Annotated in this window: 60 protein-coding genes (2 of these 60 only partly in view); 18 read left to right on the plus strand and 42 right to left on the minus strand. The window is 61.5% G+C overall.

Going from position 1 to position 54,803, the window contains the following annotated elements; genetic code table 11:
• The 12 genes from secY to NOX35_RS24795 form a co-directional block, all read right to left on the minus strand.
• Positions 1–1,130: the 5' portion of a preprotein translocase subunit SecY gene (gene secY, locus NOX35_RS24740; protein WP_003050520.1), read on the minus strand. 184 nt of this gene lie to the left of the window's left edge; the window shows 1,130 of its 1,314 coding nt (coding positions 1–1,130); it begins with the start codon at positions 1,128–1,130; its stop codon lies off the left edge, out of view.
• Between the two features lie 24 nt (positions 1,131–1,154).
• A complete protein-coding gene (gene rplO / locus NOX35_RS24745; protein ID WP_003050519.1) occupies positions 1,155–1,586 on the minus strand; it encodes a 50S ribosomal protein L15 in 432 nt (143 codons plus the stop codon).
• Positions 1,587–1,597: 11 nt separating this feature from the next.
• Positions 1,598–1,780 carry a 50S ribosomal protein L30 gene (gene rpmD, locus NOX35_RS24750; RefSeq protein ID WP_003050517.1) on the minus strand — a complete coding sequence of 61 codons (183 nt, stop codon included), beginning with the start codon at positions 1,778–1,780 and terminating at the stop codon, positions 1,598–1,600.
• A gap of 14 nt (positions 1,781–1,794) precedes the next feature.
• Positions 1,795–2,316, minus strand: a complete 522-nt coding sequence (rpsE, locus tag NOX35_RS24755) for a 30S ribosomal protein S5 (protein WP_003050515.1) — start codon at positions 2,314–2,316, stop codon at positions 1,795–1,797.
• Between the two features lie 15 nt (positions 2,317–2,331).
• On the minus strand, positions 2,332–2,697 hold the full coding sequence (gene rplR / locus NOX35_RS24760; protein WP_003050513.1) for a 50S ribosomal protein L18: 366 nt from the start codon (positions 2,695–2,697) through the stop codon (positions 2,332–2,334).
• Positions 2,698–2,708: 11 nt separating this feature from the next.
• On the minus strand, positions 2,709–3,242 hold the full coding sequence (gene rplF / locus NOX35_RS24765; RefSeq protein ID WP_003068417.1) for a 50S ribosomal protein L6: 534 nt from the start codon (positions 3,240–3,242) through the stop codon (positions 2,709–2,711).
• Between the two features lie 24 nt (positions 3,243–3,266).
• Positions 3,267–3,662 (minus strand): 30S ribosomal protein S8, encoded by a 396-nt coding sequence (rpsH, locus tag NOX35_RS24770; protein ID WP_003050510.1) that lies wholly within the window; start codon positions 3,660–3,662, stop codon positions 3,267–3,269.
• 20 nt (positions 3,663–3,682) lie between these two features.
• A complete protein-coding gene (rpsN, locus tag NOX35_RS24775) occupies positions 3,683–3,988 on the minus strand; it encodes a 30S ribosomal protein S14 (protein ID WP_003050509.1) in 306 nt (101 codons plus the stop codon).
• 8 nt (positions 3,989–3,996) lie between these two features.
• Entirely contained in the window at positions 3,997–4,536 is a 540-nt protein-coding gene (rplE, locus tag NOX35_RS24780) for a 50S ribosomal protein L5 (protein WP_003050507.1), read from the minus strand.
• 10 nt (positions 4,537–4,546) lie between these two features.
• Entirely contained in the window at positions 4,547–4,864 is a 318-nt protein-coding gene (gene rplX / locus NOX35_RS24785; protein ID WP_003068411.1) for a 50S ribosomal protein L24, read from the minus strand.
• 12 nt (positions 4,865–4,876) lie between these two features.
• Positions 4,877–5,245 carry a 50S ribosomal protein L14 gene (gene rplN, locus NOX35_RS24790; RefSeq protein WP_003050500.1) on the minus strand — a complete coding sequence of 123 codons (369 nt, stop codon included), beginning with the start codon at positions 5,243–5,245 and terminating at the stop codon, positions 4,877–4,879.
• 421 nt (positions 5,246–5,666) lie between these two features.
• Positions 5,667–7,262 (minus strand): glycerol-3-phosphate dehydrogenase/oxidase, encoded by a 1,596-nt coding sequence (locus NOX35_RS24795; RefSeq protein WP_256495072.1) that lies wholly within the window; start codon positions 7,260–7,262, stop codon positions 5,667–5,669.
• A 499-nt stretch (positions 7,263–7,761) separates the two neighbouring features.
• Here NOX35_RS24795 and NOX35_RS24800 point away from each other — a divergent pair, with 499 nt between their 5' ends.
• The 3 genes from NOX35_RS24800 to glpK are packed head-to-tail and all read left to right on the plus strand — an operon-like array spanning position 7,762 to position 10,513.
• The gene (locus NOX35_RS24800; RefSeq protein WP_034373828.1) at positions 7,762–8,526 is read left to right on the plus strand and encodes a DeoR/GlpR family DNA-binding transcription regulator; all 765 of its coding nucleotides are present in this window, start codon (positions 7,762–7,764) and stop codon (positions 8,524–8,526) included.
• The gene (locus tag NOX35_RS24805; RefSeq protein ID WP_182284845.1) at positions 8,523–9,002 is read left to right on the plus strand and encodes a GNAT family N-acetyltransferase; all 480 of its coding nucleotides are present in this window, start codon (positions 8,523–8,525) and stop codon (positions 9,000–9,002) included. Before NOX35_RS24800 ends, NOX35_RS24805 begins: the two co-directional genes overlap by 4 nt.
• Positions 9,003–9,016: 14 nt before the next feature.
• Positions 9,017–10,513, plus strand: a complete 1,497-nt coding sequence (glpK, locus tag NOX35_RS24810) for a glycerol kinase GlpK (protein ID WP_182284846.1) — start codon at positions 9,017–9,019, stop codon at positions 10,511–10,513.
• A 98-nt stretch (positions 10,514–10,611) separates the two neighbouring features.
• Here glpK and aqpZ read toward each other — a convergent pair whose 3' ends face one another.
• Positions 10,612–11,310, minus strand: coding sequence for an aquaporin Z (aqpZ, locus tag NOX35_RS24815; RefSeq protein ID WP_256495073.1), 699 nt, complete (start codon positions 11,308–11,310; stop codon positions 10,612–10,614).
• Between the two features lie 101 nt (positions 11,311–11,411).
• Here aqpZ and NOX35_RS24820 point away from each other — a divergent pair, with 101 nt between their 5' ends.
• Together NOX35_RS24820 and proC are read left to right on the plus strand one after the other, a co-directional pair.
• Positions 11,412–12,590 carry an esterase-like activity of phytase family protein gene (locus tag NOX35_RS24820; protein WP_256495075.1) on the plus strand — a complete coding sequence of 393 codons (1,179 nt, stop codon included), beginning with the start codon at positions 11,412–11,414 and terminating at the stop codon, positions 12,588–12,590.
• 70 nt (positions 12,591–12,660) lie between these two features.
• Positions 12,661–13,500: a pyrroline-5-carboxylate reductase gene (proC, locus tag NOX35_RS24825; protein WP_256495076.1), complete on the plus strand. Its 840-nt coding sequence runs from the start codon at positions 12,661–12,663 to the stop codon at positions 13,498–13,500.
• Between the two features lie 81 nt (positions 13,501–13,581).
• On the opposite strand, the gene ubiA is transcribed toward proC, so the two are convergent.
• From ubiA to recG, 5 genes are all read right to left on the minus strand, one after another.
• On the minus strand, positions 13,582–14,463 hold the full coding sequence (ubiA, locus tag NOX35_RS24830; protein WP_182284850.1) for a 4-hydroxybenzoate octaprenyltransferase: 882 nt from the start codon (positions 14,461–14,463) through the stop codon (positions 13,582–13,584).
• 49 nt (positions 14,464–14,512) lie between these two features.
• Positions 14,513–15,361, minus strand: a complete 849-nt coding sequence (locus NOX35_RS24835; RefSeq protein ID WP_256495077.1) for a phosphatase PAP2 family protein — start codon at positions 15,359–15,361, stop codon at positions 14,513–14,515.
• A 97-nt stretch (positions 15,362–15,458) separates the two neighbouring features.
• Positions 15,459–15,995: a Dps family protein gene (locus NOX35_RS24840; protein WP_232538058.1), complete on the minus strand. Its 537-nt coding sequence runs from the start codon at positions 15,993–15,995 to the stop codon at positions 15,459–15,461.
• A 63-nt stretch (positions 15,996–16,058) separates the two neighbouring features.
• Positions 16,059–17,027 (minus strand): LysR substrate-binding domain-containing protein, encoded by a 969-nt coding sequence (locus tag NOX35_RS24845; RefSeq protein ID WP_003050465.1) that lies wholly within the window; start codon positions 17,025–17,027, stop codon positions 16,059–16,061.
• Between the two features lie 142 nt (positions 17,028–17,169).
• Complete coding sequence (gene recG / locus NOX35_RS24850; RefSeq protein WP_182284852.1) at positions 17,170–19,353, minus strand: ATP-dependent DNA helicase RecG; 2,184 nt, start codon at positions 19,351–19,353, stop codon at positions 17,170–17,172.
• Positions 19,354–19,501: 148 nt separating this feature from the next.
• On the opposite strand from recG, the gene NOX35_RS24855 reads away from it, so the two are divergent.
• From NOX35_RS24855 to NOX35_RS24870, 4 genes are all read left to right on the plus strand, one after another.
• Positions 19,502–20,713, plus strand: a complete 1,212-nt coding sequence (locus tag NOX35_RS24855) for an HD-GYP domain-containing protein (protein WP_182284853.1) — start codon at positions 19,502–19,504, stop codon at positions 20,711–20,713.
• 87 nt (positions 20,714–20,800) lie between these two features.
• Positions 20,801–21,889: a tRNA preQ1(34) S-adenosylmethionine ribosyltransferase-isomerase QueA gene (gene queA / locus NOX35_RS24860; RefSeq protein WP_034377352.1), complete on the plus strand. Its 1,089-nt coding sequence runs from the start codon at positions 20,801–20,803 to the stop codon at positions 21,887–21,889.
• Between the two features lie 127 nt (positions 21,890–22,016).
• Positions 22,017–22,871, plus strand: a complete 855-nt coding sequence (locus NOX35_RS24865; RefSeq protein ID WP_182284854.1) for a Wzz/FepE/Etk N-terminal domain-containing protein — start codon at positions 22,017–22,019, stop codon at positions 22,869–22,871.
• Between the two features lie 104 nt (positions 22,872–22,975).
• Positions 22,976–23,902, plus strand: a complete 927-nt coding sequence (locus NOX35_RS24870; protein WP_256495082.1) for a DMT family transporter — start codon at positions 22,976–22,978, stop codon at positions 23,900–23,902.
• 20 nt (positions 23,903–23,922) lie between these two features.
• On the opposite strand, the gene NOX35_RS24875 is transcribed toward NOX35_RS24870, so the two are convergent.
• Positions 23,923–24,660 carry a uracil-DNA glycosylase gene (locus tag NOX35_RS24875; RefSeq protein ID WP_256495083.1) on the minus strand — a complete coding sequence of 246 codons (738 nt, stop codon included), beginning with the start codon at positions 24,658–24,660 and terminating at the stop codon, positions 23,923–23,925.
• 172 nt (positions 24,661–24,832) lie between these two features.
• On the opposite strand from NOX35_RS24875, the gene NOX35_RS24880 reads away from it, so the two are divergent.
• Positions 24,833–25,237 (plus strand): winged helix-turn-helix domain-containing protein, encoded by a 405-nt coding sequence (locus tag NOX35_RS24880; protein WP_182284856.1) that lies wholly within the window; start codon positions 24,833–24,835, stop codon positions 25,235–25,237.
• A gap of 21 nt (positions 25,238–25,258) precedes the next feature.
• Here NOX35_RS24880 and trpC read toward each other — a convergent pair whose 3' ends face one another.
• The 6 genes from trpC to trpE all read right to left on the minus strand — a co-directional run bounded on the left by trpC (position 25,259) and on the right by trpE (position 29,767).
• Positions 25,259–26,059, minus strand: coding sequence for an indole-3-glycerol phosphate synthase TrpC (trpC, locus tag NOX35_RS24885; protein WP_256495084.1), 801 nt, complete (start codon positions 26,057–26,059; stop codon positions 25,259–25,261).
• The gene (locus tag NOX35_RS24890) at positions 26,052–26,204 is read right to left on the minus strand and encodes a hypothetical protein (RefSeq protein WP_176391566.1); all 153 of its coding nucleotides are present in this window, start codon (positions 26,202–26,204) and stop codon (positions 26,052–26,054) included. The genes trpC and NOX35_RS24890 overlap by 8 nt, the downstream gene beginning before the upstream one ends.
• The gene (trpD, locus tag NOX35_RS24895; protein ID WP_256496961.1) at positions 26,201–27,244 is read right to left on the minus strand and encodes an anthranilate phosphoribosyltransferase; all 1,044 of its coding nucleotides are present in this window, start codon (positions 27,242–27,244) and stop codon (positions 26,201–26,203) included. Before trpD ends, NOX35_RS24890 begins: the two co-directional genes overlap by 4 nt.
• A gap of 111 nt (positions 27,245–27,355) precedes the next feature.
• Entirely contained in the window at positions 27,356–27,937 is a 582-nt protein-coding gene (locus NOX35_RS24900) for an aminodeoxychorismate/anthranilate synthase component II (RefSeq protein ID WP_034355070.1), read from the minus strand.
• A gap of 4 nt (positions 27,938–27,941) precedes the next feature.
• A complete protein-coding gene (locus tag NOX35_RS24905) occupies positions 27,942–28,271 on the minus strand; it encodes a chorismate mutase (protein ID WP_182284858.1) in 330 nt (109 codons plus the stop codon).
• Positions 28,268–29,767, minus strand: a complete 1,500-nt coding sequence (gene trpE / locus NOX35_RS24910; RefSeq protein WP_182284859.1) for an anthranilate synthase component I — start codon at positions 29,765–29,767, stop codon at positions 28,268–28,270. The genes NOX35_RS24905 and trpE overlap by 4 nt, the downstream gene beginning before the upstream one ends.
• A 443-nt stretch (positions 29,768–30,210) precedes the next feature.
• On the opposite strand from trpE, the gene NOX35_RS24915 reads away from it, so the two are divergent.
• A complete protein-coding gene (locus NOX35_RS24915) occupies positions 30,211–30,816 on the plus strand; it encodes a chalcone isomerase family protein (protein WP_182284860.1) in 606 nt (201 codons plus the stop codon).
• A 1-nt stretch (position 30,817) separates the two neighbouring features.
• Here NOX35_RS24915 and speE read toward each other — a convergent pair whose 3' ends face one another.
• The 3 genes from speE to rpe all read right to left on the minus strand — a co-directional run bounded on the left by speE (position 30,818) and on the right by rpe (position 33,792).
• Positions 30,818–32,083, minus strand: a complete 1,266-nt coding sequence (gene speE / locus NOX35_RS24920) for a polyamine aminopropyltransferase (RefSeq protein WP_256495089.1) — start codon at positions 32,081–32,083, stop codon at positions 30,818–30,820.
• A gap of 138 nt (positions 32,084–32,221) precedes the next feature.
• Positions 32,222–32,905 carry a phosphoglycolate phosphatase gene (locus tag NOX35_RS24925; protein ID WP_256495091.1) on the minus strand — a complete coding sequence of 228 codons (684 nt, stop codon included), beginning with the start codon at positions 32,903–32,905 and terminating at the stop codon, positions 32,222–32,224.
• A gap of 206 nt (positions 32,906–33,111) precedes the next feature.
• Positions 33,112–33,792 (minus strand): ribulose-phosphate 3-epimerase, encoded by a 681-nt coding sequence (rpe, locus tag NOX35_RS24930; protein ID WP_182284874.1) that lies wholly within the window; start codon positions 33,790–33,792, stop codon positions 33,112–33,114.
• Between the two features lie 31 nt (positions 33,793–33,823).
• On the opposite strand from rpe, the gene apaG reads away from it, so the two are divergent.
• The 6 genes from apaG to NOX35_RS24960 all read left to right on the plus strand — a co-directional run bounded on the left by apaG (position 33,824) and on the right by NOX35_RS24960 (position 40,133).
• Entirely contained in the window at positions 33,824–34,231 is a 408-nt protein-coding gene (gene apaG / locus NOX35_RS24935) for a Co2+/Mg2+ efflux protein ApaG (RefSeq protein WP_256495092.1), read from the plus strand.
• Between the two features lie 19 nt (positions 34,232–34,250).
• Positions 34,251–36,218 carry a site-specific recombinase gene (locus tag NOX35_RS24940; RefSeq protein WP_256495093.1) on the plus strand — a complete coding sequence of 656 codons (1,968 nt, stop codon included), beginning with the start codon at positions 34,251–34,253 and terminating at the stop codon, positions 36,216–36,218.
• A gap of 62 nt (positions 36,219–36,280) precedes the next feature.
• A complete protein-coding gene (gene thiL / locus NOX35_RS24945; protein ID WP_256495094.1) occupies positions 36,281–37,258 on the plus strand; it encodes a thiamine-phosphate kinase in 978 nt (325 codons plus the stop codon).
• Positions 37,259–37,356: 98 nt separating this feature from the next.
• Positions 37,357–38,973, plus strand: coding sequence for a DUF4139 domain-containing protein (locus NOX35_RS24950; RefSeq protein ID WP_256495095.1), 1,617 nt, complete (start codon positions 37,357–37,359; stop codon positions 38,971–38,973).
• A 21-nt stretch (positions 38,974–38,994) separates the two neighbouring features.
• Complete coding sequence (locus tag NOX35_RS24955) at positions 38,995–39,588, plus strand: phosphatidylglycerophosphatase A (protein ID WP_256495097.1); 594 nt, start codon at positions 38,995–38,997, stop codon at positions 39,586–39,588.
• A gap of 23 nt (positions 39,589–39,611) precedes the next feature.
• Positions 39,612–40,133, plus strand: coding sequence for a CinA family protein (locus NOX35_RS24960; RefSeq protein WP_182284880.1), 522 nt, complete (start codon positions 39,612–39,614; stop codon positions 40,131–40,133).
• Here NOX35_RS24960 and NOX35_RS24965 read toward each other — a convergent pair.
• The 14 genes from NOX35_RS24965 to NOX35_RS25030 all read right to left on the minus strand — a co-directional run bounded on the left by NOX35_RS24965 (position 40,096) and on the right by NOX35_RS25030 (position 53,742).
• Positions 40,096–41,622, minus strand: a complete 1,527-nt coding sequence (locus tag NOX35_RS24965) for a pilus assembly protein TadG-related protein (RefSeq protein WP_256495099.1) — start codon at positions 41,620–41,622, stop codon at positions 40,096–40,098. The two genes, NOX35_RS24960 and NOX35_RS24965, sit on opposite strands and share 38 nt — an antisense overlap.
• 55 nt (positions 41,623–41,677) lie before the next feature.
• Positions 41,678–42,103 carry a DUF3613 domain-containing protein gene (locus NOX35_RS24970; RefSeq protein ID WP_256495100.1) on the minus strand — a complete coding sequence of 142 codons (426 nt, stop codon included), beginning with the start codon at positions 42,101–42,103 and terminating at the stop codon, positions 41,678–41,680.
• 17 nt (positions 42,104–42,120) lie between these two features.
• A complete protein-coding gene (locus tag NOX35_RS24975; protein ID WP_256495102.1) occupies positions 42,121–43,785 on the minus strand; it encodes a tetratricopeptide repeat protein in 1,665 nt (554 codons plus the stop codon).
• Positions 43,782–44,735, minus strand: coding sequence for a type II secretion system F family protein (locus tag NOX35_RS24980; RefSeq protein WP_256495103.1), 954 nt, complete (start codon positions 44,733–44,735; stop codon positions 43,782–43,784). Before NOX35_RS24980 ends, NOX35_RS24975 begins: the two co-directional genes overlap by 4 nt.
• Positions 44,735–45,703: a type II secretion system F family protein gene (locus tag NOX35_RS24985; protein WP_256495104.1), complete on the minus strand. Its 969-nt coding sequence runs from the start codon at positions 45,701–45,703 to the stop codon at positions 44,735–44,737. Before NOX35_RS24985 ends, NOX35_RS24980 begins: the two co-directional genes overlap by 1 nt.
• Positions 45,696–47,030 carry a CpaF family protein gene (locus tag NOX35_RS24990; RefSeq protein ID WP_256495105.1) on the minus strand — a complete coding sequence of 445 codons (1,335 nt, stop codon included), beginning with the start codon at positions 47,028–47,030 and terminating at the stop codon, positions 45,696–45,698. The genes NOX35_RS24985 and NOX35_RS24990 overlap by 8 nt, the downstream gene beginning before the upstream one ends.
• Positions 47,027–48,364 carry a histidine kinase gene (locus NOX35_RS24995; RefSeq protein ID WP_232538064.1) on the minus strand — a complete coding sequence of 446 codons (1,338 nt, stop codon included), beginning with the start codon at positions 48,362–48,364 and terminating at the stop codon, positions 47,027–47,029. Before NOX35_RS24995 ends, NOX35_RS24990 begins: the two co-directional genes overlap by 4 nt.
• Before the next feature lie 28 nt (positions 48,365–48,392).
• Complete coding sequence (locus tag NOX35_RS25000; RefSeq protein WP_182284887.1) at positions 48,393–49,757, minus strand: type II and III secretion system protein family protein; 1,365 nt, start codon at positions 49,755–49,757, stop codon at positions 48,393–48,395.
• Between the two features lie 3 nt (positions 49,758–49,760).
• Positions 49,761–50,750, minus strand: coding sequence for a Flp pilus assembly protein CpaB (gene cpaB / locus NOX35_RS25005; protein WP_256495106.1), 990 nt, complete (start codon positions 50,748–50,750; stop codon positions 49,761–49,763).
• A gap of 48 nt (positions 50,751–50,798) precedes the next feature.
• On the minus strand, positions 50,799–51,335 hold the full coding sequence (locus tag NOX35_RS25010) for a TadE/TadG family type IV pilus assembly protein (RefSeq protein WP_182284889.1): 537 nt from the start codon (positions 51,333–51,335) through the stop codon (positions 50,799–50,801).
• Between the two features lie 20 nt (positions 51,336–51,355).
• Entirely contained in the window at positions 51,356–51,826 is a 471-nt protein-coding gene (locus tag NOX35_RS25015; RefSeq protein ID WP_371878508.1) for a prepilin peptidase, read from the minus strand.
• Between the two features lie 8 nt (positions 51,827–51,834).
• Positions 51,835–52,002: a Flp family type IVb pilin gene (locus tag NOX35_RS25020; RefSeq protein ID WP_043003899.1), complete on the minus strand. Its 168-nt coding sequence runs from the start codon at positions 52,000–52,002 to the stop codon at positions 51,835–51,837.
• A 418-nt stretch (positions 52,003–52,420) separates the two neighbouring features.
• The gene (locus NOX35_RS25025) at positions 52,421–52,735 is read right to left on the minus strand and encodes a helix-turn-helix domain-containing protein (protein WP_034348855.1); all 315 of its coding nucleotides are present in this window, start codon (positions 52,733–52,735) and stop codon (positions 52,421–52,423) included.
• Positions 52,736–52,944: 209 nt separating this feature from the next.
• Positions 52,945–53,742 (minus strand): YecA family protein, encoded by a 798-nt coding sequence (locus NOX35_RS25030; RefSeq protein WP_003076152.1) that lies wholly within the window; start codon positions 53,740–53,742, stop codon positions 52,945–52,947.
• A gap of 180 nt (positions 53,743–53,922) precedes the next feature.
• On the opposite strand from NOX35_RS25030, the gene NOX35_RS25035 reads away from it, so the two are divergent.
• Positions 53,923–54,803, plus strand: partial view of an FMN-binding glutamate synthase family protein gene (locus tag NOX35_RS25035; protein WP_182284891.1) — the 5' portion only. It continues 868 nt past the right edge of the window; the window shows 881 of its 1,749 coding nt (coding positions 1–881); it begins with the start codon at positions 53,923–53,925; its stop codon lies off the right edge, out of view.

Consider the following 54,803-nt stretch of genomic DNA (forward strand, 5'->3'; position numbering starts at 1 on the left):
GTAATGTAGATCGCGCCAGCCAGGGTCAGGCGAACCAGAATCTTGTCAATGTAGCGGGCTGTCTGTTCGCCAGGACGAATCCCGGGGATGAAAGCGCCACTCTTCTTCAGGTTGTCGGCAGTTTCCCGGCTGTTGAAAACCAGGGCCGTATAGAAGAAGCAGAAGAAAATGATCGCGGCAGCATAAAGGATGACATAGATTGGCTGACCAGGGGTCAACGTGCTCGCAATATCCTTCAGCCAGCGCATGGATTCTCCTGCACTGAACCAATTCACCACCGTAGCGGGCAGCAAGATGATCGACGAAGCGAAGATGGGAGGAATCACACCTGCCATGTTCAGCTTCAGTGGCAAGTGCGAAGACTGACCACCGTACACCTTGTTGCCGACTTGTCGGCGTGCGTAATTCACCAAGATCTTGCGTTGACCTCGTTCGACATACACGACGAAATACGTCACGGCTGCCACAACGAGAACAATGAAGATTGCCGCCAGAATGCTCATGGCACCGGTGCGCACCAGCTCCAGCAGACCGCCGATGGAACTCGGCAGGCCTGCGGCGATACCGCCAAAGATCAGTATCGAGATACCGTTGCCCAGACCACGTTCAGTGATCTGTTCACCGAGCCACATCAGGAACAGGGTACCGGCCGTGAGACTGACCACCGCAGTCATGCGGAAGCCAAAACCAGGGTTCAGAACCAAGCCTGCGGAGCTTTCCAGGGCAACAGCAATTCCCAAGGACTGAAACAGCGCCAGGCCCAGAGTGCCGTAGCGGGTGTACTGGGTAATCTTGCGACGACCCGCTTCACCTTCCTTTTTCATCTGCTCGAATGTCGGGACCACGTAGGTCATGAGCTGCATGATGATCGATGCCGAGATGTACGGCATGATCCCCAGTGCGAACACTGTGAAGCGCGAGAGCGCTCCACCCGAGAACATGTTGAACAGATTGAGAATGCCGCCCTGCTGGCCAGAGAACAGCTGCTGCAGCTGCGCTGGGTCGATGCCCGGAACGGGGATATGCGCCCCGATGCGGTATACGACCAGCGCAAGCAACAGAAAAACCAGACGACGACGCAGGTCGCCGAATTTTCCAGTCTTTGCAATTTGAGCTGCGCTAGTAGCCACGGATGTCTTCTTTCAGAACTTTAATCAGGCGATGCTGCCACCGGCAGCTTCGATGGCAGCCTTGGCACCGGCGGTAGCGCCGATACCGTTGAGCTTGACAGCCTTAGTCAGTTCACCGCTCTTGATGATCTTCACCACCTTAGCGATAGAGCCAACCAGACCGGCTTGCTTCAGAGCAGCCAGATCGACTTCGGCCAGGCCGAGCTTATCCAGCTCGGACAGGGTCACTTCTGCATTGAACTTCAGCAGATGCGACTTGAAGCCACGCTTGGGCAGGCGACGCTGCAAAGGCATTTGACCGCCTTCGAAGCCCACCTTGTGGTAGCCACCCGAACGCGACTTCTGACCCTTGTGACCGCGACCGGCAGTCTTACCCAGACCAGAACCGATACCGCGACCCACGCGACGCTTGGCGTGCTTGGCGCCGTCTGCAGGCTTGATGCTATTGAGTTCCATCATCAATCCTTTCAGAGAACCTTCACCAAGTAGGCGATCTTGTTAATCATGCCGCGCACTTCAGGAGTGTCCTGCAGTTCGCTGACGCTGTTCAGCTTGCGCAGACCCAGGCCACGCACAGTCGCACGGTGCGACTCTTTGGTGCCGATGGGGCTACGAACCAGCTGAATCTTGACAGTTTGTTGTGTTGTCATGTGCTGGACTCCGATCAGGCGGTGAAGATGTCTTCGACCGACTTGCCGCGCTTTGCTGCCACGTTCGCAGGGGTCGTGGAGTTCTTCAAAGCGTCGAAAGTTGCGCGAACCATGTTGTAGGGGTTCGACGAACCGTGGCTCTTGGCCACGATGTCGGTGATACCCACCACTTCAAAAACAGCGCGCATAGGGCCGCCAGCAATGATGCCGGTACCCTTGGGAGCTGGGTGCAGCTCGACCTTGGCAGCGCCGTGATGGCCCTTCACCGAGTGGTGAATGGTGCCGCTCTTGAGTGCAACCTTCATCAGGTTGCGACGGCATTCTTCCATCGCTTTTTGCACGGCAGCAGGCACTTCCTTGGACTTGCCCTTACCCATGCCAACGCGACCGTCACCGTCGCCAACCACGGTCAGTGCAGCGAAGCCGAGAATACGACCGCCCTTCACAACCTTGGTGACGCGGTTGACCGCGATCATTTTTTCGCGCAGACCGTCGTCACGACCTTCGTCTTGCACTTTGGGGGAAAATTTAGCCATTTGTATCCGCTCCGCTTAGAACTGCAGGCCCGCTTCGCGAGCGGCTTCTGCCAAAGCCTTCACGCGGCCGTGGTATGCAAAACCGGCGCGGTCGAAAGCCACTTTCTCAACGCCAGCAGCCTTAGCCTTCTCAGCAATGCGCTTGCCGATCAGCGTGGCGGCGGCCACGTTGCCACCCTTGCCAGCGGCGCCGAGTTGCGAACGCACTTCGACTTCTGCAGTGGAGGCCGAAGCCAGCACGGTAGTGCCGTCTTCCGAAACCACGGAGGCGTAGATATGGAGATTGGTGCGGTTCACGCTCAGACGTGCAACGCCTTGCTGGGCAATGCGGATGCGAGTCTGACGGGCACGGCGCAGACGCTGCTCTTTCTTGTTCAACATCATGCAGCTCCTTACTTCTTCTTGGTCTCTTTGATCACGACCTTCTCATTCGCATAGCGAATGCCCTTGCCCTTGTAAGGCTCGGGAGGACGAACGGCACGGATCTCAGCAGCCAATTGACCGACCACTTGACGGTCAGCACCCTTGATCACGATCTCAGTCGGAGTGGGGGTAGCGACAGTGATGCCGGCGGGCATCTCGAAGTTGACGGGGTGCGAGAAGCCCACAGCCAGGTTCAGCTTGGAACCTTGTGCAGCGGCCTTGTAGCCCACGCCAATCAGCGTCAGCTTCTTCTCGAAGCCTTCAGTCACGCCCTTGACCATGTTGTTGACCAGCTGGCGGATGGTACCGGCCAGGGCGTCAGCTTCACGGGAATCGTTGGCGGGAGCAAAGGACAGCTTGCCGTCGTTGTTGCCGATGGTCACCAGGCCGTTCAGAGCCAGCGACAGATCGCCGCCCTTGCCCTTGACCTTGATGGTTTCAGCGTTGATGGACACATCCACACCTGCGGGGATGGTCACAATAGCTTTTGCTACGCGAGACATTTCAGTATTTCTCCTTAATGTCCGTTAGGCCACATAGCACAGCACTTCACCGCCGATACCGGCAGCACGTGCTTTGCGATCAGTCATCACGCCCTTGGGAGTAGTGACGATGGCCACACCCAGGCCGTTCTGGACCTGAGGAATTGCGTGACGACCCTTGTACACGCGCAGGCCGGGACGGCTCACACGTTCGATACGCTCGATCACAGGGCGACCGGCGTAGTACTTCAGGGTAATTTCGAGTTCGGACTTGCCACCTTCGGACTTCACTTCGAAGCCGTCGATATAGCCTTCTTCCTTCAGCACTTGTGCGATGGCAACCTTCACCTTGGAGGAAGGAGCCGACACAGTGGCCTTGGAGACCAGTTGTGCATTGCGGATGCGGGTCAGCAAGTCAGCGATGGGATCACTCATGCTCATGTTTAATCTCTCCTGCTTGCTTACCAGCTGGCCTTGGTGACACCGGGGATGTCGCCAGCAAAGGCCAATTCACGCACCTTGGCACGACCCAGACCGAATTGGCGGAAGGTACCGCGAGGACGGCCAGTGATCTCGCAACGGTTACGCTGGCGAGTGGGGTTCGAGTTACGGGGCAGCTTCTGCAGACCCAGGCGAGCGGCGTCGCGCTCTTCGTCGGAACGCTTCACGTCGCCGGCGATTGCCTTCAGTTCTGCATACTTGGCAGCATACTTGGCTGCCAGCTTTTCGCGCTTCAGTTCGCGCTGAATCATTGCTACTTTAGCCATGCGCCACCTCAGTTCTTGAAGGGGAATTTGAAAGCGGCGAGCAGTGCCTTGCACTCTTCGTCGTTCTTCGCTGTTGTCGTGATGCTGATGTTCAGACCACGCAGAGCGTCCACCTTGTCGTACTCGATTTCGGGGAAGATGATTTGTTCTTTGACGCCAACGTTGTAGTTGCCGCGACCGTCGAACGAACGACCCGAGATACCACGGAAGTCACGCACGCGGGGCAGAGCCACGGTCACGAAACGGTCCAGGAATTCGTACATCTGAACGCCACGCAGGGTCACCATGCAGCCGATAGCTTGGCCTTCGCGGATCTTGAAACCAGCGATAGCCTTCTTGGCCTTGGTCACCACAGGCTTCTGACCAGCAATCTTGGTCAGGTCAGCCACGGCGTTGTCCATCACCTTCTTGTCGGCCACGGCTTCGCTCACACCCATGTTCAGAGTGATCTTGGTCAGACGGGGCACTTCCATAGCGGAGGTGTAGCCGAACTTTTCCTTCAGTTCAGCCGCGATCTTTTCGCGATAGAGTTTTTGCAGTCGTGCCATGTGTTACTCCTTAGGCGGCGATTTCAGCGCCATTGGACTTGAACACGCGAACACGTGTGCCGTCGGCGTTCACCTTGATGCCCACGCGATCGGCCTTGCCGGTCGCTGCATTGAAGATAGCCACGTTGGATTGGTGGATAGGCATGGCCTTTTCCACGATACCGCCGGTGGTGCCCTTCATGGGGTTAGGCTTGGTGTGCTTCTTGACCAGGTTGACACCGTCCACGATCACGTGGGAGTCATCCTTGCGCAGAGAAACCACGCCACGCTTGCCCTTGTCACGGCCGGTCAGCACGATAACTTCGTCGCCCTTGCGAATCTTGTTCATGGTGCTATTCCTTTAGAGAACTTCAGGGGCCAGCGACACGATCTTCATGAACTTTTCGGTACGCAGTTCACGAGTCACGGGGCCAAAGATGCGGGTGCCGATAGGCTCCAGCTTGGCGTTCAGCAGCACGGCGGCATTGCCGTCGAACTTCACGAGCGAGCCGTCTGCACGACGGATGCCCTTGGCGGTGCGCACCACCACAGCACTGTAGATCTCGCCTTTTTTGACGCGACCACGAGGAGCTGCTTCCTTGACGCTCACCTTGATGATGTCGCCAACACTTGCGTAGCGACGATGAGAACCGCCCAGCACCTTAATGCACTGAACAGACTTCGCGCCGGTGTTGTCGGCAACCTCTAACCGAGATTCTGTTTGGATCATTTCAATATTCCCAACTTGCTCCAGCAACGCTCGACAGCCCCAGAGTCTTCTCAAGGGCTGATCAAGCAGCCGGTCAGTCTTGGGCCCGTCGTCCACCTTCCGGACCATTCCGGAGGGCTTCCCGCTGGGCAGAAAGTTCCACGCTTTTAAACGTGAAGCAGGAGATTGTCGCAGGAAATCCTTTGTGCGTCAAGCGTTTAGCCTGCAATACCCGCACTGATTTCACTGGCGCAAAGCCTGGCAGACAGGCCCTCGCACTTGCAACCAAAACAATAGCATGCTGCGCAATTAGCACATTGATTTCAAACAATAAATTACCTGAAATCAACAGCCATCAAGCACTGCCAGCTCACATTTCCAAGAGAGCTGCGAACCGCAGCCTGTTGCCCATACGCCACGCCCCGCAGGGCGGCCGCGCAGATCAGCCCTGGACGGGCAGATATTGGCGGGTCAGGGCCAGGAAGTCGTTGAGTTGCACGTCCTGGGCCAGCTCCTCGGTCAGGATGGCCGCCACGCGGGGCGCGATCTCGGCCGCCTTGCGGGCATCGAGGAAAAGCAGGCGACTGCGGCGCGCCAGCATGTCCTCGACGGTGCGCGCGTATTCAAAGCGGGCGGCAAAGCGCACCATGGCCTCCGAGAGACCATCCATCAGCCAGTTCTGCGCACCAGGCAGCGCAGCCACGGCAGCGGCATCCGTGCCGTAGGAGTGCAGGCCCTGACTCTGGTTCATGCTGTGCGTGACGGCCGCCTCGGCCGGCGCCCCCACCAGCGGCAGGTTCACGGTAACCCCGGCAGGACGACCGGGCAGGCGGCCGATCTGGAAGCATTCGGCCAGCACATCCTCGGACATGGCCCGGTAAGTCGTCCATTTGCCGCCGGTGACGGTCACCAGGCCGGTCTTGCTGGACATCACCGTGTGCTCGCGGCTGATCTTCTTGGTGTTCTCGCCGTCATCGTCCTGCGGCTTGACCAGCGGGCGCAGGCCCACCCACATGCTGCGCACATCGGCCAGCGTGGGCTGTCGATTCAGATACTTGCCGGCCTCGCCGAGAATGAAATCCAGCTCCTCGGGGAAAGGCAGGGGTTCGCGCGCCAGGTCGTTACGCGGCGTGTCGGTGGTTCCCAGAATCACCTTGCCCAGCCACGGCACGGCAAACAGCACGCGGCCATCGGCCGTCTTCGGGATCAGCAGCGCATGATCCGTGGGCAGGAACTCGCGGTCCACCACCACGTGCACCCCCTGGCTGGGCGCAACCATGGGCTTGACGGGCTTGCCCTGGGCCTCGGCATCCTGCTGGCGAAACAGATCCACCCAGGGCCCCGTGGCATTGACCACGCACTTGGCGCGCACGGTGAAGTTGCGACCCGATTCCGCATCGCGGCAGATCAGCCCGGCAATCTGCTGCCCCTCGTAGATCAGCTTTTCCGCCGGGCAGTAATTGATCAGCAAGGCGCCCTTGGCCGCTGCGGTACGCGCCAGCGCCAGCGCCAGACGCGCATCGTCAAACTGGCCATCCCAGTACTTGACCCCGCCCTTGAGACCTTTTTGCTGTACGGTCGGCAGGTATTTCACGGTCTTGGTGCTGGAGAGGAATTCGGTAGCCCCCAGGCCGGCCTTGCCGGCCAGCGCGTCATACATCTTGAGGCCGATGCCGTAGAACGGCGTATCCAGCAGCTTGTACGAGGGCATCACAAAGGCCAGAGGCTGGGCCAGATGCGGTGCGTTGTGCAGCAGCGTGGTGCGCTCGTGCAGCGCCTCGCGCACCAGGGAGATGTTGCCCTGCGCCAGATAGCGCACGCCGCCATGCACCAGCTTGGTGGCGCGCGAGGAAGTGCCCTTGGCGAAGTCCAGCGACTCCAGCAGCACGACCTTGAAGCCGCGCGCCGCCGCATCCACCGCCACGCCCAGCCCCGTGGCACCGCCGCCCACGATGGCCAGATCGAAGCTTTCGGTCTGCGCCAGGCGCTCCAGCAGTTGTGCACGCGTTGTAGCCAAGGGTTGAGTGGACTGGTTCATGGAACGACTTCTGCGGTGATCGCCGTGCCGCCACCATCACGGATGGGACGCACACAACGAAGAATAAATTTCAGATCGAATATTTTCGCTCTTTTTCGCTTTTTGTGGGCGCCAACCCCTGAATATCGATTCGTTTTCGCGCGATTCAAGCCAAAACCGCTGCTCCAGCGCCACTCCGGCCAGGCCGCAACATCGGCAATCGGCGCGCTTGCACACACTCAATGCATGAACTGCATTCTTCTTGTCGTGCCAATTGTTACTGCTGCAACAACTCACCACGATGACATATAACCGCAGCTTGCTGTCAGACTTCAGACTCGACGCGGATTCATTTTTGTTTTTTACCGGGCAATTCCATAGAAAATCACCCTATTAGAGGTTCGTTTGGATTCGCTCACAATCCCTGCACTGCCCGCTGCGGCTGGCGCTCTCCCCTATAGAGCTCTTCATCTGCAGCCCGTCCATGCGCCAATAGCACCTATATAACCAGTCATCAGTCATGAACAGCAATCCCCGCCAGTTGCAGCTTGTCGAAGAAGTCCGCGCCCGCCAATCCACCTCGGTAGAGCAACTGGCCGAAATCCTCGGTGTCACGCTGCAAACCGTGCGCCGCGACATACAGAAGCTGGCCGATGCCGGACTGCTGGTGCGCTTTCATGGCGGCGTGCGCGTGCCCAGTGCCACCGTGGAGAACCTGGCACATACCCAGCGCCAGGTATTGCATGCCGAAGGCAAGATGCGCATTGCACGCGCCATTGCAGAGGCCATTCCCAACGGCTGCTCGCTGATTCTCAACATCGGCACTACCACCGAAGCGGTGGCCCAGGCCCTGCTGCAGCACAAAGGTCTGCGTGTCATCACCAACAATCTCAATGTCGCCGCCATCCTCAGCAGCAATGCCGATTGCGAAGTCATCGTCGCCGGCGGCGTGGTGCGCACACGCGACCGCGGCATCGTGGGCGAGGCGGCCGTGGACTTCATGCGCCAGTTCAAGGTGGACATTGCCGTGATCGGCATCTCGGCCATCGAATCGGACGGCAGCCTGCGCGACTTCGACCTGCGCGAGGTCAAGGTGGCCCAGACCATCATCGGCCAGTCGCGCGAAGTCTGGCTGGCCGCCGACCACAGCAAGTTCAGCCGCCAGGCCATGGTGGAGCTGGCCCGCCTGAACCAGATCGACCGCCTGTTCACCGACGTGCCACCCTCCGCGCCCTTCGATGCCCTGTTGCGGGATGCCGAGGTGCAATGCACCATCGCCCAATGAACGCGGCCCCCTATCTGATCCGTCCTGCGCTGCCCGAAGATGCCGCGGGCATTGCCGGGCTGCTGCATGACATAGGCTGGTTCAAGGCCTACGAAAGTCATTCCGCGTCCCAGAACACCGAGGCCGTGAAGGCACTGCTGGACGAGCTGCAGACCGGGCCGGAGCGCTCTCTGATGCTGGTGGCGCAAGACAGCCAGCAGCACATTCACGGCTACTGCGCCGTGCACTGGCTGCCGGTCGCCGTGCTGCAAGGCTGGGAAGCCTATGTGAGCGAGCTGTTTGTCGCCGAGGCAGCGCGCGGTGCAGGCCTGGGCCAGCAACTGCTGGACGCGGCCACACAGGCAGCGCGCGAGCGCCATTGCATACGCATCTGGCTGGTCAACAACCGCGAGCGCCCTTCCTATGTGCGCGGCTTTTATTCCCGGCAGGGCTGGAGCGAGCAGGCCGAAATGGCGCGCTTTGTGCTCCCCCTCTGAACCTCGGACAACTCATGACAACCTATCTGCTCGCCCTGGACCAGGGCACCTCCAGTTCCCGCTCCATCGTCTTCGACACGCAAGGCCGCATCGTTGCCTCGGCCCAGCTGGAGCTGCCGCAGATCTATCCACAGCCGGGCTGGGTGGAGCATGACCCGCGCGAGATCTGGCGCACCCAGCTGAGCACCGCCAAGGAGGCGCTGGCCAAGGCGGGCCTCAAGGCTGGCGATATTCGCTCGGTAGGCATTACCAACCAGCGCGAGACCACCATCGTCTGGAACCGCAAGACCGGCGCCCCCATTCACCATGGCATCGTCTGGCAGGACCGCCGCGCCGAACCCACCTGCGTGCAGCTGCGCGAAGCCGGTCACAGCGACGCCATTTTGCAGAAAACCGGTCTGCGCATCGATGCCTATTTTTCAGGCACCAAGCTCAAATGGCTGCTGGACAACGTGCCCGGCGCACGCGCCGCAGCACAGGCCGGCGAGCTGGCCTTCGGCACGGTGGATTGCTGGCTGATCTGGCAGCTGACGGGCGGCAAGCGCCATGTCACCGATGTGAGCAATGCCAGCCGCACCATGCTGTTCAATGTGCACAGCAACCAATGGGATGCCGATCTGCTGGCCCTGCTCGACATCCCTGCGTGCCTGATGCCCGAGGTCCTTCCCTCGGCCGCCGACTTCGGCCAGACGGCCGACGAAGTGCTGGGCGGCTCCATCAATATCGGCGGCGTGGCCGGCGATCAGCAAAGCGCGCTGTTCGGCCAGGCCTGCTTCGACGCGGGCATGGCCAAGAACACCTACGGCACGGGCTGCTTCATGCTCATGCATACGGGCAGCAGCTTCCAGACTTCGAGCAACGGCCTGCTGACCACCTCGGCCGCCCAGGCAAGCAGCCAGCCCCAGTTTGCGCTGGAAGGCAGCGTCTTCGTCGGCGGTGCCGTGGTGCAGTGGCTGCGCGACGGCCTGCAGGCCATCGAACACAGCGGCCAGGTCCAGCAACTGGCCGAAAGCGTGCCCGACAGCGGCGGCGTGATGCTGGTGCCGGCCTTTACCGGCCTGGGCGCCCCCTACTGGAAGCCCGATGCGCGCGGCACCATCACTGGCCTGACGCGCGGCACGACGATGGCCCATATCGCCCGTGCGGCCCTGGAATCCATTGCCTACCAGAGTGCAGCCCTGCTCGGCGCCATGAGCCGCGACGCCGTGGCCACGGGCGGCACGCCGGTCAGCGAGCTGCGCGTGGACGGCGGTGCCTGCGTCAACAATCTGCTGATGCAGTTCCAGGCCGATCTGCTGGGCATTCCCGTGGTGCGCCCGGCCTGCGTGGAAACCACGGCTCTGGGTGCAGCCTATCTGGCCGGCCTGTCCAGCGGCGTCTATCAGAGCACCGAGGAGCTGTCGGCCTTGTGGAAGGCCGAGCGCCGCTTCCTGCCCACGCTGGGCAAGGACCGCGCCGACGAGCTGATGCAGCGCTGGGAACAGGCCGTGCGCCAGACCACGGCACAGTAAAGCCGCTGCACTGGGCGCTGGCCAGGCAAGCGCCCAAGCCATCAAAAAAGGGATGACAAGGCATCCCTTTCTGCTTGGGCAGCAGCCGCGTTGCACGCTCAGTCTTCGTCACCCAGCAGCGCCTTGTGGATCACGGCGCCGATGATGGCACCCACGATGGGGGCCAGCCAGAACAGCCACAGCTGCTCCAGCGCGATGGCCGGCCCAAACAGCGCCGGGCCGGTGCTGCGGGCGGGGTTGACCGAGGTATTGGTCACGGGGATGGAGATCAGATGGATCAGCGTCAGGCACAGACCGATGCTCATGCCCGCAAAGCCCACGGCGGCTTTCTTGGTGGTGGAGCCCAGGATCACCAGCAGAAACACGGCGGTCAGCACCACCTCGGTCACCAGCGCCGCCGCCATGTTGAACTTGCCCGGCGAGTGCTCGCCATAGCCATTGGTGGCCAGATCGGCCACCTGGGCACCGGCCTTGCCGCTGGCAATGAAGTACAGCACGGCTGCCGCCGCGATGGCCCCGAGAACCTGGGCAATGATGTAGCCGGGCAGCTCGGCAAAGCGAAAGCGCCCCGCCACCGCCAGTCCGACGGACACCGCAGGATTGAAGTGGCCGCCGGAGACCGGGCCGAAGGCATAGGCGCCCGTCAGCACCGTCAGGCCGAAGGCAAAGGACACGCCCAGCAGGCCGATGCCCACTTCGGGAAAGGCCGCTGCCAGCACCGCGCTGCCGCAGCCGCCAAAGGTCAACCAGAAAGTACCCAGAAACTCTGCCGACCATTTTTTGACATTGGATGCCATGATTGCTCCCTATTTCGGATGGGCGTCGTCCGAGCCGCCCCACGCGGCACGGAACCGCTGGCATCTTAGAAAGCGATCGGCGAAAAGTACAAGGCACAAATGTGAACAATCCACGACAGCTCCGGCTTTGGGGCCTCGCGCTGATCTGCGCCAGCCTCGCTGCCTGCACGACGGCGCCGTTCGCACCCAGCCGCATCTGCAGCACGCCCCAGGCCCGCCCCTGGTCGCTGCTGGGGGAGATCCGCTGGCCACATGACCAGCTGTTTGCCGGCACTACCGTGGGCGGGCTGTCCTCGATCGACTACGACGCGGGCAGCAATCTGTACTACCTGGTCAGCGACGACCGCTCCACCCACGGGCCGGCGCGCTTTTACACGGCGCGCATCGAGTACGACGCCGGCGGCCTGTATCGGGTCACCATGCAGAGTGCCCAGCCGCTGCTCAGCCCCACAGGACGCCCTTACCCCAGCGGCCGCCAGCCTGGGCCCGGCATCGCGACCCCCGACGCAGAGGCACTGCGGCTTCTGCCTGGAGGGCAGTCTCTGCTGTGGAGCAGCGAGGGCGACTTTGCGCGCGGCTTCGGCCCGCAACTGCTGCAATCAGGCACGGACGGGCGCTGGCAACGCGAATGGCCGCTGCCACCCGGGCTGCGCCTGCCGGCCAGCAAGTCCGAGGGGCCGCGCAGCAACTTCACGCTCGAAGGTCTGGCGCTGAGCCAGGATGGCCGCACCCTCTGGCTGGCCATGGAGGCGGCGCTCAGGCAAGACGGGCCCCTGCCCGCAGCAGGGCAAGCGGGCGGCCCGGTGCGAATCACCGCCTATGACATGGACACGCAGCAGCCCGTGCGCCAGATGGCCTATCTGCCCGACGCCCTGCCCACCGGCCTGTGGCTGCAGCACCGTGCCATCAACGGCATCAGCGATGTACTGGCCGACGGCCCCGAGCACCTGCTGGTGCTGGAGCGCTCCTTTGCGCCACCGCTGCGCTTTGGTGCACGCATCTACCGCATCAGCACCCATGCCGATGCAAGCAGCGATACGCTGGGCCAGACTCGACTCGTGCCGGGCAGCTACCGCCCCGCAGACAAGGAATTGCTGCTGGACCTGGCCGACGCCGGCCTGCGATCCGTGGACAACCTGGAGGGAATGAGCTGGGGGCCGCGGCTGCCCGATGGCCGACGCGTGCTGCTGCTGGTCAGCGACAACAACTTCAACCCCGCCGAAGTCACCCAGTTCGTCGCATTGAGCGAGGAGCGCGACCGCTGCGGCGCAGGTTTATAGTGCCGTTCTGCGCCTGGAATCCGAACACAGGCTTGCCAACTTGCTGCATCGCAGAGCGAATCGAACCATCATGAGCCAGACTGACCACTCGACCACCGTTTTCCCTCCCATTGCCTTCATCGGCGGCGGCAATATGGCCAGTGCCATCATCGGCGGCCTGATCCGTCAGGGTGCTCCAGCCAGCGGCATCACCGTGGTCGAGCCTTTTGAGGCCACACGCGCTACGCTGAAGAGCAGCTTCGGTATCGACGCCCTGCCCGCCGCCACCGAGGCCCTGCAAAACGCCCAGCTGGTGGTCTGGGCCGTCAAGCCCCAGAGCTTCAAGGAGGCGGCGGCTCCCGTCGCCAGCCATGCCCGCAACGCCCTGCATCTGAGCGTTGCAGCCGGCATCACCACCAACAGCATTGCTGCCTGGACCGGCACCAGCCGCATCGTGCGCGCCATGCCCAATACCCCGGCCCTGGTGGGCAAGGGCATGACGGGCCTGTTCGCCCGCCCCGAGGTCGATGCCCAGGGCAAGGCCCTGATCGAGACTGTGATCGGCAGCACCGGCGAGTTCATCTGGGTGGACAAGGAAGAGCATCTGGATGCCGTGACGGCCATCTCCGGCTCCGGCCCGGCCTATGTATTCCTGTTCCTCGAAGCCATGACCCAGGCGGGCGTCGACATGGGCCTCAGCGCCGAACAAAGCTACAAGCTGGCCGTGGCCACGTTTGCGGGCGGCTCGGAACTGGCGGCACGCTCCAGCGAAAGCGCCGAAGTGCTGCGCCAGCGCGTTACCAGCAAGGGCGGCACCACCTACGCGGCCATCACCCATATGCAGGAGCAGAAGCTGCCCGAGCACTTCATCGAGGCCATGCGCAAGGCCCAGATCCGCGCACAGGAGCTGGCCGCCGAGTTCGGCAAATAAAAAACCGGCCTCGGCCGGTTTTTTGAATCTTTCTGACCTCAATCGTTTGTCAGTCAATCGATTCAAGCTATCAGAACAGGACTATCTCAAAGCAAACCCAAGCGCCACGCCTGCAAAGATCGCGGCGCCAATCCAGTGGCTCTTGCTGAAGGCGACAAAGCAGCCTTCACGCGTGCGATCCTTGATCAGACTGAAATGCCAGACGATCTGTGCCGCCGCCACGCCCATGCCCAGCCAGAAGGGCCAGCCCAGCCGATAAGGAGCCAGCACCCAGGCGATCAGACCCCAGCACAGGACAAAGAACAGCATGATGGCCGCGACATCGAAACGGCCCAGGGTGATGGCCGAGGTCTTCATGCCGATCTTGAGATCGTCATCGCGGTCCACCATGGCGTATTCGGTGTCATAGGCCAGCACCAGAAACATATTCGCCAGCCACAGCGTCCAGGCCGTGGTGCCGACCTCACCGGTCACCGCCGCAAACGCAATCACGATGCCGAAATTGAAGGCAATGCCCAGAAAGGCCTGAGGCATGGCAAAAAAGCGCTTGGTGAACGGGTAGAGAATCGTGAACAGCACGGCAGGCACCGACCAGGCCACCGCCTCCCAGCGGGTGGACAGCACCAGACCGAAGGCCACCAGCGCGAGCACCAGGCCGACCATGGCGGCTTCCCTGACCGAGATCTGGCCGCTGGTGATGGGGCGCTGAGTGGTGCGTTTCACATGCCTGTCGAAGTCGCGGTCGGCAATATCGTTGATGGTGCAGCCCGCGCTGCGCATCAGCACCGTGCCCAGCACAAAGACCACCAGCAGATGCCAGCCCGGAAAGCCCTGGCCGGCCACCCACAGAGCCACCAGCGTAGGCCAGACCAGCACCAGCCAGCCCGCGGGACGGTTGAAGCGGATCAGATCCAGATACAGCGACAGCTTGGAGCGCGGCGAAGCAGGGATGGAGGCGGACATGAGACGGGTTCCGAAAGGCAGGGGATCACGACCGGGCCCCAGGCCGCGGTCAGCGCAGCGGCAATTGTGCCTCGGCCTGCAACGCCCGGAGGGCGCCGCCCCCATGCTCGACACGGTCTGTCAACCAGAGCACCAGAGCCGTCCAGCCCAGACCCAGGCACAGACCCGCCAGCACATCGCTGGCATGGTGCACGGACAGCAGCACGCGGCTCAAGCCTGTGCTCAGGGCCAGCAGAGCCGCCACCGCAAAGACCCAGGGCCGCCAGTGCGGCGGCAGTCGGCGAGCGACCAGCCAGGCCAGCATGCCGAAAATCGCAGCCGTGCCCGCGCTATGGCCGCTGGGAAAGCTGAAGCCGGCCTCATAAACCAGACCGTCCAGCGGACGCGCACGCTGCAAGGTCCCCTTGATGAAACGCACCCACAGTCCCGTACCGGCCACGGCCACCACCCAGCTCAGCAGTTGCAGACCCTGGCGCCGCCACAGCAACCACAGGCCCACGACCAGGCTCAGCAGCCCCATGACGCGCAAATCTCCTAGCATGGTCCAGCCCTGCACCAGGGGCTGCAGACTGGGCGGCAGGCCTGCGCTCACCGCGCGCTGCAGCTTCAGATCCAGGGCCATCAGCCCCTGCGGCGACTGAAGGGACTGGGACTGCTGCACGCCAACGACCAGCAGGGCCAGAACAGCGCCAGCCAACCCAGCCACCACCAGCAGCCAGTTGCCGCCAGGCCTGAGATCCGCGCTGCGGTCCTGCCACAGCCACGCGGCCCGGCCCTGCGCACGCCAGCGCAGCATGCCGGCCGCGAGCAGCAGCAACAGCAGCAGCACCCAGATGGCATGGCTGTCCACCCACTGCGCCAGCAGGACCACGGGAGTCGCCGCAGAAAACACAGGCATTCCTTTCAGGAGCAAAAGCGAAAAAGCCCTGACGGGCCTCTGGAGGCGGGCCCGTCAGGGCTTGGAGAGTCCGCGCGAACCACGGCCCGGGTGCGGCTCACTCCTCGAGCAGGGAGCGCAGCATCCAGGCGGTCTGCTCATGCACAGCCAGGCGCTGGGTCAGCAGGTCTGCAGTAGGCTCGTCGCCGGCCTTGTCCGCACGGGGAAACAGCTGACGGGCCGTGCGCGCCACGGCCTCGTGGCCCTGCACCAGAATGCGCACCATCTCCAGGGCCTTGGGCGGCTGCGCCGGTGCGTCGGGCAGGCTGGTGAGCTTGCCGAACTGTGCATAGGAGCCAGGCGCATGGTGGCCCAGTGCACGGATGCGCTCTGCCACGGGATCGACGGCATTCCACAGCTCGGTGTACTGCGCCATGAACATGGTGTGCAGCGTGTTGAACATGGGCCCCGTGACGTTCCAATGGAAGTTGTGCGTGGTCAGATACAGCGTATAGGTGTCGGCCAGCAGCGCCGACAGCCCCTTGGCAATGGCGGCGCGATCCTCGTCGCTGATGCCTATGTGGATGCCTGCGGGCACCTGCGACGCGGCGTCCGACTTTTGTTTCTGCGATTTGTCCTTGCCTTGCTTGGTCATGCAATCACCTTTCAGGTTTAACGAATCCAGACTCCCGCCTTCTTCGAGCCGCTAAAGCCACGCTTACTGCGACAGGCGCTGCACTCCCGGCAGCGGGCAGGCGTATACGGCATTGCGCAGCGCGGCAATCGCCTCATAGCGCGTGAAGCTGCGCCGCCAGGCCAGCACCACACGGCGGGTGGGCGGCGCAATGCCGTCTTCCTCATGAATCGGAAGATAGCGAATATGAGGCTCATCGGCGCGGCGACGGCGCTCAATGGGAGCCAGTGCATCCTCGGGCACGGACAGTCGCGGCACCAGGGTCACGCCCATGCCGGCTGCCACCATGTATTTGATGGTTTCCAGCGAAGAGCCTTCGAAGGTGCGGCGAATGCCTTCGGAGTTGCTGGCATAGCGCGCGAATTCGGGGCAGACCTCGAGCACATGGTCGCGGAAGCAGTGACCCGCACCCAGCAGCAGCATGGTCTCGTTCTTGAGATCCGTGGTAGACAGACTCTTCTTCTGCGCCAGCGGGTGGGTGCTGGGCACGGCGGCCATGAAGGGCTCGTCGTACAGCGGCGCCAGTGCCAGGCCGGTATCCGGGAAGGGCTCGGCCATGATGGCGCAGTCGATCTCGCCCGTGCGCAGCATCTCCAGCAGCTTGACGGTGAAGTTCTCCTGCAGCATCAGCGGCATCTGCGGCGTCATATTGATGGAGTTGCGCACCAGATCGGGCAGCAGATAGGGGCCGATGGTGTAGATCACGCCCAGGGTCAGAACGCCTGAAAGCGGGTCCTTGCCGCGCTTGGCGATTTCCTTGATCTCGTTGGCCTGCTCCAGCACGCTTTGCGCCTGGCGCACGATCTCCTCGCCCAGCGAGGTCACCGAGACTTCGCCGGCACTGCGCTCGAAAATCTTGACATCCAGCTCTTCTTCCAGCTTCTTGATCGCCACGGACAGCGTAGGCTGGGACACATAGCATGCTTCGGCGGCGCGGCCAAAGTGCTTTTCCCGCGCAACGGCCACGATGTACTTCAATTCGGTAAGAGTCATAGAGAGGGGGTCTTTGGGATTCTCAATAACAGCATTGATTCATCCTGTTTTTGCATTCAATCACAAATTGCCAAGGCAAAAGATTACATATATTCCTGCAAAAACGTAACTCTTTACGTCTTCAAACGCAGGTTTGGGTATTTCAGGCCTTCAAATATTCGGCCTTTCCACCCAGCCAGCGGCTGACATGGCGTGCAGCCAGCGCAGGAAACTGCTCAAGCATAAGCGGTGCCAGCTCGCGCGCCCAGTCCAGCAGCATCACGTCCTGCTCGAGATCGGCAAAGCGCAGCATGGGGGCGCCCGACTGCCGGGCGCCGAGAAACTCCCCCGGGCCGCGAATCTCCAGATCCCGCCTCGCGATCTCGAAACCGTCATTGGTCTCGGCCATGGCACGCAGGCGCTCCTTGCCGGTATCGGACAGTCGCCCGTTGTCATTCACCGAATACAGCAGCACACAGGCCGAGGCTGCAGCGCCGCGCCCCACACGGCCGCGCAACTGGTGCAGCTGCGAGAGGCCGAAGCGCTCCGAGTGCTCAATGACCATCAGCGAGGCATTGGGCACGTCCACGCCCACCTCGATCACCGTGGTGGATACCAGCACCCCCATGACGCCGGCAGAAAACAGCTCCATCACGGCCTTTTTCTCGGCCGTGGGCATGCGCGAGTGCAGCAGACCCACCATGACACCGGGCAGCATTTCGCTCAAATATTCATGGGTGGCCGTGGCATTCGACAGATCCAGCGCTTCGCTCTCCTCGATCAGCGGGCAGACCCAATAGACCTGACGCCCGCTGGCGACCTGGGCACCGATGCGCTCGATCACCTCGTCCTTGCGGCTGTCCGAGATCAGCTTGGTGACGATGGGCGTGCGCCCTGGCGGCAGCTCGTCTATGGTTGAGACATCGAGGTCGGCGTAGTAGCTCATGGCAAGCGTGCGCGGAATCGGTGTGGCGCTCATCATCAGCAAATGCGGCTCCATTCCCGTGGCCGCGAGCTTTTGCCGCAACGCCAGGCGCTGGGCAACGCCAAAGCGGTGCTGCTCGTCGATCACGGCCAGGGCCAGATTCTTGAACTGCACCTGCTCCTGAATCACGGCATGGGTGCCCACGACCAGCGCCGCCTCGCCGCTTTCCACCAGCGCCAGCATCGCGGCGCGCTCCTTCTTCTTCTGGGCACCCGCCAGCCAGGCGACCTTTTTGCCCAGCGGAGCCAGAATCGGCTCCAGCCAGCCGACCAGCTTGCCGAAATGCTGCTCGGCCAGGATTTCGGTCGGAGCCATCAAGGCGCATTGCCAGCCGGCCTCGATACAGGCCACGGCAGACAGTGCTGCCACCACCGTCTTGCCCGAGCCCACATCGCCCTGCAGCAAACGATGCATGGGAATACGGCGCTCCATATCGGCCCGAATCTCTCCCACCACTCGCTGCTGCGCCCCCGTCAGGCCAAACGGCAGCTGCGCCAGAAACTGCTGCGTCAAATCCGCCATGCCGGCCTGCGGCCTGAGCACGGGCGCGCGCAAGCGGGCACGCTCGCGCTTGGCCTCGTACTGGGACAGCTGCTGGGCCAGCAGCTCTTCCGCCTTGAGTCTCTGCCAGGCCGGGTGGGAATGGTCCTCCAGAGTGACCAAGGCCACATCGGGCGTTGGATGGTGAAGAAAAATGAGCGCATTGCGCAAGTCATATGCCGGCTGCAGTCCATTTTGACCATAGAACTGCGCGATGGGAGGCGACTGCCCCGGTGGCAAGGTCTCGGACAGATCGGCACGCAACAGCGCCGAGGCAATGGCCCGGCGCAGATACGCCTGGGGCAGACTGGCAGTGGCGGGATAGACCGGTGTCAGCGCCGTGGGCAGCTCGCCACCCGCCACCCGAAATGCAGGGTGCATCATCTGCCGCCCCCAGAAACCGCCCTTGACCTCGCCGCGGATGCGCAGACGCGCGCCGGGCGCCATGGTCTTTTGCTGTGACGGGTAGAAGCTGAAGAAGGTCAGCAGACAAGTGCTGCTGCCATCATCCACGGTGACCTTGAGCATACGCCGCGGGCGCAGCTGCACCTCGCTGTGCGTGACCGTGGCTTCGATCTGCACCGTCTCGCCATCACGCGCGTTCTTCAGCAGCACGATGCGGGTTTCGTCCTCATAGCGCAGCGGCAGATGCAAAGCCAGATCGATATCGCGCGTCAATCCCATCTTCTGCAAGGCCTGCTGCGCCGGGCTGACGGTCTTTTTGGGAGCGGCATCCTGGTCCATGCCCGCCTTTTTCTCACGAGCGGCAGCGCGCTTGACAGCAGACTTCGGCTCGGCAACAGGCTTTTTTGACACAGACAACTGAGACTCCTTGACTACACTCCCCGCGACAGGGAAAGCAATGTATGTATATACAGCATATTCAGGTATGCAAACAACTGCCTCCAGCGCAACAACGTCAAAATCGCTACCATTCTCAAATTGTTACTGCGTGTTTCCGTAGAAATTCATGTTGAAGCGAGTTGATGTCGAGCACCTGCGCCCGGGAATGTTTGTGCACGAGTTCTGCGGCTCGTGGATGGAGCACCCCTTTTTGCGTGCCCGCCTCCTGCTCGATCAGCCCAGGGACCTGGAACGCCTGCTTGCCACCACCATCCGCCAGGTGTGGATAGACACCGGCAAGGGGGCCGACATCGCCCCCGACATCACGCCCGCAGAAGTCTCTGAGTCGCCAGGCGACGAAGCTGTGCCAAGCTCGCCGGTACGGCCCACCAGAACCAGCGTGGAGTTGCAGCAGGCCCGTCAGATCATTGGGCAGGCACGTGATGTGCTCAAGACCATGTTCAAGGACGTTCGCCTGGGCCGCCCGCTGGACCTGCCTGCCTCAGGCCTGCTGGTCGACGAGATGGCCGAGTCGATCAAGCGCAACCCCCATGCCCTGATCAGCCTGGCGCGACTGAAGACTGCGGACAACTACTCCTATATGCACAGCATTGCGGTGTGCGCGCTGATGATTGGTCTGGCACGCCGCATGGGTCTGGACGAGCACCAGGTGCATCAGGCCGGTATCGCAGGCCTGCTGCACGACATCGGTAAAAGCAGAGTACCGCCAGATGTTCTCAACAAGCCTGGGCCGCTGGATGCCGAGGAATGGGTCATCATGAAGTCCCACCCTCGCTGGGGCTACGAAATCCTGCTGCCTCAGGGGCTGGACGACGCCGTTACCGACGCCTGCCTGCATCACCACGAAAAAGTCGACGGCACGGGCTATCCCGACGGACTGAAGCAGGACGAGATCAGTCTGATGGCGCGCATGACGGCAGTCTGCGATGTCTATGACGCAATCACCTCGGATCGCCCCTACAAGCAGGGCTGGCACCCGGCCATCGCGCTGCAGCGCATGGCGCAATGGGCGCCCCATCATTTCGACAAGGCCATCTTCGAGCAGTTTGTCCAGACGGTGGGCATCTACCCGCTGGGCTCGCTGGTGCGACTGCAGTCGCAGCATCTTGCCGTGGTGCTGGATGTCTCGCCGAGCTGTTTGCTGACCCCGAAAGTGCGGCGCTTTTACTGCCTGCGCCAGCAACGCCGCATCACGCCCGAGATTCTCGACCTGGCGTGCCCCCAAGCGAACGACAGCATCGTCGGGCGCGAAGACCCTGCCGACTGGCCCTTCAGGAATCTCAACGAGCTCTGGAACCCAGCCGCTGCTCAGCCCTGAAGCCGGCAGCCCTAATGGCGATTTGCGACAATCGCCCACTTGTTTGATTGAACTTGGAACGGGCCTCGTACGGCCCTCAAGCACCGCATGTCTTCCTGCACCCGTGAATTCACACTCAGCGATTTCGACTTCGACCTGCCCGAATCACTGATTGCTCAGCATCCCACCGCCGTTCGCAGCGCCTCGCGCCTGCTTGACGGCCGCAGCCTCCCGGCCACCGACCGCATCTTCCGCGAACTGCCCGATCTGCTACAGCCCGGCGACCTGCTGGTCTTCAACGACACCAAGGTCATCAAGGCGCGCGTCTTCGGCGAAAAGGCCAGCGGCGGCAAGATCGAACTGCTGGTCGAGCGCGTGCTGCAGAACAACGAGGTTGTGGCCCATATGCGCGTGAGCAAGAAGCCCTTGCCTGGTGCCAAGATCCATCTTTGCGGCGGCCTCAAGAACGGCGGTTTCGAAGCCACCCTGCTGGGCCGCTGGCCGGACGAGAACGGACCACTGTTCCATCTTTCCTTCAAGGGCAACCAGGGCGAATCGCCCTATGAATTGCTGGAGCAGTTCGGCCACCTGCCTCTGCCGCCCTATATCGAGCGCCAGCAAAACGCCGAGCATGATCCGGATGAAAAGGAAGACAGCGAGCGCTACCAGACCGTGTTCGCAGCCCACCCTGGTGCCGTGGCCGCACCGACCGCCGCCCTGCATTTCGACGAGACCGTTCTGGCCGCCCTGCAAGCCAAGGGCGTGGAGCGCGCCAGCGTCACCCTGCATGTGGGAGCCGGCACCTTCCAGCCCGTCAAGACCGAAAACCTTGCCGACCACACCATGCACAGCGAGTGGTACGACATTCCCCTGCCCACATTGGCTGCCATGGAGCGCTGCCGCCAGCGCGGCGGCCGCATCATTGCAGTGGGCACCACCACGGTGCGCACGCTGGAGTCCTGGGCCAAGTACGGCAATATCAGCGGCGACACCAGCATCTTCATCACCCCGGGCTTTCAGTACCAGGTGGTCGACATGCTGATCACCAACTTCCATCTGCCCAAAAGCACGCTGATGATGCTGGTCAGCGCTTTTGCGGGCTATGAGCACATCATGGGCATGTATCAGCATGCGATTGCCCAGCATTACCGCTTCTTCAGCTATGGAGACTCCATGCTGCTGGAGCGCCAGCGCTGATCTGCAACACATTGGAGCCGCTGTGCCGGCTCCTGGCATAAGGAGTTACAGAAACACTGGGGTCAATCTTTTCTTAGTGGTAGATTTCATCGTTTTGTCAAAGTGCTTATTCATTTAGAAAAAATCAATGGAAGTTCAAACCCCACAAGATGAAGAGCTGGATCTGCTGGATCTTTTGGTCACTCTCGCAGAAAACTGGAAAATTCTGATTTTCGGCCCGCTGCTGGCTGGCATCGCGGCCTATGGAATCGCCCTGGCGATCCCCAAGACCTACGAGAGCAGCGCATCGGTTCAGGTGGAGCGTGCCGGCTCCAGCTTTACCGCCCCCATGGCCGCCAGCCTGGCGATGTCTGCGGACGTGCTGCAACAGATTGCCCCCGTTGCAGGCCTGGACGATGGCCTGACCAAGGAGGAAATCTATAAAAAGCTCAGCAAGCGCATCACCGTCAATGTCGGCAAGCAGGACAAGCTGCTGAATATTTCAACGCAGGCCAAATCGCCCGAAGCGGCTCAAAAGCTCAACCAGGCACTGCTGGACACCTTGTTTCCTCTGAGCAAGCCACGCGGCCTGGAAAAAAAGCAGCTGGAAGTGCAGTTGGCCTCCGAAAAGACGCGCCTGGAGGAGTCCCTCAAGCTGGAGCATGACACCTCCGCCAATCTCTCCTCGGGGAAAAGTGTCACCGAAGCCACCAGCCGCCTCTATGGCGAACTGCTGACCGCCAACAGCAATCGCCAGAAGGGGATTCTGGACATGGAGCGCCGCCTTGAAGGTCTGGACAGCGACGATGTGATCCAGATGCCGACCCTGCCCGAGCTCTCCATCAAGCCCAAGAAGCCCATGCTGGCCATTGGTGCGGCCGTGGGCACCGGCTTCCTGCTGCTGCTGTTTGTCTTCATCCGGCAAGCGCTGCGCACCGCCAAGGAGTCTTCGACCGAGCAGGCCGAAAAAATTGCGCGTATTCGTAACGCCATGCCCTGGTAATCCGTCTTCACCCCATCCAGTGCCCGCACCTCACAGTGCGGGCATTTTTATGGGCGTCACAACCCAGGCCGGCAACTTCATCCCCCTAGAATTCCTCGCTTCTCTTGTCGCAATTCGCTACGGACATGCTCCCCAGCTGGCTCTCTCCCACACTTTCCCCGTCAGCGCAGTCGGCCATCCGCGGTGTTCTGCTCACCATATTCGCCTGTGCGCTGTTTGCCGTTCTGGATAGCGCCACCAAGTTCACGGGAACACTGCTTCCGGTTCTCATGGTTCTGTGGCTGCGCTTCACGGCCCAGGCCCTGGTCACCAGCGTGCTGGTTTTACCTCGGCACGGCTTTTCGGCACTGAGAACCCAGAACTTGAGTTTTCAGCTTCTGAGAGCGATCTCGGGGCTGTTGACCACGGTCTGCGCCTTTTTCTGCATAAAGAACATGCCTTTGGCCAATTTCACGGCCATCTGGTCAGCGGCTCCGCTGTTTATCGTGGTGGCCTCGGCGCTATTTTTCAAAGAGAAGGTCAGCCCTGCCCGTTGGTCGCTGCTGGTGATCGGTCTGCTGGCAGTGATTGCCATCGTCCGACCGGAAAACGATGGACAGCCCTTGGGCCTGGCCGCTCTGTGGCCGGTTGGTCTGCTGGTATCGGGCACCACCTACCAGGTTCTCGGAAGTCGCCTGTCGCGCCTGGATTCACCTCCTACCACCCAGCTTTACTCGACCTGGCTGCCCTTGCTGCTGACCACGCCTCTCATAGGCTTTGTATGGCAGCCCATCGATGACTGGCAGATCTACGCAGCGGCAGCTGTGATGGGCCTTTGCAGCGGCATTGGCCACCTGATGCTGCTGCAGGCATACACCCACGCCACGCCCGCAACCGTGGCGCCTTTCCTCTACAGCCAGATCGGCTTTGCCATGCTGATGGGCTGGCTGTTTTTTGGGCAGCTTCCCGACAGCACATCGCTGCTCGGAATGACGGTGGTGACGCTCAGCGGCCTGACGGGCGTCTGGCTTGGAATCAGGGAAAAGCGCTGAGACAGCACAATCTGGCCATCTCAATAGCCGTGTCTGAGCTTGAACTCCCTGGCCTTGCCGAAGTGCCCGTTACCGATAAAGGGCACGGGAGGCCTCAGAGCCGATAGCGGCGAAGGGTGGTTGCTCATCAGCACCAGATGGCCACGATCCTGAGGAATGAACACACGCTTGGACTGGGCGTGCGAGCCCCAGAGCATGAAGACCGTGGGCCGCCCCTGCTCGGCAACATGCCGGATGACGGCATCGGTCAGCTCTTCCCAGCCTTTTTTGGCATGGCTTGCGGCTTGCCCTTCTTCCACCGTCAGACTGGTGTTGAGCAGCAGTACACCATGCTGAGCCCAGCTCACCAGACTGCCACCAGGCTGGGGAAAAGCCGGAAACGGCGTACCCAGCTCGCGCTGCATTTCCTTGAAGATATTCTGCAGCGATGGCGGCACGCGCACCCCGGGTGCGACAGAAAATGCCAGGCCCTCGGCCTGCCCGCGACCATGATAGGGGTCCTGCCCCAGGATCACGACACGCACATCCTCTGGCGGTGTCAGCTCCAGGGCCCTCAAGGGAGCCGGGGGAAAGATCACTGCGCCGGAATCCAGTCTTTGCTGCAAAAACTGCAGCAGCCCCTGGCCTGTGCTCCCTGCAAAAAAAGAGTCGACAACAGTTTTCCAGTCTGACGAGACAGGCCAGTCCTGCGGATCTGCACTCATCAACTGGGTAGGCGCAGCGGTGTTAGCACTCATGCTCTGGCTAGTGAAGTTCATGCGTGGATTTTCTCAACTTCCGCAGCCATCTCGAAGGATTTCCTCAAGGGTTCCCACCTATTTGGAGGCTCAAAATACCTGATTTCAGTGAGTGACACATTCTGACAATTTGCAAAGAATCGATTCCAACATAGCTGACCACTTGGCGGCTCGGGCTCACAAGGAGTTATTCATGCACACCTCTTCTGCCACTCACTCACAAGCCTCTGCCACGCAGGCCTTCTTTTCCTGTGCCCGTCCCGCGTTCACCTTGAGTCCCCAGGGCTTCAAGTTTGCTGACTGGGAGCTGAGGCTGCGCTCGCGCAGCCTCATCAGCGCTGCCGGGCATGAGGTGGGACTGACCAAGAGCGAATTCTCGCTGCTGCTGGCCCTGCTCAAACGTCCCAGGCAAATCATGAGCCGTGAGCAGATCATGGATCTGACACAGGCCGAAGATGATGTCTTTGACCGTGCCATTGATGTGCAGATGCTGCGCTTGCGCCGCAAGGTCGAAACGTCCGGCCGCGCGCCCACGCTGCTCAAGACCAAGCGTGGCGTCGGTTACTTTCTGGATGCCGATGTGCAGGTTCTGCGCTGAACCGGCACAGCCGCCCACCGTTTACTGAAACAACTGGGCCAGGGCCTCACCCGGCTCGCGGGCACGCATAAAGGCTTCGCCCACCAGGAAGGCGTCAATGCCCGCATCACGCATGGTCTTCACATCGTCCCGGCTCAGGATGCCGGACTCGGTCACCAGCAGGCGGTCGGCGGGCACATCCTTCTTGAGGGCAATCGTGGTCTGAATATCGACCTCGAATGTGCGCAGATTGCGGTTGTTGATGCCCACCAGCGGCGTCTTGAGCTTGAGAGCGCGCTGCAACTCCTCGCCGTCATGCACTTCCACCAGCACATCCATGTCCAGGCTGTGCGCAATCTGCTCCATCTCGGCCATCTGCGCGTCGTCCAGGCAGGCGGCGATCAACAGCACGCAGTCGGCGCCCATCACACGCGATTCGTAGATCTGATAGGGGTCGACCATGAAATCCTTGCGCAGCACCGGCAGCAGCGTGCTCGCGCGGGCCTGCTTGAGATAGTCGGGTTGCCCCTGGAAGAACTGGCGATCGGTCAGCACCGACAGGCAGGCAGCACTGATCTTGCCATCGCCCACCATATAGCTCTGGGCGATATCGGCGGGATCGAAATCGGCTCGGATCACGCCCTTGCTGGGGCTGGCCTTCTTGACTTCGGCGATCACGCCGGCCTGTCCCTTGGCAATCTTGGCACGGATGGCGCCCACGAAATCGCGCGTGGAGACACGGCTTTGCGCATCGCGGCGCATCTCGGCAAACGGCACGGCCTTCTTGGCGGCAGCAACTTCCTGGACCTTGACGTCGCAGATTTTCTTGAGAATGTCAGACATGGTTTTCCTTGTTGGTGGCGTCGGCGCGCAAGACCTTCATGATGACGCGGTGCATGCCTATGCCCACCACGATGAACAGCAGGGAGACACCCAGCACGATCCAGGTGCCGGCATCACTCCAGATGGGCGCATCCAGCAGGCTCATGCCGCAGCCTGGCCGAGCTTTTGCGAATAGGCCACCAGCTCCTGGAGCTTGGCCAGTGCCGCGCCGCTGTCGATGGCCTGTTGTGCACGCTCCAGGCCCTCTTCGATCGAGCCGGCCACATTGGCGGCATAGAGGGCGGCGCCGGAGTTGAGACAGACGATATCGCGTGCCGGACCTTGCACCCCCTGCAGCACGCCCATCAGCATGGCCTTGGACTCCTCGGGATTGTCGACCTTGAGCGAGCGCGTGCCCGCCATGCGCAGCCCGAAGTCCTCGGGATGGACCTCATACTCGCGCACCACGCCGTCCTTGAACTCGCCAACCAGCGTGCCCGCGCCCAGACTGATTTCATCCAGGCCATCGCGACCATAGACGACCAGCGCATGCTCGGCACCCAGGCGCTGCAGGGCACGCACCTGAATGCCGACCAGGTCTTCGTGGAACACGCCCATCAGGATATTGGGCGCGGATGCCGGGTTGGTAAGCGGGCCCAGAATGTTGAAGATGGTGCGCACGCCCAGTTCCTTGCGCACAGGGGCCACGTTCTTCATGGCCGGATGATGGTTGGGCGCAAACATGAAGCCTATGCCCACATCGCGTATGCAATCGGCGATCTGTGCGGCGTTGAGGTTGATGTTGACGCCCAGCGCCTCCATGGCATCGGCGCTGCCCGACTTGCTGCTGACGCTGCGTCCGCCATGCTTGCTGACCTTGCCGCCCGCCGCCGCGATCACAAAGGTAGAGCAGGTGGAGATATTGAAGGTGTTGGCGCCGTCGCCGCCGGTGCCGACGATATCGACCAGATTCCTCTTGTCGTGCACGTTCACCTTGTTGGAGAACTCGCGCATCACCTCGGCCGCAGCCGAGATCTCGCCAATGGTTTCCTTCTTCACGCGCAGACCCGTGATGATGGAAGCCGTCATCACGGGCGAGAGCTCGCCGCGCATGATCATGCGCATCAGATGCAGCATTTCGTCATGGAAGATTTCACGATGCTCGATGGTTCGCTGCAGCGCTTCCTGGGGAGTGATCATTGCAATACCTCACTATGCTTTTGGGAGCTTTTTACGCATACCAATACTTGATTTCCTATTGTTTTTATTCTGAAATCAAGCATTGACATGCGCTAGCAGCTATCAATAAATCTGTGGTTATTTCTGGTCGAGAAAGTTCTTCAGCATGGCATGGCCATGCTCGGTCAGAATGCTCTCGGGGTGGAACTGCACGCCCTCGATAGCCAGTTCGCGATGACGCACCCCCTGGATTTCACCATCTTCGCTGGTTGCGGTGATTTCAAGGCATTCGGGCAGCGTGCTCCGGTCTATGACCAGAGAGTGATAGCGGTTGACCGTGAACTGCCTGGGCAGGTCGGCAAACACGCCCTTCTGGTCGGTGCTGATCACGCTGGTCTTGCCATGCATCTGCTGGCCCGCCCGGATGATGTCGCCGCCAAAGGCCGCGCCGATGCTCTGGTGCCCCAGGCACACGCCCAGAATCGGCAGCTTGCCCGCGAAATGCTTGATCGCCGCCACCGAGATGCCCGCCTCGTTGGGCGAGCAGGGGCCGGGCGAGATCACCAGCCGCTCGATGCCTTCGCGCGCGATCAGCGCCTCGACTTCGGCCACCGTGGTTTCGTCATTGCGCACCACGGTCACCTCCGCGCCCAGCTCGCCAAAGTACTGGACGATGTTGTAGGTAAAGCTGTCGTAGTTATCGACCATCAGCAGTTTCATGGTCTTACTCCCCTGATTTCCTGGGTTCACGCAGCCGCGCAAATTCCTGGTGTTCGTAGGCGATGCAGGCTTCCATCAGCGCGCGATAGACGGTCTCCATCACATCGGGCTGGCCGCCCTCCTGCGCTGTGCGCTCACGCACGCGGCTGACGATGGCTTCGATACGCGCCTCATCGCGCACCTGGCCCACGTCACCCTTGATGCGCGCCGCCTGCTGCATATAGCCGATGCGCGTGACCAGCAGCGGCACGAGTACATCGTCTAGCGCATTCACATTGCGGCGTACATCTTCCATGGTGGTGCAGTGCTGCACCAGATCAATGGCTTGGCTCATTCCAGACCTTCCTCAACCAGTTCTGCGGCGCGCAGCAGGGCGCGGGCCTTGTGTTCTGTCTCTCTCCATTCCAGCTCGGGCACGGAGTCGGCCACCACGCCGGCAGCGGCCTGCACATAGAGCACGTTGTCCTTGATGACGCCGGTGCGGATCGCAATCGCCAGATCCATGTCGCCGGCAAAGCTCAGATAGCCGCAGGCGCCGCCGTAGATGCCGCGCTTGCTGGGTTCGAGCCGGTCGATGACTTCCATGGCATGCACCTTGGGAGCGCCCGTCAGCGTGCCGGCGGGGAAGGTGGCCTTGAAGACGTCCATATTGTCCATGCCGTCCTGCAAGATGCCTTCCACATTGCTCACGATATGCATGACATGGCTGTAGCGTTCCACGGCAAAGGCTTCGGTCACCTTGACGCTGCCGGTCCTGGCAATGCGGCCGATATCGTTGCGCGCCAGATCGATCAGCATCACATGCTCGGCACGCTCCTTGGGGTCGGCGATCAGCTCCTGCTCGGTGGCCTTGTCGGCCTCCACCGTATTGCCGCGCGGACGGGTGCCGGCCAGGGGGCGAATCGTGACCTTCTGGCCATCGGGCGTGCGCTCCTGGCGCACCAGGATCTCCGGGCTGGCCCCCACCACATGGAAATCTCCGAAATGGTAGAAGTACATATAGGGACTGGGGTTGAGCGAGCGCAGCGCGCGGTACAGCGACAGCGGCGAGGCCGTGAAACGCTTGTGAATGCGCTGGCCCACCTGCACCTGCATGAAGTCGCCCGCCGCAATCAGCTCCTTGGCCTTTTGCACGGCGTCCAGATAGTCCTGCTTGTCGAAGCTGCGCTCTGCGGGATAGCTCTCACCGGCTCGAATCTGCGGCGCGCTGACGGAATAGCGCAGCTGGTCCTTGAGCTGGCGCAGTCGCTTCTTGGCGCGGGTATAGGCTTCGGCCTCGCCGGGGTTGGCATAGACGATGAGATAGAGCTTGCCTGAGAGGTTGTCGATGACGGCGACCTCTTCGCACTGCAGCAGCATGATGTCGGGCGTGCCCAGGCTGTCGGGCGGACAGCTGCTCTCCAGCTTTTTCTCGATGTAGCGCACGGCGTCATAGCCGAAATAGCCGGCCAGACCACCGCAAAAACGCGGCATGCCGGGCGTGACGGCAACCTTGAAGCGCTGCTGATAGGCTGCGATGAAGTCCAGCGGATTGCCGCCGGCTGTCTCCACCACCTTGCCATCCGTCACTACTTCGGTCCTGGCTTCAGGGCCAAAGCCCGAGGCGCGCACAAAGCTGCGTGCCGGCAGGCCGATGAAGCTGTAGCGGCCGAAGCGCTCGCCGCCGACGACGGATTCCAGCAAGAAGCTGTACTTGCCGTCGCCATTGGCATGGGCCAGCTTGAGATAGAGGGAAAGCGGGGTTTCGAGGTCGGCAAAGGCCTCGATCAGCAGGGGGATGCGGTTATAGCCTTGGGCCGCAAGTGATTTGAATTCCAGTTCCGTGATCACGGGAGAAGCTCCGGGAGTCATGGCGCATGGTGCATCTGCACGGATTGACTACGGGCAGATGACGCGTTTGAAGAAAGGATGCGCCGGTTCATTCCAAGTGGCCCGAAGTATGCAACGCATGGGGCCGCGGGGTGCACGCCGGGCTCGTGCCGGGTGCTTCAGCAGTTCAGATGTGCAGGCTTACGCCAGGGCCAGGCTCCCCGGTCTCCACAACCTGCATTGAACGTGCGATGAATGAACATGATGCGGACAGTGTAGCGCATAGCGCCGCCGCGCAAACAATAGCGCACTGATGCCGTGCAACGCCCCCTTGCTGGGGACAGACCTGATTGCAGCAATCACGGACAAAAACAAACATACCGCTTTCACCGGAACGCTCGCCCACGGCGTGCAAGCGAAGCGGTCACCAGAACTGCTCGGCCGGAAATCACGAGGAGACAGCCATGCCCAGTGCCCGTTTGATGCCAGCCTTGCTGCTGGCAGCCGCTCTTGCCTGCCCGGCCTCTCAGGCACAAGGCATGCCCTCCGAACCCGTGAAACTTCACGGTGTCATCTATGCCCCCAGCTTGCAGTCCCAGGGCAGGACGCTGGAACTCAATGGCGCAGGCACCCGCTACAAGGCCGTCTTCAAGGTCTATACCGCCGGCCTGTACCTGGAAAAGCCGGCACGCAGCCTGCAGGAAATCGCCGCCCTGCCCGGCCCCAAGCGCATCAGCGTGACCATGCTGCGCGATATCGACTCGGCCGAGCTGGGCAAGCTGTTCTCGCGCGGCATGGAAGACAATATGGAGCGGGCCGCCTTCTCCAAGCTGATTCCGGGGGTGATGCGCATGAGCGAGATCTTCACCCAGCACAAAAAGCTGCTCGCAGGCGAGAGCTTCATGGTGGACTGGCTGCCCGGCCAGGGCGCCATCGTGACCGTCAAGGGCCAGCCTCAGGGCGAGGCCTTCAAGGAGCCCGAATTCTTCAACGCCCTGCTGGGCATCTGGCTGGGTCCCAAGCCCGCCGATCAGCAGCTCAAGAAAGCGCTGCTGGGCGAGGCTGGCTGACTCACTTGAGCAGCTCGCAGTAATAGTTGGGCAGTGCAAACAGTGCGCCGTGCACCTGCTCGTTGTAGTACTGCAGATCCCGCACCTTGCGCTGCCTGAGGCGTTCGGCCAGCTGCGGCGCCTTCAGCTCCAGCGGATCGAGCTCATCGGAGGCCACAGCCAGCCCCCAGTAAGCGCCGTAAAGCGGAATATAGAGGCCGTAGCAGCGCACCACGGCAAACTGCTGACGCAGGCTGCGCACCAGTTCGGTCACCTGCGGGCCGTGGAAGACGGGGCTGCCCAGATGCAGCACCAACGCGCCGCCCGGAGCCAGCACGCGCTTCATGCGTGCCAGCGCGTCAGGCGCATACAGGGCGCTGGCAGGGGTGTCGGGATCGGTCAAATCCATCAGCGCCAGATCGAAGCGCTCATCCGTTGCCTCCATCAGGGCCAGACCATCGCCTATGCAGACCTCGACACGGGCATCATCGAGCGCACCGCGATGCACGGCTTGCAGATGCTGGCGCGAGAACTGCACCACGGCCTCGTCCAGCTCTGCCAGCACCACGCGCTCGATGCTAGGGTGCTTGAGCAGCTCCTCGGCGGCCCCGCCATCGCCGCCACCCAGAATCAAGGCCTTGCGCGGCGCGGGATGGGCCATTGCGGCCGGGTGCACCAGGGCCTCGTGATAGAAAAACTCCTCGCCCTCGGAGGTCATGAAGCGATCGTCGAGACGCAGCACCTTGCCGAACTGCGGCGTCTGCAGCAACTCCAGCTTCTGATACGGGGTCTGCAGCGTCTGCAGCGCCGTGGCGCGGTAGCCAAAGCGTGCATGGGGCGCGAGCTGCTCCTGGGCCCAGCCGGATTCGGGCCCGGGTACAGGCTCCACGTCATGGTCTGCCGGCTGCGCCATGCCTATGTCGCCGCGCATCAATTGCTGACGCAACACCTTTTTGGGCGCGAAAGCGTCGATCACGCCTTCCATCAGACTGCGGGCCTTGCCCGAGTTGTCGGCGGAAAAATTGCACACATAGACGTCGATGGTGACACTGCCCGTCTCGGGCCAGGTATGTATGGCCAGATGGGACTCCGCCAGCAACACCGTACCCGTCACCCCGCCGGGCTGGCCTTCATAGGGCGGGAACTTCACCCAGGTGTCATCCACGAGGGTCAGCCCCGAGGCCGCAGTCTGTTCGCGGCAAAGGCCGGCGATGGCGTCGGCATCGAGCATGTAGCGCTCGGAGCCTGCGCATTGGTAAAGGTCGGCAGTCAGGTGCAATCCGTGCATGTGGCGTGAGTCCCCCTTCGTTCTCTGCCGGCTGCAAGGCAATGCACGAGCCGACATTGGTTCAAGCAAAGCAAATGACTCTAGCAAATATGCTTATCCGCACTCTTTCTTGCCAGATATGTGGACCAACAGGCGACATCACACCACAAGCTGCTCCAGCGAATCCAGATGGGCCCTGGCCTCGACCGCCGTGATGGGCTGGCCGTGGTTGTAGCCGTAGGTCATCAGCACCACGGGGCAGCCGGCGGCATGGGCGGCCTGGGCATCGTTGCTGGAGTCACCCACCATCAGCGTGCGTGCGGGTTCGCTGCCCAAGGCCTTGCAGGTCTCGACCAGCGGCATGGGGTCGGGCTTTTTGCGCGGGAAGGAGTCGCCACCGAACACACAGTCGAAAAAGCCGTCCAGTCCCTTGGCGGCCAGCAGGGGCTGGGCAAAGGACAAAGGCTTGTTGGTCAGGCAGGCCATGCGCAGGCCCAGGGACTGGAGTGCCCGCAGACCTTCGGCCACACCTGGATAGACATCGGCAAACTGGCCGTTGATGGCCAGGTAATGGTGCTCATAACGCTGCCAGGCCTGGGGATACAGGGCATCGATGTCCGGTGCCTCCACATGAGCCAGTACGGAACGGATCAGGTGCTCGCTGCCCTTGCCCACCATGTTTTCGATGATCTGCGGCGCTATGGCCGGCAGTTGCAGATCGGCCAGCATGCGGTTGAGCGCTTCGGCGAAGTCCCCCAGCGTATTCACCATGGTGCCATCGAGGTCGACCATGACGGCATCCAGTTCCAGAGCGGCGGCGGGAGCAGGCAGATTCAGCTTCATACAACTATCAATTCAATAGCTGCATGCGCTCATCAATATTGGGCTTGCAGCCAAAAATACTAAAACCCTCATATCCCGACTCCAAAAGCCGCGCTCGTGCATCAAGCGCAGCCGAAGCCAGGACAGCGAGCAAGACCCAGGCGGACTTGCCGCCTTGGTAAAAAGGAGCTGCCCCCGGTGCAAGAGGCGCAGTTCCTCAGGGGAAGTTACGCAAGATTCTTGCGCATGGTGTCGATGACAGCCTTGTAATCCGGCTTGCCGAAGATGGCACTGCCAGCCACAAAGGTGTCGGCGCCGGCATCGGCCACGGCGCGGATATTGGCTTCCTTGATGCCGCCATCCACTTCCAGGCGAATGTCCTTGCCAGAAGCATCGATCAGCTTGCGGGCCTTTTCGATCTTACGCAGCGTGCTGTCAATAAAGCTTTGACCACCAAAGCCTGGGTTCACGCTCATCAGCAGGATCAGATCGATGTCTTCGATCATCCAGTCCAGCACCTCCAGCGACGCTGCGGGATTGAACACCAGACCGGCCTTGCAGCCGTGGGCCTTGATGTTCTGCACGCTGCGATGCACATGCGGCGATGCATCGGGGTGGAAGCTGATGTAGTCGGCACCGGCCTTGGCAAAGGCGGTGGCGAGATCGTCCACGGGCTGCACCATCAGGTGCACATCGACGGGCACGGGCTTGCCATCGGGTGTGACCGAATGAGGCTTCAAAGCCTGACAGATCATGGGGCCGAAGGTCAGGTTCGGCACGTAATGGTTGTCCATTACGTCAAAGTGGATCCAGTCGGCGCCAGCCGCAATGACATTACGCACTTCTTCACCCAGACGGGCGAAGTCGGCTGACAGGATGGAGGGGGCAATACGGTAGGTGGGGCTCATGGTTTGCAATTGTCGCAGTTACCATTAGCTCATGCCGATGAATGAGTTTCTGGTCCAAGTCCAGCCCGCCTACCTGCCCGAGCAATCCGCCCCGGCTGCAGGCGTCTATGTGTTTTCCTACACCATTACCATCACCAACACGGGTGAGGTGCCGGCGCAGCTGATTGCGCGGCACTGGATCATCACCAACGAGTTGGGTCATGTCGAAGAGGTCAAAGGCCTGGGCGTGGTGGGCCGACAGCCGCTGCTGCAGCCCGGCGAATCCTTCGAGTACAGCAGCGGCTGCCAGCTGCGTACGCCCACGGGCACCATGCGGGGAAGCTATCTCTGCGTGAACCACGAGGGCGAGACCTTCGAATGCGAAATTCCGCTCTTCGTATTGCAGATGAATGAGTCCGGCGACCCCATGCCCATGCCCGAAAAGCGCGTTCTGCACTGAGGCGAGTACCCACATTTGCATGAAGAAAAGCACTCTTGATCTGCCCGGCCTGCTCGCCTCCCTGGACCCCAATGCAGGCCTTGCGCAACGCCATCTGTGGCTGATTTATCTGGCCGAATGGATTCGCGCGGCGGAGCCCTCTGTAGAAGGTGCCGTGCAGCGCGTCAAACAGGTCGTCGAGGCCTTCGAGGCTGACCCCGAAGCCCTGGCCCGGCTGCGCCGCTGGAGCCAGACGCTGATGGAGACGGTGGACATCACCGCCCTGCTGGCCGATTTCGGCTTTGCGCCGCGCACCGCCATGGCCAGCGAGGTGGCCGAGCGCCTGCGCTACAAGCTGCTGCCCAGCACACCGGAGACCGAGGACGCCTCCGAGCTGTTCATGCTGGTCTTTCCCGACCGCTTTGACGCCCGCTGGCTGCATGCGCTGGACAGCCAGCTCATGGCCCGCATCACCACCTTGCTGACCCCGCAGCAGCTCGAAGAAGGCGTGAGCTTCTGGGAGCGCAACCTGCTCGACGCCATCACCTATTGCGCGGGCCAGATTCTCTCCACGGGGTTTGCCCCAGAGCTGCGCCTGCGCATGAGCGAGCAGGCGCGCGAGGAAAAGCCGTTTCATGCGCTGATCCACGATGTGGAAAACCTGCGTGTGGAGGTCATGCTGCCGCTGCGCACCACCGACAGGCGCGACGCCGCAGCCGCCCAGCTGCGCGAGCGGCTCGAGGCCTGCCGCGCCGCCGTGTCCTCGGTCTACTCCTATGTCGAAGCCGAAGGCATTTCCGTCGGCCTGATCTTCCGCCTGCGCCAGGTGCGGGCGCGCATTCTGCGCATTCGCCGCCTGCTCGATTGCCTGCTGGCAGAAGACCGTGCCTACGAGACGTCCGAGCTGCTCTCCAACCTCGTGGCCGTGGGCATAGAGCGGCGCAGCGTGCGCGCGCTGATGTCCACCAACTCGTCGCTGCTGGCGGCCAAGGTGGCCGAGCGCAGCGCCGAAACCGGCGAGCACTACATCACCCGCGATGGCAGCGAATACCGCAAGATGGTGGCCAAGGCTGCGGGCGGCGGCCTGGTGATGGCCTTCACCACGCTGGCCAAGTTTGCGCTGTATGCGCTGGGCCTGTCCGTCTTCTGGTCTGGGCTGGCAGCAGGCGTCAACTATGCCATCAGCTTTGTGCTGATCCAGATGCTGCACTTCACGGTAGCCACCAAGCAGCCTGCCATGACGGCGCCGGCCATGGCCGCCAAGCTCAAGGACATCCAAAGTGATGGATCCATCCAGGAGTTCGTCGATGAGGTCGCCCATCTGGTGCGCTCCCAGGTGGCCGCCATCCTGGGCAACGTGCTCATCGTCTTCCCCGGGGCACTGCTGCTGTCGCTGGGCTATGCCTATCTGGTCGGTCATCAGGCGCTCAGCACCCCGCATGCGCGCCAGGTGCTGGACTCGCTGAGTCTGCTGGGGCCGTCCGTGCTCTTTGCCGCCTTTACCGGCGTGCTGCTGTTTGTCAGCAGCCTGATTGCCGGCGGTGTCGAAAACTGGTTTGTGCTGCGCAATATCGATTCGGTGATTCGCTACAACCCGCGCATCACCCGCTTTCTGGGCACGGCTCGCGCGGATCGCTGGGCGCGCTTCTTGCGCAAGAATGTCTCCAGCCTGGCATCCAATATCTCGCTGGGTTTCATGCTGGGCCTGGTGCCTGCGTTTGCGGCCTTCTTCGGCCTGGGACTGGAAGTGCGCCACGTCACGCTCTCCACCGGCCAGATCGGCGTCGCCGTGGCATCCCTGGGCTGGGAGGTGCTGCATGACGACCTGCTGTGGTGGGCCGTGGCCATGCTGCCCTTCAATGCGGCGCTGAATGTGGGGGTGAGCTTCTACCTGGCCTTCCGCGTGGCCCTGCGTGCCCACAACGTCAGCGGCGTGGACCGTTCGCGCATCTACAAGGCCATACGCCAGCGCTTCTGGCGCAGGCCGCTGAGCTTTTTCTGGCCTTGACCTTTAACCGCCGCCGACCAGCGGCCCACCAGGCCGCAGCATCGCGGGCGGCCAGAGATTTCATGGGTGAATTCGATCTGATCCGCCGCTATTTCCAGCGCCCCGTACGTCGCGCCGCCCTTGGCGTGGGCGACGACTGCGCGCTGCTGGCCCCGACCTCCGGCATGCAGCTGGCCATCTCCAGCGACATGCTGGTCGAGGGCCGCCACTTCTTTGCCGATGTGAACCCGCGCCTGCTGGGTCACAAGGCTCTGGCCGTCAACCTCAGCGATCTGGCCGCCAGCGGCGCCAGGCCTCTGGCATTCACACTGGCCCTGTCCCTGCCCAGTGCCGATGAAGCCTGGATCAGCGAGTTTGCAGCCGGTCTGCTGGCCCTGGCCGATGCCCATGAATGCGAGCTGATCGGCGGCGACACCACGGGCGGCCCGCTCAATATCTGCATCACCGTGTTTGGCGAAGTCCCTGGCGGCCAGGCCTTGCTGCGCAGCGGCGCCAGGGCCGGCGACGAGATCTGGGTCAGCGGCAATCTGGGCGATGCACGCCTGGCACTGGAGGCCATGCTGGGCCATGTGCGCTTGCCTGCCGAGCTGCTGCAGCAGACCCGCCAGCGGCTGGAAGCACCGACGCCACGCGTAGCCCTGGGCCTGGCGCTGCGCGGCATTGCCAGCAGCGCGCTGGATGTCAGCGACGGCCTGCTCGGCGATCTCGGCCATATTCTGGAACTGTCCAGCGTCGGGGCCACGGTAGACAGTCGCTGCGTCACGCGCTTGATGGCTGCGGCCGCCTATCCGCAAAGCGGTGCATGGCAGTTCGATTCAAAGCTGCAGCAGCAATGCACACTGGCAGGCGGCGATGACTACGAGCTGTGTTTTACCGCCCCCGCAGCTTGGCATGACCAGGTGCTGGCGGCAGGCGCAGCCAGCAGCACGCCGGTGCATTGCATAGGCCGTATCGATGCCGAACCGGGCCTGCGCGTGATCGACGCAGACGGCACCCTGCAGCAAAACCGCTGGAAATCCTTCGACCACTTCGGCAGCTGAACGCCGAGCACGCGGACAGGAGGCGGCCGGCACCTGACAAGCGGCGCGCCAAGAGCCCTGGGTTAAGCTCAAGCCCTCACTGTCCACAAGAGCTGCCAATGCGTTCAAGCCGTCTTCTGCCCGTGTCCATGGTCTGTGTCGCAGCTGCTTTGCCCGGGATCGCCCTGGCCGACGCCAGCAGCCTCAGTGTCTCTGGCAATCGCGCGCCCATCACAGAAGTCACGCTCTATCCCGGCATCGCCGCCGTACAGCGCGAGGCACGCATCGACGCCCAGACCCGCCTGCTCAGCTTTGAATGCCTGCCCGCCAGCGTGGATACGCAGAGTCTGCAGATCAGCGGCGACGAAGGCGTGCGCGTGGGTGAGATCAAGACCCTGATGCAGTCCAGGCAGATGGCTGCCAAGGAATGCACCAGCCCGCTGGACCAGCAGATTCGCAGCCTTGAGGATCAGCTCGCGAACATCGAGGCCGAAGAAGGAGCAGCCAGGCTGGTGGGCGATTTTCTGCAGGGCATGAGCAAGCCCGGCGACGACGCCAGAATCAACCCCGCTCAGATCGCCGGCACCAGCCAGGCCCTGCGCCAGACCAGCCGCGACAACAGCCTGCGTGCTCATCAGATTCAGCGCCAGAAGCAGGATCTGCTGGCGCAGTTGCAGCCTCTGCGCCAGGAGCGCGACCGCACGGGCTCCGAGCAGTCTCAGGTCATGAAAGTCAGCGTGCAGCTGGCCAGCGCACGCGCTGCCAATGTGCGACTGAGCTATCAGGTGCGCGGCCCCAGCTGGCAACCCAGCTACCGTGCACAGCTGAACACTGCCAGACAGCAGGTGCAGCTGGAGCGCCAGGCCCTGGTCGTGCAGGCCAGTGGCGAGGACTGGAGCAATGTGCGCCTGCGCCTGTCCACCGGCCAGCCCGGCCGCAGCACCCAGGGTGTCATGCCGCGCCCCTGGGCAGTGGATATCGCCCAGCCACTGCCCCCCGCCGCTCCGGCACCAGCCCCCGTCGCCATGCTGGCGCGCAGCGGAGCCAAGGCCATGCGCGAAGAGGCAGCGGCATCCGACTTGCCGGTGCTCGATGTCTCCAGCATCGACACGGCCTACAGCACGCAATTCATCGTGCCGTACAAGATCAGCGTACCTTCCAGAGCCGAGCGCATCACGCTATCGCTAGGCCAGGAAAATCTGGCCGCCAGCTTGCTGACCCGCACCGCGCCAGCCATGGAAGAGGCGGCCTATCTGATTGCCACGTTGCAGGCTCCGTCGGGCATCTGGCCCGCAGGCCCGGTAGCCCTGTTCCGGGACGAGGCACTGGTTGGCAATGGCAGACTGGACTTTGGCAACGCCCAGGCGCTGGCCCAAGGGCTGTCTTTTGGCCGCGATGAAAATGTCGTGGTGCGCCGCCTGCCTGCGCAAGGCCATACCGGCAGCGGCGGCTGGGCCAACAGCAAGACCGAGCGCAGCATCGTGCGCAGCTACGCCGTGGAAAACCGCCACAACCAGCCCATCGCACTGCAGGTGCTGGACTCAGCCCCTGTTTCGCGCAACGAGCAGATCAAGGTGCAGTCGCAGTACAGCCCGCAGCCCGCCACCACCAGCTGGAATGCGCAAAACGGCATGATTGCCTGGGAGCAGAATCTGGCCGCCCGCAGCACGACCCAGTTCCAGGCCACGCACCAGATCCGCTTCCCCGAAAACCAGCCCATCACCGGCCTGCAATAAGGTAGCGCGTATCATCACTTCATGACGGATGATTCATCAAACAGCGCTGCAGCGCGTGCCGATATTGCGCAAGAAGCTATCAATAACAAAGCACGCCCCGGCATGAGTGCGGCGGGAATCGCCCACCCCAGCGTGAAGTTCATGCTGCAACACCCGGCCCATCTGATTGCTCTGGGCTTTGGCTCCGGCCTGCCCCGCGTCGCCCCCGGCACGGTGGGCAGCCTGTGGGCCTGGCTGGCCTATCTGGTGCTGGCACTATGGCTGAGTCCGGCACAGATCGGCTGGCTGATTGCCGCCAGCATTCCCGTAGGCTGGTGGGCCTGCACCGTCACCGCAAAGCATATGCGCGTGGCCGACCCCGGCCATATCGTCTGGGACGAAGTGGTCGCCATGTGGATTGTTCTGTGGCTGTGCGTGCCCATGGGCTTCTGGGGTCAGCTCACCTGCTTTGCGCTGTTCCGCTTTTTTGATGCCGTCAAGCCCCAGCCCGTCAAATGGGCCGACCGTCTGTTCAAAGGCTTCGGCCTGCGCGGCGGCTGGGGAATCATGTGGGATGACCTGGTAGCCGCTTTCTGCACCCTGTTGGTGGTCGCCCTTTGGCGACATTTCTTCTGACTGTGCAAGCCATGGAGGAGACGATGAGCAAACAAGAAGCCCATATCGGAGAACTGGTGCAGCAGCTGGCAGCCAGACTGACCGAAAAAGGCTGGATGCTGGCCACCGCCGAAAGCTGTACCGGCGGCATGATTGCAGCGGCCTGCACCGATCTCGCAGGCTCCAGCCAGTGGTTCGAGCGTGGCTTCGTGACCTACTCCAACGAGGCCAAGACCGAGATGCTGGGCGTGCCCGCCGAGCTGATCGCCAGGCACGGCGCCGTCAGCGAAGAAGTCGTGCGTGCCATGGCAGAGGGCGCCATCCGTCACTCACGCGCCCAGGTCAGCATTGCCGTGACGGGGGTTGCGGGCCCGAGCGGAGGCTCTGCCGAAAAGCCTGTGGGGACGGTTTGGGTGGGCTGGGGCGTTCACAACACCATCCATAGCCAGTTGCTGGAGCTGAGCGGCAGCCGCACCAGTATTCGCCTGGCGAGTACCAGCCAGAGCCTTCAGCACCTGTTGTCTGCCATCATTCCACCAGCACCACATGGCGCCCAATGCAATTGAGCTGAGCGCCGATATCTGTCTGGGCCAGATTTAACCCCAGCAGATTCAACACCAGATTCAACACTGCATCCAGCACCGAAGTCAGCGGGGCAAGAACCAGGGCCAACAAAGCGCCAAGCAAGCCCAGCTGGTCGGTCAGAGACTTTATCAAGCTATCAACCAAGTTGCTCTGATATATGGTTGCCCATTTGGCAGGCTCACTCAGATTCGGAGGATTCTGATAGTCCAGCCTCTGGGCTTTGGAAACCACCGGTATTGTTATCTCTACAGGTATTGTCAATTTGGGAACCAGAGGTAGCGGAAGAATGTCGACCGCGCCCTTCAACGCAACCGTTCCAACTCCCGTCACGCCATTCACGGTCATGCTTTTCTGAGGCGAGCACGTATGATCCGTCAGCAAGGCACTGCCTTGCGCCAGCTTCACATCCAGAGACAGACTGGCAGCGACCAGCGCCAGATTCAGTTTCAGCCCGGTCACCAGATCGATCTGAGATGTCTTGGCCTCAATCCTGTCTCTTACCGGATCACCTATTGCGCTTTGGGGCGGTTCAATCACTTTCAGATTCAAACCCACCCCCACCAGACCCAGGTTGACATTGACGCCGACCTTAGCCGCATTCTGGCTGTTGGCGAGTTGCGCAACACTAGTCACCAGGTCCAGAACATTCACATCCGTTCTCAACGCCTCGGATCCGAGCCCTGTGCCCAGCTTGAGAATATCCTGCAGTGCAATTTGAATATTGCCGACCCCCAGCGCCAATGCGTTGAGCGCATTGACAGCCGCCAGACTGCCTTGCTGTGGCAAGGCATCCAGCATTGCCAGCATGACCTTGTCCAGCGTGACCTTGGTCTTTACGACCTGGTCGTAGTCACCGACATTCAAGCCAGCCCTGACTGCCAGGGCATCAAAAAAACTCAACAAGCTGATATTCGAATTGGCAATGCCCTGCCATCCGGCAACACCGAGATTGATCTTGCCTCCAAGCAATCCGCCCACCACGGCGTCCAGGAGGGCAGACCTTTCCGTATCCAGTGTCAACAGGGTCGAGCGCACGGATAGTCTGGCGATCCTGGCCGACTGCATTGCTGTGGCCTGGGCCGATATCTGGCGCCCGCTTTCAGCTCCGGCTGCAAAGACAAACAGGAACGGCACTGTCCTCTGAAAAGACACCCGGCACGCATTGATATCGCTGACCTTGCTGGCGCTGCCAAAGAAGGGGCTTGCGCTTTTGTCCCAACGCCCGGCCTGTGCAGTCACGAGCTCGGAAACCACGCTACCGTTGAGCCGCAGATTTCTCTCTGCATTGGTGCGACAGGAGGTCTGGTCCAGAGCACCACTGGCGCCCGCCAGAGCCGCCAGATCCGCAATCTTCTGCAGCTCGCGCCTTTGCCAGAACACATTGCCGATATCGATGGTTGCCAGGCAGATCACGGCAATCATCAGCCAAAGCGCCCCCAGCGTCGCCACGGAACCCGATTGGCGACGCATGCGAGCACGGCTCAGGCCTGTTGCAAATGACTGCATGCAAGAACCCTGTGGCCGCCTAACGGCTGCCGCCGGCTTTACTGCTCACCTGTGTTTCCGAGCTTGCCGGGATCTTGTGGGTAAAGCTCTCCAGATAGCGCTGATAGCTGCGCTGGGCCACATCGCTTGTCACGGGATAGGCGTTGCGCGATGCGTGCTGGCCGCTGGCCTGCAGCGCCAACAGATAGCTGGTGGCGTCGCCCACACGATTGCTTGCCGGCGGTGTCAGGGAAGCATTGCCGGGAGCCGGAGTCTGCGTCACTGCGGCCTGTGCAGTTGCTGCGGGCATCGCTGCCGCACTTCGGGGTGCACTCATATCGCTCACGCCCGTACCGGAGCCGGTACTGCCGCCGGCCTGCGCCAAGGCGGCCGAGGCCATGCCGAGAGCCATCAACGCCAGGGTGAATGCGCGGGCCCGTTGGGTGAATGCTGTCTGCGTATTCATGGGGACTCCTTGAAGGTTCAGGGCCAGGCACGCTCGGGCGCACTCTGCTTGGCAGAAGCTGCAGGCTTGCTGCCGGCATCTTCATCGGGTGTTTCAAAGAACAATCCACTCGCCGCTGCGCGCTGGGGCAGCATGGCTTGCACGACCTGTTTGCCGCCGGATTCACCGGCCTGGCGAACGGCGACAGGATGTGCCGCAGCCATCACCACTGCAGCCTCCGGCAACGATCTTGTCGCTCGCGCGGGCTGGCGCGCGATCACGGGCTGCGCTGCAGGCTCGGCGCGCGAAGCCGGTGCCGGCTGCATCTGCTGCAGCTTTGCGGGCATTGCCTCCGTCAGCAAAGACTGTGCCGGCTTGTGTGCCTCCTGCCTGGCGGACAGAGAAGCCGTCGCCACGGTCGCCTCCAGCAGCGGCGCCGTTTTCGCTATCAAGACAGGAGCCCTTTGCGCCTTATCTGCGGTTACTTCAGGCTGCTTTGGTACTGAGGTCCTTTCCAATGGAACAGTAGCTGCTACATCGACAGGAGCATCTGATGCCTGCACAGGAACAGGCGGCGCGTAGGCATAGGTTTGCGGAGCCGCCTGCATGAATTGGCTCACCCCCTGACCGGGGTGACGCGGCCTTCCTGCATCAAAGCTGCTGCCGGAGACCATCCACTGACCACCGCTGGGCGCCCGCTCCACATTCCGCGCCACCAGAGGCTGCGCTTGGGGCCGCGGCAACACAGCGGTAGGAAATGGCACAGACTCCGCTGCCTTGACTACCACTACCGGAGCCTTGGCGGCCTCAGGCTCCGGTGCGGACTTTTTTGCGGCGGGCACCTCCTGCGCTGCAGCAGGCTCCGGCACTTCGGCGGATTTCCCGGAACTGACCACGGCCTCGGGGGCCGTCTTCACTTCCGGACGGGAAAGGTTGACAACCTTGCCGGTCGCAGTCGCGGCAGGCTTTGCTGCTGCCAGGCTTGCAGTCCTCGCCCACTCCCCGGCCTGCTCCTTGACCAGTTGCTGGGTCTGTGCGTCCAGCTTGCGCTGGCGCATGAATTCCTCGGCCTGCGCGCTCTGGCCGCTGACCATCATGAACAGGCTCAGATTGACGTTGACCTGCGCATCCTCGGGATTGAGCTGAGCCGCCTGCATCAGGGGAATGCGCGCTGCGTTCAGATCATGCGCACGCAGATAGGCATAGCCCAGATCGGTCAACAGGCGCGAGTCCACAGGATTGCTCATGCGCGCCTGCTCCATCTGCTGAGCGGCACTGCGAAAGTCGCCCTGCTCTGCTGCCACACGGCCCAGGCCATAGCGTGCAGCACCATCCTTGGCGCTGCCGAGCAGGCCCTGGTAAATGGGGATGGCCGCACTGAGCTGACCCACCTGACGCAATGCATCGGCGCGCAACAGCCGCGAATCGCTGGAAGCGCCCCATTGCTTGTCCAGTGCATCCAGGTGCGCGATGGAGGCATACCAGAGCGACTTGGACTGCATCTGCTTGACCAGAGAGAGGTAGGTGTCCTGCGTGTCGACCACAGCCTCCTTCTCCAGCGGCATGTCTGCCGCAGCCTTGGCCGCCGGCGACAGCGCGGGCTGGTTCTGCCCCAGCAGATTGCCCACGCTGGAGCAGCCCGCCAGCAGTGCCATGGCTGCGGTCGCCAATGGCAGCATCAGATATCGGCTTTCTTTTTTCATTTGTTTATCCCCCCCAATGCCTTCATCACGGCCAGAAAGCCGGGTCCGGCAGTCACGATGATCAGGGCCGGAAGCAGCGTCAGGACCATGACGCCTGTCATCTTGACCGAGATCTTTCCTATCAACTCCTTCATCTTGGCCTTGCGCTGCTCGCGCAGACGCTCGCCAAAAATGCGCAGAGGCTCCTGCACGGCTCCGCCGTATCTGTCGATCTGAATCATCAGCGATGTCAGATTGGCCAGGTTGTCGTTCTGATAGACCTCGCTCATGCGAGCAAAGGAACGCTCGCGCGTGCTGCCCCGGCTGTACTGCTGATTGGCCAGCTGTATCTCTCGCGAAAGCACGGGCATGACATTGCCGAAATCGGAGCCAATGACCTGCAGGGTCTGGTCAAGACTCATGCCCGTGCCTTGCAGCAAGCCCAGCAAATCGACAAACAAAGGCAGCTCGCGGGCAACGCTGGCCCTGCGGCGGCGCGCCACGCTGCGCAGCACCCATTTGGGAAGCAGGAAACCTATGGTGAATGCTGCAAACAGGTAGAGCAGAAAATGCTTGTTACCTGAAAAAACAAAGGCAGCCAGCAGTAAAAGCAATACGGAAACCACGCAGCGTGCTATCAGGTATAGCAGCTGCGCGCGAGTCGATCCCCAGCCACATTTGCTCAGCAAAATGCGGTCTTCCTGCGCCACCAATGCCTTGCCCAACGATGTATTGAGCCAGTGCGCAGGCAGTTCGCCATCGCCGTTGAGCGAGCGCAGCAGATCTGCGGGCTTGGAAGGCACTGCAGCCCCGTTCGCGGCAGCAGCACCGCTGCGGCTCAGTGCATCCTGCACCACCTGACTGCTGCGCTCACGGCGCTGATGCGCATAGGCAATCAAGACTGCACCGATCAGCGCAGCCAAGGCCAGAAATGCCACGCTCAGCATCAGCAAAAGACGGGATGTCTCCATCAATCGCCCCCCTCGTCGAGCTTGGCCATGCGGTAGAGCAACAGCACACCAAAGACCTGCAAAGCAGCCGCCGCCCAGATGATGTTGCGACCACTGGCGTCATTCCACATGTTCAGAAAGTAGCTCGCATTGAAGGAAATGATCAGACAGCATACGGCCACCGGCAGCAGGCTCAGCACCCAGGCCGACATGCGCGTTTCGGCTGTCATGGCAGACAGATCCTGCTCGGCCTGCTCGCGGTCTCGCATGAAATTGGCCACACGTTCCAGCAGCAGATCAACCCGGCCACCATAACGAACGCTGATGCGCAGAATGGCGGCCAGCAAATGCAACTCGTCCAGTCTTGTCTGTCTGGCCACATGGGCCACCGCGTTCTCCAGGTCCATGCCCGCACGAGCCAGACTGGCAGCTTTTTCCATGATCGATTGCAACGGGTCTTTGGTGCTGGCCGCTGCCATCTGGAAGGCCGCCTGAACGGAGTTGCCAATCGTTACCAAACGCACCGTGTTGTCAAGAAAGCCGGGTAACTGCTGCGTGAGCCTGACGCGAAACTTCTGCGCCCGCGCGTAAAGCCAAAAGAAGAAGCCAATCCCCAGCACCACCAGCGCGGCACTACCGGCCAGCCAGCCGACCGCAAGACCAACTGCCAGAAACGTCGCAGCAATCAGGACCAGCCCGCCATAGAAAACTCCGGCACTAACTGTCCCCAACAAGATGGCGGGAACCGGCCAGCCGGTTCTTTTCTCATTGCCCAGCAAGGCATCCGCCACCGAGCCATCAAACGCCGATGCCGCTGCATCCTTGGTGACAAACCCGGCGGCGGCGGCCGCGCTTTTTTCCAGGCTCTGCTCCAGATGCCTGGTCATACGCTGTGTCCTCTGCTGCCGACGGGCAAACATCCACAGTGCCACGGCGGCTGCAGCGATCAGCAGCGCCAGACTCAGGAGCAAAAACGCATGGCTAGCCATGGCGCAGTCCCGAATGGTTTGCGCCGTTGCCGCCCGCGTGCTGCAGCACCGCACGATAGCGCGCCAGCTTGGGCGTATGTGGCACCATGCCCAGCGTGGTCCAGCGCTCCAGATCCTCGCCGTCGGTCTGCGGCAGCAGCTCGTGACGATAGAGCTCCTGCGTGGCAATCACGCTATCGGTGATGCCCGTGACTTCGGTGATCGATGTAATGCGCCGTTTGCCATTGGGCAGGCGGCTGATCTGCACGATGAAATCGAGCGCATTGGCAATCTGGCGGCGCAGGCTGACCTCGCTGCCCTGAAAGCCCGCAAAGCCCGCAAGCATCTCCATGCGGTGCAGACACTCGCGAGGAGAGCTGGCGTGGATGGTGGCCATGGAACCGTCGTGACCGGTGTTCATGGCCTGCAGCATTTCCAACACTTCCGCGCCGCGCACCTCGCCCACCACAATGCGATCCGGGCGCATGCGCAAGCTGTTGCGCAGCAGATCCCGAATGGAAACCACTCCAGCGCCTTCAAAGCCACCGGGACGGCTTTCCATGCGCACCACATGCGGGTGAGGCAGCGTGAGCTCGGCCGTGTCCTCAATCGTCACCACCCGCTCATTGGCGGGGATAAAGCCCGCAATCGCATTGAGCATGGAGGTCTTGCCGCAGCTGGTGCCGCCGCTGATGAGAATATTGCAGCGCTCGCGCACCGCCAGCTCCAGCAAGCGAGCCATGCCTTCGTCCATGGTGCCGAAATCGACCAGATCCTGAACGCGCAGCGGATCATTGCGAAACTTGCGTATGGATACCGCCGGCCCATCCAGCGACAAGGGCTCTATCACCACATTGATACGCCCTCCATCCGGCAAGCGCGCATCGACCATGGGCGTGGATTCATCAAGGCGGCGGCCCAGCGGGGAGATGATGCGGCGCACGATGCGCAGCACATGGGCGTTGTCGGTGAAATGCAAGGCCTCCTGCTGCAAAATTCCCTTGCGCGAGACAAAGACGCGCTGATAGCCGTTGATCAGAATGTCCTCGACCTCCGGGTCGGCCATCAGGTCATCCAGCGGCCCCAGCCCGGACAGCTCCTTGTTCAGGGCCTGCGCAATCCATTGCACCTCCTCGTCATTGACGGGAAAGCGCTGCTGACGCACAAACTGCTCCAGCTCCTGGTGCACAAACTGGCGCACACGGCTGGTTGACCACTTGGCAAACACCGCACCCAGTTCCTCCACACGCGTGAGCAAATGCTCGTGTGCGACGTTCTTGATCAGCAGCAGCTGCTTGGAGTCCGAAAAATGACTGCTTTTTTCGGCGAAAACAATGTCCATGCTCATTCGCCTCTCCTCAATCGCTTGGCCCATTGCCCCAAAACTCCCGACGCTGGCGCCGCGACCTTGTCAGCCACCACCGCTCCGCTCAGCAATGCTCTGGCCATGCTTCTGACACAGGTCACATAGGGATCACCGCGCAGCGATTGCGACAACAGCTGACCGCAGCTGGCGGCATTCAGCAAAACCGTGGACCGATCCGGCACCACATGCAGCAATTCCAGGCCAAGGCGCTGCGCGACCTCTTTGGCGGGCAGGCCGGCTTGCGCATTGAAGCGGTTGAGCACCAGCTTGAGCGTGCTGCGACTCACGCCCTTGGCATCAAGCTCCTTGAGCATCTGCGCCGTAGACACAATGCCTCCCAGCGACTGGTCGCAAACCACCCAGCCCTGCCCGCTCTCGCGCAGCAAGGGCGCCAGAAAATCAGCCTGCACCATGCCGCCCAGATCGATCACCTGCACCCCAAGCAGGCTTTTGAGCGTGTTGACGACACCCGCTGCAGCCGCAGGGCTGACTTCGCGCAGCATGCCCAGATCGGAAGGCCAGGCCAGAGTCACAGTGCCTGTGGAGTGCTTGGCAAAGGCCGATTCGATCAATGTCGCGTCCAGGCGGCGCGTATTCTGAACCGCATCCACAAAGCTGAAGTCACCCGCGATGCCCAGATACAGCAAGCCATCACGTGCAGGCAAGCCCAGGTCCAGCAATGCTGCATGTGCGGACTCATCCAGCGGCAACTGACTTGCGCCAAACGGCCTGGCAACCTGCTTTCTGTTCTTGCTGCCTCGCACGTCATAGGCATGCATTTCCTGGAGCATCACGGCCAGATGCGTTGCCAGCGTAGTCACACCCATCCCTACACGTGCCCCCAGCAAAGGCAGGGAGAAGCCTTTGGTTTCCGGCTCCAGCGCCACCGTCGCAGGCAGCTGACGGCGTTCATGCATCTGATGCCTGATGGCCGCATTGGCCTCGGCTTCGGACGCATCCCAGTCAATGAATTCAACCACGCCACAGCGCAGGGCCGCACGCATGGAAGCGGGCTCGGCAGCAGAGCCGGACCCCATGATCACCACGCCGGGGAAACTGGCGCGCAAATCGCTGACCAGGACGATGGCAGCCTCCGTCATGGGAGTCGAGAAATCCACCACCACCACGCCAAGCCCAGGCGCCGAAATCGCAGTGTGAAGCGTTGCCAGATCGCCTGCCACCGGTATCACTTCCGCATCGCTGCCCAGAGCACTTGCCAGCCAGAAAGCGTGCGATGAGGACTGCGTTACCAGCACCACGCGTGCATTGCCGCGCACCGCCCCTGGCTGCGCGGTATTGAGCTGGGAAGAGTCCATGCGCATATTCATGTCTCTACTCTGGCACTCAGCGCGAGAAGCCCGGCGCCACGCTGGACGACAGGCCACCCGCCACCCATGGACCCCACACCGCAGGATCACGCTGCTCGGTGCGCCCGGGCAGCAGCGGCTCCACATTCACATCGCGAGCCAGCGGCTTGACAAGGCGCGGAGTCACCACAATCGCCAGCTCGCTCTCCTTTCGCTGAAACTCCTGACGCTTGAACAGCACACCCAGAATCGGGATATCGCCCAGCAAAGGAACCTTGTCGGTACCCGATGTGGTGTTGCGACTGACCAGGCCGCCAATCACAAAGCTCTCGCCGTCACCCAGTTCCACCGTCGTGTCGGCACGGCGAGTGGTGATGGACGGAATGGTCGCGCTGTTCAGAACTATGGTGTTGGCGTAGTCCAGTTCGCTGGCCTCAGGCGCCACCTTGAGCACGATGCGATCGTTGGACAGCACCGTGGGAGAGACCGTCAAGCCGATGCCGTAAGGCTTGTACTGAATGGCCACCATGCCCGTGCCTGCAGGCACGGGAACCGGCACCTCGCCGCCCGACAGAAAGTTGGCGCTCTGGCCGGACAAGGCCACCAGGGTCGGGGCCGCCAGCACCCGCGCCAGATTATTGCCTTCGAGCATGCCGATATTGACACCGATGCCGGCCTTGTCGAACTGCATCAACAGGTTGAAGGCCTGAGTCAAAGGGTTGGCGGTCGCGCCTGTCGTGGAGCTCCCGCCGCCTGAGCCATAGGAGCCCCGCCCAAAAATGCCAAAGCTGAAGCCAGAGCTGTTGGGAGAGGTGCTGAACAGATTGAGACCCACCTTCTTCATCTGGGTCTTGTTGAACTCAACCACCTTGACATCGACCTGCACCACATTGCTTTTGAGCTGGACGCTGGAGAGATCGACGGTCTTGGCCTTGTCGGCGGATTGCGCATTCGCCAGCTCGCCGGCAAATTGCTGCTCTATCAGGCTGGAGGCCTTGGCCGTGCGCAGTTCCACCCGCTGCTGCACATTGAGCATATAGGTCTGCGCCTGCGCTTCACCACGCGGCCAGACCATGAACGATGTGCTGCCAGGCTTGAGCGGATTCAGCAGGATCTTGGCGGCAGCCCCCTTGCCCGCACGCTTGATATGCACCGCCGCAATCGTGTCGTCGCCGATGGCAATGCGCTCCACACCGCCGGGCAGGTCCAGCTCATGCTGCGCGCCCATCACGAGCTTGATTTCCCTGGATGCTGTTGCTCGCTGCGCTCTGCTTTCGCCCGCATTGGGCACTTGCTGCGCAAGGGCCGGGACAGTGACGGCACTCAAGGACAGGCCGTAGAGCAGATACAGCGGCTTCAGCGAAAAGGTGCGGGATGCGATTGAAACAGTCTTGTTATTCATAGATCAGTACCGCACGGTTTGGGAGTTGGCACCACGCACGAATTCAACGGGCAGGGAAGAGTCTGCGGAGGCAGTACGTGTGCGCGGCACAGCAGGCTTGGCAACCCCGGCTGTCATGGGCCTGGCTGCACTCATGCGCGCGACCGAAGTGCCTGCAGAACCAGCCAGGCTGCTCATGGCCACACCAGCCTGCGCTGCGTCAGCACCTTCCAGAGGAGCGGCAACAGCTCCCTTGGTCATGGCGACGGCTAATACGCCGGGCAGTGGAGCAAACTTCTCCCTATCCGGCTCTGTCATATCCGTGGGGTTGCGCAACGCCAGAAGCAGACTGCCATTGGAGCCGCCCAGCAGCAACTGACTGACCTCGGCCACCGGCACCGCAAGCACCGCAGTTCGGGCGTTGTCAGGGCCATTGGCCTGCTTGCCCTCTGTTTTCTCCACCGAGCTCAGAGCATCCACCGATGCCGCACCATAGGCCAGCACGCGCTTGCGCGAAAGCAGCAAACGCGCCTGGCTCTGGTCGATTTCATTGCCATCGCGGCGCAGCGCAAAGAACACATCGACAAAGTCACCAGGTCTGATGCGATTGCCAGCGCCAATGCTTTCATCGACCTTGACTGCGACCGCACGCTCCCCCTCCGACAACTTGAGCGCCAGGCCGGTCGCCATTTGCCCTTGGAGTACGGGTGCGCCTTTGGGAATGTCCACCGCAGGAACCGAGCCGACCGCAGCCTGAACCTCGCCATAAGCACCATCGGGCTTGGCGGGCAACGGCATGAGCTGCAGATCCTCGGCCTTGAGTGCCTGGCCCGCGGGAATGGCCTGCGCGGCCACCACCACGCTCAGGCTGGCATTAGATTGGCTGCTGCTGGCGGAAGTTTGAGCCTGAGGGTCCGGTGCCTGAGGAGCCCTGGCAAGCATCCACCCATAAACACCCAGAGCCAATGCCACTGCCAGCAAAACCCCGACCGCGATCTTTGCGACATTCACCATAGATTTCCCTCTTATTACTTGGCTTCAAAGAGCAAGGCTTTATCGTTTTCAGTCAATCAAGCTAATTTGTGCGACGGCTCTCCCCCGCAAGAGATTGGGAGTGGGCAGGCTCAACACAGACCCCAGCAATCTCGGGATCAGCGGTGCGGTGGCGTAGTTGTAGTTCACCTGCATGGTCACGCAGTTCACCAGGCTGGCATCGTTGGAGGCAGTGAAAGATGCTGAACCTGTACCACAGAGACCAGGCGTGGCATGCAAGCCCGCAGCATCGCTGACACCTGCGCTGCAGCCCGCAGAACCCAAGCCTGCACCCATTCTGGAAAGCCAATCCGTCGCCAAGGCCGCAGTGGCACAGGCTGCAGTCAAACGTGCCTGCAACTGGGCTGGCTTGGTCATCGCGGCGCCCGTGGGAACGGAGGGATATCGCACTGCGGCTCTTGCCCCTTCGGCGGCAGCCAAGGTCAAGGTCTGCTGTGCGGCAAAGATCAGGCCATAGGTGATGATGGCGTAGAAAATCAGGAAGAAAATGGGAAAGAGAATGGCAAACTCAATTGCTGCTGCACCTTGCTGCCTTTTGAATTGCATGACCCCCTCCTTTCCTCTTGCTATTTATTCAGCATCAGAACAATCACCGTTGCCATGGAGAGATAGGTCACATACGGAATGAACCTTCTCTTGTTTTTTTGAGTACCGTCGTCCCAATTAATCGCTGGAGAGAAAAAATACTTCAAATGACTTCGAACAATGAATCCATGAGCCACCGCAAAACCGCAACTCAACGCCCAGACGAGCAATAACAACTCCCAACCCAGCCAAGCACCGAGCGCTGCTGCGAACTTCACATCTCCGGCAGTCATCACCCCAAAGAAATAAAACACCAAGAGAACTGAAAATGCCAGAAAACAACCAATAAAAGCACCCTCAACAGAAATATTGACAGAGCTTGCTTCAGGAAAAAGGAAAGCAGTAATAAATGCCAACCCTAATCCTGAAACAGATAAATAATTGAAACATTTTCTATATCTGGCATCACAGACTGCCGAAGTGCACAGCCATGCCAGAAATACCATACCCATTACGGTATTTACCCACCAATCGCGGTAAGAATATTACCCAAAAGCGTATTGATCCGGGTTCCAAGGCCGGTAACAGCACCCACAATGACAGCGGCAATCAGCCCCGCGATCAGGCCGTACTCAATCGCCGTTGCACCTTCTTCATCACGCCAGAATTTGATGATTTGGTCTTTCATGACTAGCTCCTTCAACAATCAGGTTTGTAGATCGCTGTGGCTGTTTTCGACCACCGCGGAACCAATCTTACGAAGCCAGAAACATCTTGAAATATTTGAAATAGCTATCAACAACTATGCAGCATAGTTCTCGGCAATTTCAACCACCGTGCAAGCAAGCACTCCCACATCAAAAAGACCAATAAAAACAAAGACTTCACAGGACGCAGGGAATCATCTGAAATTTTCTTGACTCTTCCCTCACATATGTCTTCCGGTTCAATCTACGCAATCTTCATTTATTTCCTACGGATTAATAGATTTCGTCCTACATTCAATAATCGGGTTAACCCTTTGTTTCAGATGAAAGAACAAAAAGGCCTGCAGACAGCAGGCCTTTCTGAAACAAAAGAGATTGCTCGATAAAGTGATTCGGAAATCACTGCAGGGCTTTAATCAGTTTGAGAGCAATGTCCTGCAGCGGTGGCTGCAGTTTTCTATAGCAGTCGAGCAGGCGCTGCTCATCGCTGGGTAGCGATGCGGTCTCGGAATGCAGACCTGCCATCAATTCCAGCGCCGTGGTCTGCAGCGCAACGGCCAGTCTTGCCAGCGTGTCATTCTTGAGAGTGCGAATGGCTCCCGACTCGATCTGCGAGATGGCGGATGCAGTGACATCCGCCATCTGCGCCAGGCGTCCCTGGCTCAAACCCAGCGCCTGTCGCCGGGCGCGTATGCGCTCACCTAAATGCGTCATCTATCCCACTAACTCACACTACACGCCAATGCCTGCGCAAATGTCACGCGGCCTTTATTTAGTTTGAGCCTCCCGACAACCAAGACGCCTTGATAGCGGGCTCTGCAACGCCGCTGTCCCTAACTCGGGACAGCAAGCAAAGACCGCTCTGCAGCGGTGCTGCCGCCCCTTGACGGGGCTGATCAAAGAGTCTCAGGCGGAGGCTCTGGTCAGGCCCCGTGGCACTTCTTGAACTTCTTGCCGCTACCGCAGGGGCAAGGGTCGTTGCGGCCGGGCTGCTCGCCCTTGACGATGGTTTCCTGGCGTGGGCCCATGCTCTTCCACAGGCGGTACAGGTCATACACGGCCCAGATGGCTTCGCCAAAGGCATCCACACGCTCCTGGCTGGTCGAGGCAGGACCGGCTTCGTCGTACAGATTCAGAGCCGGCTCGTCCGTGTCGTCCTCGGTCAGGTTGACGATGAACTCCATGGCCGCGTCCAGCAACTGTGCTGCTTCCTTGTCGCGTGGCGCAGCCCATTCGTCGGCCCAGTTCTCCACCACGAACATGAAGCCCAGCGCCCACACTTGCGAGAACGAGGGCACTTCTTCGCCAGCCAGCTCGGCCTGCTCGGCTTCGGGCAGGATGGCGATGGCGCCGCGCGTATCCAGCGCTTCGGGCTGGAAGGCTGCGTCGTCGGCCAGGGACTTGATGTCGGCGTCCAGTTGCTCGCGCACTTCGGCCAGGCGCAGCTCGAACAGCTCCATGAAACGTGCCTGCTGGGCCTCGTCCTTGAAGACTTCCAGCTTGGGCAGAGGCTGGCCTTCGGCCACTTGCAGGGCTTCACCATCGCCCAGCAGCATGGGCATGTATTCGGCAGCGGCAATGGGGCGGCGCGTGCAGACCAGAGCGGTCAGGAAGCCGTCACAGAATTCCCACTGGGGAATTTCGTCGCCGCGGGTGCGCAGTTCGTCGAGCAGCGCATCCAGCTCTTCGAGCTGGTCGTTGCTCAGTGCGCCCTCGGGCATGTCGGCGAGTGCCGCATCTTCTGCGGCGGAGTTAGGTGCTTGTTCTTGCATAGGGAAAGGCTTTTATGATGGCCCGGACCGTTTCATCACTATCGAAGTGCAGGGCCGGGAGATGGGGCTGGGGGCAGGATGCTCCCGTACGGGCTGAATTTTAGCGGGCCACCATCAACACACCCTGCCATGGGAGTATCTGCAGTGCATCGCTTCTTCAATAGTCTGCCTCTGCGCTATAGCGCGCTAACCATTTCGGTGGTCGTACTGGGCACCACGCTCTACACGCTGACGACAGCAGACAGGGGGCTTGGGTGGCTGATCGCTTCGGGCCTGTTGGTGCTGCTGGGCATCTGGGATCTGCTGCAAAAGCAACATGCCATTCTGCGCAACTACCCCATCATGGGACATTTGCGCTTCATCTTCGAGTTCATACGCCCCGAGATTCGCCAGTACTTCATCGAAGGCGATACCGAGGCCCAGCCGTTCTCGCGCGCCCAGCGCTCGCTGGTCTATCAGCGTGCCAAGGGCCAGGTCGACAACCGGCCGTTCGGCACCCAGCTCGACGTGAGCCAGCAGGGGTATGAGTGGGTCAACCACTCGCTGCAGCCCACCAAGCTCAGCTCGCATGACTTCCGCCTCTGGATTGGCGGCACGCAGGAGCAACCAGCTGAAGGAGTGGATCCCTGCACCCGCCCCTATCACGCCAGCGTCTTCAATATCTCGGCCATGAGCTTTGGCGCGTTGTCGGGCAACGCCATCCAGGCGCTGAACCAGGGCGCGAAGATGGGCGGCTTCATCCACGATACGGGCGAAGGCTCGATCAGCCAATACCACCGCATGCATGGCGGAGATCTGATCTGGGAGGTGGCCTCGGGCTATTTCGGTTGCCGCAATGCGGACGGCACGTTCAGCGAAGAAAGATTCGTCGCCAACGCTACCGACCCGCAGGTCAAGATGATAGAGATCAAGCTCAGCCAGGGCGCCAAACCCGGCCATGGCGGCATGCTTCCTGGAGCCAAGGTCACTCCCGAAATTGCAGCAGCACGCGGCATACCGATTGGCGTGGA

Origin of the sequence: Comamonas sp. C11 (genome assembly GCF_024496285.1) — a bacterium.
Taxonomy (GTDB): Bacteria; Pseudomonadota; Gammaproteobacteria; order Burkholderiales; family Burkholderiaceae_C; genus Comamonas; species Comamonas testosteroni_F.

Excerpts from the sequence above, each read along its gene's own strand:
- rplF (WP_003068417.1), bottom strand. The coding sequence starts at position 3,242 with ATGTCTCGCGTAGCAAAAGCTATTGTGACCATCCCCGCAGGTGTGGAT.
- NOX35_RS25025 (WP_034348855.1), bottom strand. The coding sequence starts at position 52,735 with ATGACGCATTTAGGTGAGCGCATACGCGCCCGGCGACAGGCGCTGGGT.
- NOX35_RS24960 (WP_182284880.1), top strand. The coding sequence starts at position 39,612 with ATGAGCAAACAAGAAGCCCATATCGGAGAACTGGTGCAGCAGCTGGCA.
- NOX35_RS24955 (WP_256495097.1), top strand. The coding sequence starts at position 38,995 with ATGACGGATGATTCATCAAACAGCGCTGCAGCGCGTGCCGATATTGCG.
- rplE (WP_003050507.1), bottom strand. The coding sequence starts at position 4,536 with ATGGCACGACTGCAAAAACTCTATCGCGAAAAGATCGCGGCTGAACTG.
- rplX (WP_003068411.1), bottom strand. The coding sequence starts at position 4,864 with ATGAACAAGATTCGCAAGGGCGACGAAGTTATCGTGCTGACCGGCCGT.
- NOX35_RS25020 (WP_043003899.1), bottom strand. The coding sequence starts at position 52,002 with ATGAAAGACCAAATCATCAAATTCTGGCGTGATGAAGAAGGTGCAACG.
- rpsN (WP_003050509.1), bottom strand. The coding sequence starts at position 3,988 with ATGGCTAAAGTAGCAATGATTCAGCGCGAACTGAAGCGCGAAAAGCTG.
- NOX35_RS25010 (WP_182284889.1), bottom strand. The coding sequence starts at position 51,335 with ATGCAATTCAAAAGGCAGCAAGGTGCAGCAGCAATTGAGTTTGCCATT.
- NOX35_RS24970 (WP_256495100.1), bottom strand. The coding sequence starts at position 42,103 with ATGAATACGCAGACAGCATTCACCCAACGGGCCCGCGCATTCACCCTG.
- queA (WP_034377352.1), top strand. The coding sequence starts at position 20,801 with ATGTCTTCCTGCACCCGTGAATTCACACTCAGCGATTTCGACTTCGAC.
- NOX35_RS24965 (WP_256495099.1), bottom strand. The coding sequence starts at position 41,622 with ATGCGTCGCCAATCGGGTTCCGTGGCGACGCTGGGGGCGCTTTGGCTG.
- NOX35_RS24840 (WP_232538058.1), bottom strand. The coding sequence starts at position 15,995 with ATGACCAAGCAAGGCAAGGACAAATCGCAGAAACAAAAGTCGGACGCC.
- rplO (WP_003050519.1), bottom strand. The coding sequence starts at position 1,586 with ATGGAACTCAATAGCATCAAGCCTGCAGACGGCGCCAAGCACGCCAAG.
- NOX35_RS24800 (WP_034373828.1), top strand. The coding sequence starts at position 7,762 with ATGAACAGCAATCCCCGCCAGTTGCAGCTTGTCGAAGAAGTCCGCGCC.
- rpmD (WP_003050517.1), bottom strand. The coding sequence starts at position 1,780 with ATGACAACACAACAAACTGTCAAGATTCAGCTGGTTCGTAGCCCCATC.
- NOX35_RS24990 (WP_256495105.1), bottom strand. The coding sequence starts at position 47,030 with ATGAGCATGGACATTGTTTTCGCCGAAAAAAGCAGTCATTTTTCGGAC.
- ubiA (WP_182284850.1), bottom strand. The coding sequence starts at position 14,463 with ATGTCCGCCTCCATCCCTGCTTCGCCGCGCTCCAAGCTGTCGCTGTAT.
- NOX35_RS24980 (WP_256495103.1), bottom strand. The coding sequence starts at position 44,735 with ATGGAGACATCCCGTCTTTTGCTGATGCTGAGCGTGGCATTTCTGGCC.
- NOX35_RS24845 (WP_003050465.1), bottom strand. The coding sequence starts at position 17,027 with ATGACTCTTACCGAATTGAAGTACATCGTGGCCGTTGCGCGGGAAAAG.
- apaG (WP_256495092.1), top strand. The coding sequence starts at position 33,824 with ATGCCGATGAATGAGTTTCTGGTCCAAGTCCAGCCCGCCTACCTGCCC.
- NOX35_RS24875 (WP_256495083.1), bottom strand. The coding sequence starts at position 24,660 with ATGAACTTCACTAGCCAGAGCATGAGTGCTAACACCGCTGCGCCTACC.
- NOX35_RS24890 (WP_176391566.1), bottom strand. The coding sequence starts at position 26,204 with ATGAGCCTGCTGGATGCGCCCATCTGGAGTGATGCCGGCACCTGGATC.
- NOX35_RS25015 (WP_371878508.1), bottom strand. The coding sequence starts at position 51,826 with ATGGGTATGGTATTTCTGGCATGGCTGTGCACTTCGGCAGTCTGTGAT.
- thiL (WP_256495094.1), top strand. The coding sequence starts at position 36,281 with ATGGGTGAATTCGATCTGATCCGCCGCTATTTCCAGCGCCCCGTACGT.
- NOX35_RS25000 (WP_182284887.1), bottom strand. The coding sequence starts at position 49,757 with ATGAATAACAAGACTGTTTCAATCGCATCCCGCACCTTTTCGCTGAAG.
- NOX35_RS25030 (WP_003076152.1), bottom strand. The coding sequence starts at position 53,742 with ATGCCCGAGGGCGCACTGAGCAACGACCAGCTCGAAGAGCTGGATGCG.
- NOX35_RS24975 (WP_256495102.1), bottom strand. The coding sequence starts at position 43,785 with ATGAAAAAAGAAAGCCGATATCTGATGCTGCCATTGGCGACCGCAGCC.
- speE (WP_256495089.1), bottom strand. The coding sequence starts at position 32,083 with ATGCACGGATTGCACCTGACTGCCGACCTTTACCAATGCGCAGGCTCC.
- rplR (WP_003050513.1), bottom strand. The coding sequence starts at position 2,697 with ATGTTGAACAAGAAAGAGCAGCGTCTGCGCCGTGCCCGTCAGACTCGC.
- NOX35_RS24925 (WP_256495091.1), bottom strand. The coding sequence starts at position 32,905 with ATGAAGCTGAATCTGCCTGCTCCCGCCGCCGCTCTGGAACTGGATGCC.
- NOX35_RS24795 (WP_256495072.1), bottom strand. The coding sequence starts at position 7,262 with ATGAACCAGTCCACTCAACCCTTGGCTACAACGCGTGCACAACTGCTG.
- NOX35_RS24950 (WP_256495095.1), top strand. The coding sequence starts at position 37,357 with ATGCGTTCAAGCCGTCTTCTGCCCGTGTCCATGGTCTGTGTCGCAGCT.
- NOX35_RS24805 (WP_182284845.1), top strand. The coding sequence starts at position 8,523 with ATGAACGCGGCCCCCTATCTGATCCGTCCTGCGCTGCCCGAAGATGCC.
- NOX35_RS24900 (WP_034355070.1), bottom strand. The coding sequence starts at position 27,937 with ATGAAACTGCTGATGGTCGATAACTACGACAGCTTTACCTACAACATC.
- NOX35_RS24855 (WP_182284853.1), top strand. The coding sequence starts at position 19,502 with ATGTTGAAGCGAGTTGATGTCGAGCACCTGCGCCCGGGAATGTTTGTG.
- NOX35_RS24865 (WP_182284854.1), top strand. The coding sequence starts at position 22,017 with ATGGAAGTTCAAACCCCACAAGATGAAGAGCTGGATCTGCTGGATCTT.
- rplN (WP_003050500.1), bottom strand. The coding sequence starts at position 5,245 with ATGATCCAAACAGAATCTCGGTTAGAGGTTGCCGACAACACCGGCGCG.
- NOX35_RS24905 (WP_182284858.1), bottom strand. The coding sequence starts at position 28,271 with ATGAGCCAAGCCATTGATCTGGTGCAGCACTGCACCACCATGGAAGAT.
- NOX35_RS24880 (WP_182284856.1), top strand. The coding sequence starts at position 24,833 with ATGCACACCTCTTCTGCCACTCACTCACAAGCCTCTGCCACGCAGGCC.
- proC (WP_256495076.1), top strand. The coding sequence starts at position 12,661 with ATGAGCCAGACTGACCACTCGACCACCGTTTTCCCTCCCATTGCCTTC.
- cpaB (WP_256495106.1), bottom strand. The coding sequence starts at position 50,750 with ATGGTGAATGTCGCAAAGATCGCGGTCGGGGTTTTGCTGGCAGTGGCA.
- rpe (WP_182284874.1), bottom strand. The coding sequence starts at position 33,792 with ATGAGCCCCACCTACCGTATTGCCCCCTCCATCCTGTCAGCCGACTTC.
- NOX35_RS24995 (WP_232538064.1), bottom strand. The coding sequence starts at position 48,364 with ATGGACTCTTCCCAGCTCAATACCGCGCAGCCAGGGGCGGTGCGCGGC.
- glpK (WP_182284846.1), top strand. The coding sequence starts at position 9,017 with ATGACAACCTATCTGCTCGCCCTGGACCAGGGCACCTCCAGTTCCCGC.
- trpC (WP_256495084.1), bottom strand. The coding sequence starts at position 26,059 with ATGTCTGACATTCTCAAGAAAATCTGCGACGTCAAGGTCCAGGAAGTT.
- NOX35_RS24915 (WP_182284860.1), top strand. The coding sequence starts at position 30,211 with ATGCCCAGTGCCCGTTTGATGCCAGCCTTGCTGCTGGCAGCCGCTCTT.
- rpsE (WP_003050515.1), bottom strand. The coding sequence starts at position 2,316 with ATGGCTAAATTTTCCCCCAAAGTGCAAGACGAAGGTCGTGACGACGGT.
- NOX35_RS24835 (WP_256495077.1), bottom strand. The coding sequence starts at position 15,361 with ATGCCTGTGTTTTCTGCGGCGACTCCCGTGGTCCTGCTGGCGCAGTGG.
- NOX35_RS24985 (WP_256495104.1), bottom strand. The coding sequence starts at position 45,703 with ATGGCTAGCCATGCGTTTTTGCTCCTGAGTCTGGCGCTGCTGATCGCT.
- rpsH (WP_003050510.1), bottom strand. The coding sequence starts at position 3,662 with ATGAGCATGAGTGATCCCATCGCTGACTTGCTGACCCGCATCCGCAAT.
- aqpZ (WP_256495073.1), bottom strand. The coding sequence starts at position 11,310 with ATGGCATCCAATGTCAAAAAATGGTCGGCAGAGTTTCTGGGTACTTTC.
- NOX35_RS24940 (WP_256495093.1), top strand. The coding sequence starts at position 34,251 with ATGAAGAAAAGCACTCTTGATCTGCCCGGCCTGCTCGCCTCCCTGGAC.